This window comes from Massilia niabensis (assembly GCF_042655085.1).
GTDB lineage: Bacteria > Pseudomonadota > Gammaproteobacteria > Burkholderiales > Burkholderiaceae_D > Telluria > Telluria niabensis.
Map to the genome: position 1 here is coordinate 341,379 of NZ_JBHSMU010000016.1, position 49,289 is coordinate 390,667.

Below are 49,289 nucleotides of genomic sequence, written 5' to 3' on the forward strand. Positions count from 1 at the left end.
GATGTGCTGCGGGTCCTGGTCGGACGGCAGGCCGGGCCTTGCCACCGTGTTGAAGCTGACGAGCTTGGCCAGCGTGTCGACCACTTTCGTGCGGTAGGTGGTGACGGCGTACTTGGCCGCTTTCACAGCCGCCGGGCTGGGGACGGCGGCGGCCGGCGCATCAGCGGCGGCATACGCTGCGAATACCAGCAGCAGGCTGGCGAGGATGGTTCTTTTCATGTTCCGCGGGGTCTCCATTGCATAGGCGCAACGAGTCTAGCACAGGGTTTTCGCTGGAAGGGGCGCGCCAGGCGTGGCGCCAAGGCGGGGCACAATCCGTTATCGTTGCGTGATCGACGACAGCGCGAAGACAGCGCATACAAGGACCATCATGAGCAGCAAGAGCGTGCGCCGGATACACCCGGCCTTGCGGGACGATATCGGCGACCTGATCACCCAGCGCCCGGTACCGAGCAAGCACCTGGACCAGATCGACCCCTTCCTGTTCCTGAACCACCACGGCCCGCAAACCTACCCGCCGCACAACCGCGGCCTGCCGTTCGGACCGCACCCGCACCGCGGCTTCGAGACCGTCACCTTCATCCTCGAGGGCATGCTGACGCACAAGGACAGCGCCGGCCACGAGAGCATCATCCGCGCCGGCGGCGTGCAGTGGATGACTGCCGGCAGCGGCCTGGTCCACGCCGAGATCTCGCCGCCCGAATTCCTCGAGCGCGGCGGGCCGCTCGAGATCCTGCAGCTGTGGGTCAACCTGCCGCCGCACCTGAAGATGACGCAGCCGGCCTACACCGGCCTGCAACGCGACCAGATCCCGGCACTGGAGCTCGACGGCGGCCGGGTGACCATGCACCTGGTGGCCGGCGAATTCGAAGGCACGGCGGGCCCGGTGAAGTCGCTGACGGACGTGTTCATGAGCACGCTCGAGTTCCGTGCCGGCGGTCGCCTGCGCATGCCCATCCTGGCGCGGCGCAACGTGTTCCTGTACGTCGTGCGCGGGGCGGTGCTGGCCGGTGTCGGGCAAGACCGCGTGGCCGCCTTCCACCTTGCCGAGATGGCGATGGAGGGCGACGAGCTGGAAGTGATGGCGCCGGAAGGGGCCGTGGTCTTGCTCGGGCATGCCGAACCGATCGGCGCGCCGGTGGTGTCGCACGGCCCCTTCGTGATGAACTCCCGGGCCGAGATCGAACAGGCGATCCGCGACTACCAGGCAGGCCGCTTCGGCGCGCCCATGTAGGCCGCGCCCCGATCCGCCTGCCTGGTTTACAGTAGCCCGACAGATCACTTTCCATGAGACCCGCATGCACGCCGTCCCCCTCGTCGCCACCACCCGTGGCTATCCCTCTTCCGGCTACGTGACCGAGAACGTCCACGCCGGTTCGATCGCCGTCGTCGACAGCGCGGGGCAGCTGCTGGCCTGGGCCGGCGACCCGCAGTACCCGACCTTCACCCGCTCGGCGCTGAAACCCTTCCAGGCCCTGCCTTTCCTGTTGTCGGGCGGGCCGGCGAAGTTCGGGCTGGCGCAGGACGAGCTGGCCCTGCTGTGCGCCAGCCATTCGGGCGAGGAAAAGCACCTGGCGGGCGTGCGTTCGATCCTCGGCAAGATCGGGCTGGACGCGGGCCACCTCGAATGCGGCTGCGGCGCCCCGCTGTACTACGAGACGAACAACCTGCCGCTGCCGCAGGACCGCCAGTGGACGCCGCTGCACCACAACTGCTCGGGCAAGCACAGCGGCTTCCTGGCCTGGTGCCGCATGCACGATGCGGCGACCACCGGCTATGTCGATCCCGGCCACCCGCTGCAGCGCGCGATCCGCGCCACCCTGGCCGACGCCGTCGGCCTGCCCGAGGCGAGCCTGCCGACGGGCATCGACGGCTGCTCGGCGCCGAACTATGCGCTGCCCCTTGCCAGCCTGGCGCAACTGTTCGCGCGCCTCGGGAAAGGAGCAGCGGACGAACGCTTCGGAAGCGCCTTCGGTCCCCTGTTCGACGCCATGACCGGGCGCCCCGACATGGTGTCCGGCACCGAGCGCAGCGACCTGGTCCTGATGACGGCCGGCGGTGGCGACTGGGTCGCCAAGATCGGCGCCGACGCGGTGCAGGCGATCGGCATCCGCTCGGCCGGCATCGGCATCGCCATCAAGATCGCCGACGGCAACAACCGCGGCCTGCACACGATCACCTACAACGTGCTCGACCAGCTTGGCCTGCTCGACGACGCGAAACGCACGGCACTCGAGCGCTTCCGCCGCCCGGAGATCCGCAATGCGCGCGGCACCGTCGCGGGCGACATGCGGCCGATGTTTAGCTTGCAGCGGGCGTGACGAAGCCGTAGTGACCTTGTAGGGTGGGCGCCCTGTGCCCACCCTACGAAACCAGCCTTCTGAGCATCGCCGCCAGCGGCTCGAGCACCTCGCCATCCTGCCAGTACGAATTGTGCGACAGCGGATTCCAGCTCTTGAACATCCACCCCACCGCGCCCTGCCCGGCATTGATCGTGCGGTCTTCGACCAGCGCGCGGTAGCCGGCGGAGAGTGGCTGCAGCGGCCAGCCCAGCACGTCGTCCGGGTCGTACAGGTTCAGCCAGCGAAACAGCGGCGTCGGCGGCGCGATCGGCTTGATGTGCATTTCCTTGTGCGCGGCGACGAAGATCGGGATGTTGCAGCCGGTCGTGACGAGGGCGGCGCAGGTGCCGCCGGCCAGGAAATGCTTTTCGCGCTCGTTCAGGAGGCGCCCCAGCGCCGGGCGCGACCAGGCGTCGATGTCGCGCCAGATACCGGCTTCGACCCGGCCGCCGCCCAGTGCCTTTTGCGCATCGTAGATATAGCTCGACAGGACCTGGCAGCCGAGCGAATGCGCCAGGAACACGACCGGCATGCCGGGGTTGGAGGCGGGGCTGGAGGCAGGGTTGGATGCGAAAGCCGCGAGCAGGCTGCGCGCGATCTCGCCCTGCGCCAGTTCGTACACGGAACCGGGGTCTTCCTTGCGGTTCTCGAGCCCGGCCGCGTCGGCGAAGCCGAACAGCATGAACTTGCGCAACCCGGCGTAATGCACCTCGCTGCCGGCATTCACGCGCTCCCAGACGATCTGCTCGTTCTTTTGCAGGATGCTCTGGTAATACACGGAGTGGAAGGCGACCCGTTCGCGCAGCCCGGGGCCGAGCCGCGTGCGCATTTGCCCGAATACGCCTGCCGCATAGTCGCGCGGCGTCTCGCCCATTCCATGAATCGTGATCAATGCGACCTGGGACATGGCAGCCTCCTGAAGTGGAAACGCGTGCAAGAAACGCGTAAGAACCGGCCTCATCGATGAAGCGGATTCCTACCTCAAGCCTAGCACGACACGGTTGGGAAAGGCGCTCCGCCTTGGCGCCCCGCCTTGGCGCGCCGCCTTGGCGAACTGCAACTGTCACGCCGCGATATCGAAATGTAACGCTTTACGATATTTGTTATAGGAACTATAATTTTCCTGAATTTAACTTTCTTGCCGGTTCATTATGTTTACACGCTCGCTCGCACCAGTGCGCCCTCACATGGAACCGGCACCATGACGCCCCTGCTGTTTCCCGACTACGTGCAGGCCATCCGCGAACTCGACCTGGCGTCGATCAGCGGCCCGGCCGCCATTCCCGAGCGCTTCCTGCTGGCGCGCGAGGGCCGCATCAGCATGCATTACATCCCCTTCGAACACGTCAATCCGGAGGCGCGCATCGTTATCGTCGGGATCGCACCCGGCTTCGTGCAGTGGAAGATTGCGATGGCCGAGAGCCAGCGCCAGCTCGCCAACGGGGCGCCGCAAGCCGACGTGCTGCGCGCCGCGCGCCTCACCGGGGCCTTCAGCGGCGCCATTCGCCCGAACTTCGTCGCCCTGCTCGACGCCATCGGCATGCAGCGCTGGCTCGGCATCGCCAGCTGCGCCACGCTGTTCGGCGAGGACGCGCACCTGGTGCAGATCAGCGCGATCCTGCGCCACCCGGTGTTCGTCGACGGCAGGAACTACAGCGGCACTCCCGGCATGGCCAGGCTGCCTTTCCTGCGCGAGGCGGTGCTGCGCTATTTCGCACACGAGGCGGCGCAATTGCCGGACGCGCTGTATATCCCGATGGGCGGCAGCGTCGCCGAGGGCCTCGACTGGCTGGCGCGCGAAGGCGTGATCCGGCGCGACCGCATCCTGCACGGCCTGCCGCACCCGTCCGGCGCAAATGCCGAGCGCGTTGCCTATTTCCTGGGCCGCAAGGAACGCGCGGCACTGTCCTCGCGCACCAACGCCCGCCAGATCGACGCGGCGCGCGCCACGCTGCTTGCGCAAATGGACGCGCTCAGCGAAAGCTGAGACTCATCCCGCTGGGCTGCTGGCCACCGCTTGCAGTATCCGCACCAGCGCCGCCATGTCGACCGGCTTGACCAGGTGGTGCGCGAAGCCGGCAGCGAGTGCCCGTTCGCGGTCGCGCGCCAGGCCGTAGCCGGTCGCCGCGATCAGTACCGCGCCGCGCGTCTCGGGCTGCCTGCGCAGGAGCGCCGCCAGCTGGTAGCCGTCCATGTCCGGCAAACCGATATCGACCACCATCGCGTCCGGCCGCTCGGCGGTGGCGCGCCGCAGCGCCGCGCTCGCGTCGTACTCGACCAGCACCGTGTGGCCCTGCGCCCGCAGGAGCATGGCCAGGCTGTCGGCGGCATCCTCGTTGTCGTCGACGATGATGACGCGCAGCGGGCGATACGCCGCTGCCTCGACGCCATGCGGCAGCGCCGGATGGCCGCAGGCCCCGCCCGCTTCCCCGCCGCACGGCAGCGCGATCGTGAACAGGCTGCCCAGCCCGACGCCGTCGCTGTGCGCGGCAACCGTGCCGCCGTGCAGCTCGACCAGCTTCCTGACCAGCGCCAGCCCCAGCCCCAGCCCCCCCTGCGAGCGCGCCAGCGTGCGCGCGCCTTGCGTGAAGAGCTCGAACACGCTCGGTAGCAGCTCCGGCGGCATGCCCGAGCCGTTGTCGCGCACCTGCAGGCGCGCGCATTTCTCCTGTACGCCGTCGCGCACCCCTTCGACCATCTCGAGCCGCACCTTGATCGTCCCGGCCGGCGGCGTGTATTTCGCCGCATTGTTGAGGATGTTGGCGACCGCCTGGATCAGGCGCGTCGCGTCGCCCTGCACCATCAGCGCTTGAGGCGGCAGCTCCAGCTCGACACGGTGCGACTTTTCCTCGATCAGGGGACGGTTCTGGTCGAGGGCGCTGCGCACGACCTCGTTCATGTCGACCTCGCTCACCTGCAGCGTGACCAGTCCGCGCGTCACGCGCGACACGTCGAGCAGGTCGTCGATCAGGCGGCTCATGTGCCTGACCTGGCGGCTGATGATGGCGCTGGCCTGGCGGACGCGCGGCTCCTCGCGGAACTGGATGCTCAGCAGGGCGGCCGAACTGCTGATCGGCGCCAGCGGGTTGCGCAGCTCGTGCGCCAGCATTGCCAGGAATTCGTCCTTCATGCGCGACAGGCGCTCGGCCTCGACGCGCGCCGCGCGCTCGCTCTGCAGCAGGGCGTCGCGCTCGCGCGCCGAGTTCTGGGCGATCTCGTACAGGTGGGCGTTATCGATCGCCACCGCCGCCTGGGCCGCCACGCCGGCCACGATGCGCTCGGTGCGCTCGGTGAACACGCCCGCTTCCGGATGGCCGAAGAACAGGCCGCCCAGCGCCGCGCCCGAGCGCGAGACCACCGGCACGGCCAGATAGCTGCGCACCGGCAGGTGGCCGCGCGGCATGCCGTAGTGCGGTGCTGAGCGGCCATAGCGCGGGTCGAGCGTGATGTCGTCGCTGCGCACGGCGACCTGATGCTGGAAGGTCGGGTTGAAGACGGCAGTCGGCCCGGGGCTGCCGAAGTGGGCGAAGGCCTCGAGCGGCGCGCCGGACAGGGTGTAGGGCCGGAGGTGTTCGCTGCGCCCGCCATCCTGCCCCTGGCCGTTGTAGAAAAAGGCTCCGAACTGGGCGCCGCTCAGCTGCGTGGCGGCGTCGGTGATGGCCTGCAGCAGGGTCTCGAGGTCGAGCGTCGAGGCCAGCGCCTGGCCGGTGCGGTGCAGCACCTCGAGAATGCGCGATTCGTCGCGCAGGGTTTCCTCGACGCGCGCGCGGCGCACGGCTTCGCGCGTGTGGCGCGCCACGTCCTCGGCCAGCGCCACTTCGCGCGCGGTCCAGTCGCGCGGCTGCGGTTCGTGCAGGTAGAAGACCGCCGCCAGCCGCCCCGCCTCGATGATCGGCACCACGACCATCGAGCGCGCGCCGATGCTGGCATAGCCGTCCGCATACGGCGCGGCCAGCGGGTCGGCGGCGATGTCGTCCAGGCGCAGCACCTGGCCCGCGCGCAGGCGGTCGATGAGCGCCGGGCCGAAACTGTCGAGCGGCCGGGTCTCGCCGGCCAGGCTGGCGACCGTGCCGTCGGTCCAGTCGCGTTCGACAGTGACGCGCTGGCCGGCGGGGTCGATCTCGCCATAACCGACGCGGGCCACCGCCAGGTGCTTGCCCAGCAGGGCGCTGGCCGCCTCCATGATGCCGAAGGCGTCGAGCAGTCCGCGCAAGGTGGCGGCCAGCTTCAGGTGGAAGCGGTGCTGCTGTTCGGCCAGCACGCGCGCAGTGGTGTCGGTGAGGACGCCGCACACGCCGATGACCGCGCCGTCGTCGCGCACCGGGGAGGCCGACAGGGTGACGTAGTGCCGGGTTTCATGCCCCTGCTGCTGGACATTGAAGCGCAGGTCTTCGGCCAGCGTGGCCTCGCCCTGGAATGCCGCGGCGACGAACGGCGCCAGTTCGGACCAGGCATCGATACCGAGCTGCGCCAGCGGCTGGCCGAACGCGGCTGCATGGCAGTCGCCGAGCAAGGCGGTGCAGGCTTCGTTGTAGACCAGGCGCAGCTCGGGGCCCCAGGCCACGAACATCGGCAGGCGCGCGCCGAACATCAGGTCGACGACGACGCGCAGGCCCGCCGGGGCACCCTCGGGCAGCACCGTCGCCGCGCGCGCACCCGAACGGCGGCACTCGCCGCCGGCGGCTAGGGATGAGGCGCGCATCGGTTCATTCATGCGGGATGATCGCGGAAAACGAGGGTGGATATCAGGCTGATAATAGCGCCGATTTGCCGCTCGTGCAGGGCCTTCTGCGACCACGCGATCAAGTCATGCGGGCGGAATAAAACGTCCGCCGCAAGTCCATGCATGTCGCATGAAAGGGGCCTGCTTGCAGGCTTTTAAGGCTCTACAGAGAACCGGAAGCGCGACTCGGTTTCGTAGGTGTCGCCGGGGCGCAGGATCGTGTTCGGAAAGCCCGGCTGGTTCGGCGAATCGGGGAAATGCTGGGGCTCGAGGCAAAAGCCGCTGCGGTAAGCGTAGGTGTGGCCCTTGCCCTGCAGCGAGCCGTCGAGGAAGTTCCCGCTATAGAACTGCACGCCCGGCTCCTGCGTGAACAGCTCGAGCACCCGGCCCGATACCGGCTCGCGCACGCGCGCGGCCCGGGTCATCGCTTTTTCCTGCGGCTTGTTCAGCACAAAGCAATGGTCGTAGCCGCCGCCATATCCGAGTTGTTCGTCCGCTGCATTGATCGCCTGGCCGATCGGGCGCGGGCTGCGGAAATCGAAGGGCGTGCCGGCTACGTTCGCCAGGTTGCCGGTCGGGATCAGGTCGGCGTCGATGGCGACAAAGGCGTCGGCGTCGAGCATCAGCTCGTGGCCGAGGATGTCACCACCGCCCGCCAGGTTGAAATAGCTGTGCTGGGTCAGGTTGACGGGCGTGGCGCGGTCGGTCACGGCGGAGAAGCGCACCACGATCTCGTTGTCCTCGCCCAGGCTGTAGCGCACGGTGGCGTCGAGCGTGCCGGGATAGCCCTGCTCGCCGTCCGCGCTGCGGTAGCCGAGCACCAGTTCGGCGCCGTCAATGCGCGCGTCCCACAGCACGCGGTCGAAGCCCTGCGTGCCGCCGTGCAGGTGGTTCTTGCCGTTGTTGACCGGCAGTTCGTAGGCCTGCCCGTCGAGCGTGAAGCGCCCGCGCGCGATGCGGTTGCCGTACCGGCCGATCAGGGCGCCGAAATACGGGCTGTCGGTGCAATACGGCTCGAGCGTGTCGAAGCCGAGCGCCACGTCGGCGAAGTTGCCGTCGCGGTCGGGGACATGGATTTCGGTGATGATGCCGCCGAAGTCCAGGATCCTGACGCTCATGCCGGCCTTGTTGACGAGCGTGAACACGCTGACGCTGCGGCCGTCGGGAAGCGTGCCAAACGGGGCTTGCAAGATACCGGGTTGCACGTTGTCGTTTCCTCCATTGATCGATGCCCCGATCCTAGCATGCGGGCGTGGACGCCGGCGCGCCCCTGCCCCGCAGCCGCACGCCGGCAGGGCCATCCGCCCGGCCCGATCTGCTACAGTGGAGGCGATATTCATCACGCATACGCCGGATCGAAACCTCATGCCAGCCCCCCGCACGCCTCCCGATGAAACCGAACGCCTGCAACTGCTCGAATCGCTGGACCTGGAGGGCAGCGAAGCCGAAGAGGTATTCGACCGCGTCACGCGCCTGGTCAGCCGCTTGCTGAAGGTGCAGACCGCCGTGTTCTCGGTGGTCGGCAGCAAGCGCCAGTACTTCAAGTCGCGTGTCGGCGTGGAGGACCAGGAAGGGCCGCGCGAATACGCCTTTTGCGGCCACGCCATCCTGCAGGACCAGCCGCTGGTGGTGAGCGACGCCACCGGCGATGCGCGCTTTGCCGACAATCCGATGGTGACAGGTGAACCCGGCATCCGTTTCTATGCCGGCGTGCCGATCCGCACCAGCGGCGGCCTGGCGATCGGCACCCTGTGCGCGTTCGGCACCGAGGTGCGCACCCTGACCGCCGACGAGCTGTGCATCCTGATCGACCTGGCCGACATCGTGCAGCAAGAAGTGCAACACCGCGAACGCCTGGCGGTGGCCGGGCGCCAGAAGCTGCGTTCGGCCGCGGTGCTCCACGCCAGCGAGGCGCGCTTCCGCTCCATTTTCGACCTGGCCAGCATCGGCATTGCACTGGTCTCGCCCACCGGAGGCTGGATCAGCGTGAACGGCGCGCTGTGCGCGATCCTCGGCTATTCGCAGGACGAACTGCAGCGCCTGAGCTTCCATGACATCACCCACCCGGACGACCTGCACAGCGACGTCGAGCTGCTGGGACGCCTGCGCCTCGGCGAGCTCGACCAGTATCAAATGGAAAAGCGCTACATCCGCAAGGATGGGCGGCCGGTCTGGGTCAACCTGAACGTCAGCAAGAAGCTCAACGAGGCCGGCGAGCTCGAATACTACATCTCGGTCGTGAAGGACATCCAGGCCCAGAAGGAGATCCAGGCCGACCTCACCTCGGTGTACGCCGAGCTCGAGGAACGCGTGGCCGAGCGCACCGGCGAGCTGCGCGAACGCGAGGCCGAGCTGCGCAGCGTGATCGAGAACGCCAACGACGCCTACATCGGCCTCGACCACGAAGGCCTGGTCACGGTCTGGAACCGCGCCGCCGAGCAGACCTTCGGCTATGAGGCGAGCGAGGCGATCGGCCGTTCGGTCGACGAGTTGATCATTCCGCCCGAGTACGCCGGCCAGCACCGCGCAGGCCTGACGCGCAACGTGGGCGGCGGGCAGTCGACGGTGCTCGGCAAGCGCCTCGAACTGCCGGCCGTGCGCAAGGACGGCAGGGCCCTGATGGTGGAAGTGCGCATCAATGCGCTCGAAATGCGCGGGCAGAAGGTGTTCAGCGCCTTCCTGCACGACATCTCCGAGCGCAAGGAGGCCGAAGCCCGGCGCGAATACGAAAGCCGGCACGACATGCTCACCGGTTTGCTGAACCGGCGCGCCCTGCTCGAGACGCTGCCGATCGCCCAGGCGCGCGCCGCGCGCACCCAGCGCAGCATGGCCCTGCTGTTCATCGACCTCGACGGCTTCAAGCTGGTGAACGACACCTTCGGCCATGAGGCCGGGGACCGCCTGCTGTGCGAAGTGGCCGACCGCCTGCGCGCCGTGGTGCGCAAGACCGACAGCGTGTTCCGCCTCGCCGGCGACGAATTCACGGTGCTGGTCGAGGGCCTGGCCGATTGCGAGGGCGATGCCTACACCGTCGCGGCCAAGGCGATCGAGGAGCTGGGGCGGCAGTTCAGGGTCAATGGCGGCGTGGCGCAGGTCGGCGCCAGCGTCGGCATCGCCCTGTTCGCACCAGGCAGCCGGGCCAGCGTCGACGACCTGCTGCGCGAAGCCGACGGCCACATGTACGATGCCAAGCGCGCCGGCAAGGGACAGGTGTTTCCGCGCCGCGGTTAACGATGAACGTTTAGCGCTTCACGCGCGCGAAGGCGTCGCCCTTCTTCCACGTCGGCATGCCTGGGGCGTTCGCCACCGCATAGCCCAGGTTCAGCGTGAACTGGGCCTGCTGCACCATGCCCGACAGGTCCCATTCGGGGCGGTATTCGTCGGTGACCTGGTGGTAGTCCTTCTTGTAGCCGACCATCTTCGCGCTGCCCTGCGGGTGGGCGTGCTCGAACTCGAAGTGGCCGTCGCCCGAAAACACGGCCGAGCCGACGTTAAAGGCGGGCACGCCGGCCTTGGCGAAGTTGAAGTGGTCGGCGCGGAAGTAGGCGCCCGACAGGTCGGGAATGGTCGGGGCGAGTTTCAGGCCCATCTTCTTCGCCACCACAGCGGCGGTGTCGTACAGGCTACTGCGCTCGGCGCCGGGCACGCCGATGTCGCGCGTGCGTCCGACAAAATTCAGGCTGTCGAGGTTCAGGTCGGCGGCCGTCTGCGCCAGCGGCACCACCGGGTTGGCCACATACGCGGCGCTGCCCAGCAAGCCCTGCTCTTCGGCAGCCGGCCACAGGAAGACCTGGGTGCGGCGCGCCGGCTTTTTCACCGCTTCGGCGGCCATCGCCAGGAGCGCGGCGGTGCCGGTGGCGTTGTCGACGGCGCCGTTGTAGATGTGGTCGCGCCCGTCCGCGCCGACCAGGTTCGGGTTCGCGCCGAAGTGGTCCCAGTGCGCCGAATACACGACCGCCTGCGCTTTCAGTTTGGGGTCGGTACCGGGCACGATGCCGACCACGTTGACGTCGTCGACCTGGCGCACGGCCGACTTCATGACGATCTGCGCGCTCGTCTTCAGGTCGACCGGGCGGAACTCGCGTTTTTCAGCCTCCGCGCGCAGCCGGTCGAGGTCGAAGCCGCTTGCCGCAAACAGTTCGCGCGCCGTGTCCTCGTGCAGCCAGCCTTCGACCGGATTGCCGGCGCCTGCCAGGCGGAAGCGCTCGTGCGAAAAGCCGTTGGCCGGCACATCCCAGGCATACGATGCCGACGGTGTCGTGTGGATCAGCAGCGCCCCGGCCGCGCCACGGCGCACGGCTTCCTCGAATTTGTACAGCCAGCGGCCGTACCAGGTATAGGCCTTGCCCGAGAAGCGGTTTGGCTCACTGGCGGTCGGCTGCGGGTCGTTGACCATCATGACGAGGATCTTGCCCTTCACGTCCTGGCCCTTGTAGTCGTCCCAGTTTTCTTCCGGCGCCGAGACGCCGTAACCGACGAACACCAGCGGCGCATCCACCGTCAGGTCCGTCTTGCCGCCCGCCGTGCCGAACACGATGCCCTTGCCGAGGGCGGGAGCGATGCGCTTGCCTCCGGCGTTGAAGCTGGCCAGGCTGCCGGGCAGCTGCTTCGTGCCCTGGATGCGCACCGGCTGGCGGTAGCCGCCGCCCGGGATGGGTTTCAGGCCGATCGCCGCGGCCTGGGTTTCCAGGTAGCGCACAGTCAGGGCGCCGCCGCGCTGCCCGGTACCGCGGCCCTCGAGCAGGTCGTCGGCGAGGAAGGACAAGTGGGCGCGCAGCGCCGATTCCGATACTGCAGGCGCCTCCTGGGCAAGGGCGGCGCAGGACAGGGTCATAGCGGAAGTGGCAGCAAAGGCGGCGGCCGCGAAAGTGGGGCGAAGGCGCATCGGGGCTCCAAGGGGGTTAACAATTGCGCACCATATTACCCGATGGTCGTAGGGTGGACGGCTTCGCCGTCCACGCGTTCAAATCACGGTTGAAATACCTGCGCGTTTGATCGCGCCCAGGTTGAACGCGTGGACGGGAGACCCGTCCACCCTACGGTAACCGATAACACTGGCTAACCTCACACCGCCGTTTCCTGGCGGTGCAAGGCCGCATACTTCACCCCATAAAACAGGATGAACAGATAGCATGCCGCCGGCACCAGGAACGAGGGCTGCAGGCCGGCGCCGTCGGCCACCGCACCCTGCACGAAAGGCACGATCGCGCCGCCGACGATGGCCATGCACAGGATGCCCGAACCCTGGCCGGTGAAGCGGCCCAACCCGTGCAGCGCCATGCTGAAAATCGTCGGGAACATGATCGAATTGCACAGGCCGACCGCGATGATCGCCCACATCGCCACGGCCCCGTCGCTGAAGGTCGCCACCAGCACCAGCGCGATGGCGCCGAGCGAGTTGAAGGCGAGCGTCTTGCCTGGGCTGACGTAGCGCATCACCGCGAAGCCAATGAAGCGCCCGACCAGCGCGCCGCCCCAGTACAGGCTGACATACTGCGACGCGGCCGCATGAGTAAGGCCCGCGATGTGCGGCTCGCCCAGGAAGCTGACCAGGAAGCTGCCGATGCTGACCTCGCCGCCCACGTACAGGAAGATGGCCACCGCCCCCAGCACCAGGTGGCGATAACTCCAGGCCGAGCCCTGCGCGCCGGAGCTTGCCGCCACACCGTCGTCATGCACCACTTTCGGCAGGCGCGCCAGCGCGAACAGCACGGCCAGGACCGCCAGCGCCGCTGCCAGCGCCAGGTAAGGACCCTGCACGGTGGCCGCTTCGCTGGCTCGGTGCGCGGCCTGCTCGGCGGCCGACATGGCCGCGATCTGGTCGGCGCCGACCGCCGCCGCGGACAGGATCAGCACGCCGCCGAGCGCCGGGCCGATCGTGGTGCCGAGCGCATTGAAGGCCTGGGTCAGCGTCAGCCGGCTCGAGGCAGTACTGGCCGGCCCGAGCACGGTGACATATGGGTTGGCCGCCACCTGCAGGATCGTGATGCCGCTGGCGAGCACGAAAAAGGCGAACAGGAACAGCGCATAGCCGCCTTGCGAGGCCGGATAGAACAGCGCGCAGCCGGCGGCCGCGATCACGAGGCCGGTGACCACGCCCTTCTGGTAACCGATACGGCGAATCAGCGCGCCGGCCGGCATGGACACCAGAAAATAGGCGCCGAAGAAGCAGAACTGCACCAGCATCGCCTGCACGTAGGTCAGTGTGTAGATCGATTTCAGGTGCGGGATCAGGATATCGTTCAGCGAGGTCAGCAAACCCCACATGAAGAACAGGATGGTGACGATGACGAGCGGGCCGGCGTTCGATTTCGCCGCTTCGGGAGAGGCGGCCGTGGTACGGCTTGCGGTGTGTTCCATGACAATTCCTTGGTATTGATCGGCTAGCGCGGGTGGGGTACAACATAAAACAGACAGCAACACGCCATGCGTCAATACTGTTGTTTTGTTTCAGCGCCGGGGCATGATACCCTTTCGCGCTTGTCCAAAATAGTAGCAACACTACATAAAGAGAACATTATGCACTCAGCCATGGGGACGACCGAGATCTTCCTGATTGCGATGCTGGTCATTTTCACCCTGCCCTACCTCATCTGGCGCATCGGGAAAACCGACTATTGGGCGCCGCTGGTGGTGGTGCAGATCATCACCGGCGTGCTGCTGGGGCCGGGCATCCTCGGCCGCGCCTATCCCGACTATTACGCCTTCGTGTTCAACCCGCAGGTGATGGGGGCGCTGAACGGCATCGCGTGGTGGGCGGTGATGATCTTCGTGATGATCGCCGGGATCGAGCTCGATTTGAAGAAGGCCTGGGAGCACCGCCGCGAAAGCACCATCACGGCGACGCTTGCGCTGGGCGTACCGCTGCTGTTCGGCTGCGTGGCCGCCTTCGGCATACTCGGCTACGCCGGCTGGAAGGGCGCGAACGCGCATAGCTGGCAGTTCGTGCTGGGGGTGGGCATGGCCTGCGCCGTGACCGCGCTGCCGATCCTGATCCTGTTGATGGAAAAGCTGGAGATCCTGCGCGAGCCGATCGGCCAGCGCGTGCTGCGCTATGCGAGCCTGGACGATATTGCGGTCTGGGGCGTGCTGGCCCTGATCCTGCTCGACTGGGAACGCGTCGGGCGCCAGCTCGGCTTCATCCTGCTGTTCGGCGTGGTGACGTTCGGCTACCGCCGGCTGATGGTGTGGCTCGAGGAACGCGACCGCTGGTTCGCGGCCCTGGTCTGGCTGGCCGCCTGCGGCTTGGCGGCCGACTGGGCCGGGCTGCATTTCATGGTCGGTGCCTTCCTCGCCGGCGCCGTGATGGACGCGCACTGGTTCGACCAGAAAAAACTCGACCTGCTGCGCCAGCACGTGCTGCTGACGATGATGCCGGTCTACTTCCTGAGCACGGGACTGCGTACCAACTGGGCGGTCGGCGGCACGGCGGTGTTCGTGGCGGCGGCGGTGCTGCTGGTGGCCTCGGTATCCGGCAAGCTGGTGGGCACCCATCTCGCCGGGCGCATCCTCGGCTGGGGCAAGGGCGAAGCGTCGATCATCGGCTGGCTGCTGCAGACCAAGGCCCTGATCATGATCATCTTCGTCAACATCCTGCTCGACAAGGGCATCGTGACCAACGAAACCTTCACCGCCCTGCTCCTGATGGCCATTGCCAGCACCATGCTGACGGTGCCGGTGGTCTATCCGAAACTGCAGCGCGTGGCGGCGCTGGTGTTCAAGTCGAGCTGACCGCAGTCGGGCTGACCGCAGTCGGGTCGGCAGCAGCGCCCATCAGGCCGGCGCGCTCGACGGCGCGCCCGAGCGCGGCAAAGCAGTCGGCATCGATCGCGGTGCCGACGGTTTTTTCCATCATCCCGAGTGCCTGCGGCACGGGGATCGCGCCGCGGTAGGGGCGCTCGGCAGTGATGGCGTCGAAAATGTCGGCAGTCGTGATGATGCGCGTCTCGAGGGCGATCTGGTCCGCCTTCAGGCCGCGCGGGTAGCCGCCGCCGTCGAGCCGTTCATGGTGGGCGCCGGCGATGCGCGCCAGCTCGGCAAAGGCGTCGATGCGCGACAGGATCGATTCGGTGAATTCGGCATGGCGGCGCACCGCCGCCCATTCGTCGCGGTCGAGCGCGCCCGCCTTGTCCAGCACGCTGTTGCTCACGCCAAGCTTGCCGACGTCGTGCAGCATCGCACCGCGGCGCAGCCAGCGGCGGCGCTCGTCACTCATGCCTAATTCTTCGGCGATCATGTCGGTGTACAACGCCACCCGGCTGCTGTGGCCGCTCGTGTACGGGCTTTTCGAGTCCACCACCTGGCCGAATGCGGTCGCGATGTCATCGAGGTAGTCGTCGTCGATCGGCACCGTGTGCTCGCGCGGCTCCATTGCGAACACTGTCTTCTCCATGCCTGGCGCGGACAGGGTGGCCCAGAAGGCTTCGGATTTCGCCACGCGCTCGAAAGCGCCCACCAGGCGCGGATCGAACCAGGTGCCGGAGCGCGCGCGCGCTTCGGCCAGCGCGGCGTCGCGGCCCTGGGCCGTGAAGAAGACGTCGATCACCTGCGCCAGCAGGGCAATGCGGGCATAGACCGGAATTGCTTCGCCTGCCAACCCGGCCGGCTTGCCCTTGCCGTTGAAATGCTCGTCGAGGTTGTAGATGCCGAGCGCGACGCGCTCGGGAAAGCGCAGCAGGCGCGCGATCTCGGCGCCGCGCTGGCAGCGCGTGGCGATCAGTTTCAGGCCAGTCTCGCGGCCGCTGCGCAGGGCCGAGAGCACCGTGCGGAAGCGCTCGGCCAGCCCTGCCTTCATGCCGGCATGCTTGAACACGAAGGACAGCAGTTGCGGCAGGCTGTCGCCGACGGTCTTGATGTCGTGCTTGAACAGGCGGTCGTCGGTCAGGTACAGCTCGCAGATGCGCGCCGCATTGCTGCTGCAGCCGACGTCTTTCAGCAGCAGAACGTAATACAGCTCCCACAGCTGCTCGCTGCTCATGCCGGCGTCGCGGCCGATATGCATGCCGATCCAGCAGGACCGTACGCAATGGCCTGCAGGCTGGCCTTCGGTGAGGTCGAGCGCGTAGCTGAGCGACCCGATCAGTTCGGACAGCTTGAGGCTACTCGCCGGGACGGCTGCGGCATCGGGGAATCGGTCCATGTGTCGAAGTTGCTTTATAGAAAGCGAAGATTCTACGTTGCAATGTGCCCTCCTGCTCGCCCACGCGCACATTCGTGACGTTCGCCAGTGGAATTGTCATCTTTTTGTGCTCAGGCCGCCACTCTCCACGACTGAACGCTTCGGCGGCACCGCCGCGTGCAGCCTTACCGACCAGGTCACGCCCGCCACCAGCAAGCCGATGGCCACGATTTCCAGCAGCCGCGGCGCCGTGCCTCGGTAAATAAAACCGTACAACATCGCCGCCACGGTCTCGAACAGGATCAGCTGGCCCGTCAGCGTGACCGGCAGGCTGCGGCTGGCGATGTTCCACAAGCCGTTGCCGATGACCGAGGCGCCGAGCGCCAGCAGCCCATTGTAGAACCAGAACAACCCCCAGTCGCGTCCTGCTGCAGGAAGCGCGCCGGCGCCCTGCGTGAGCAGCATCGACGCCAGGCCGATCGGCAAGGCGATCAGGCCGCTGGCCAGGCCGTAAAGCGAGGACCATTCGCCGCCGCTGAACTGGGGATTGCCTTTCAGGTAGCGCGCGTTGTCGACCGCATACCAGGTCCAGCACAACAAGGCGCCCACCGCGCAGGCCACCCCGAGCAGGACCGAGGCGCCGCCCGCGCCGCTGGCCTGTGCATGCGCCAGCGCGTCGACATTGATGCAGGCGATCGCGAAGGCCACCACCAGCAGCGGCAGCGCCATGCGGCGCAGCTGCACGGCGCCGTGGTCGCGTTGGCCCAGCAGCGTGACCGCGACGGGAATCAGGCCGATGATGAGCGAGGTCGGCGCCACGCCGGCGAGCTTGACGCCCAGCGCGAGCAGCATGTAGTAGACGAGGTTGCCGCTCAGGGCCTGGCGCAGCAGGGCGATGTAGTCGGGGGGCGCGAGGCGCCGCAGCAGCCGCGCCAGCTTGGGCAGCAGCAGGCCCAGCGAGATGGCACCGTAGGCCATGTAGCGCCCTACCGCCAGCTCGACCGGCGAAAAGCCCGGCAGCAGTTCGGGCACGATGAACACCATGCCCCACAGCGCGCCGGCCAGCACGCCACACAACACTCCAGTCAACACACGCAATCCTCAGGCAAGGTCGGATGCGGCGCCGGCTGGCATGCCGCAAAACGATGATTGTGCCAGAAGGTGGCGGCGCGACCGCGGCGGCGGACGCTAAAGAGCGTCTAACAAAACCGTCAGGGCAAGGCGCGGCGTCGAAGACAGTACGCCAGTACGGCGAGACGCTGCAACGCAGCCATGGCGGTTTTGTTAGGCGCGCAAAAAGACGGAGGCGCCGGGGCTACCAGTCGATGGGACCGGCGCGGCGGCGCCATTTTTCACGGTAGAGTAGCTAGCTCTCCGCTCCCTGCATACCCCACGCCGTCCAGCGGCCGGTGAGGTCAGTACGACAGATGTTTACTTGTCGTTTTTGCGGCTCTGCGAGCCGGCTTTTGCGTGCTGCTCCGGCGTACCGCCGCGGGTGCTCTTGCCACCCTGATTGCCACCTTGATTGCCACCTTCATTGCCGCCCTGGTTGCGACCGCTCTGCTGGTTGCCGCCACCACCGCTCTGGTTGTTGCCGTCGTTCTTGTGGCTCATCGAGCCGGCACGGCGTGCTTCTTCCGACGTGAACTCGTGGGCATTACCCGATGCGTGAGCAGCACGTCCGCCTTCGCTGGCGATTTCGCGCTGACGCTCCGGATCCATCGATGCGAAACCACGGTTGCTGGTGTCACCGCTCTGCTTGCTACCCTGGTTTCCACCGCCACCACCCTGATTGCCCTGGTTTCCGCCCTTGTTTCCGCCTTGATTGTTAGCTGCCATTGTTACCTCCTGTTATCAAGTGAAGTGCTCGCCAGAATCACTACTGCTTTCTGGCTGAGACAGGACCATCCTAGTCAGCACCGGCGCTGCTGACCACCCGGTGCACGCCGTGGGTCCGTAGGAGAAGGCCTTATGCAGACGTCAGTCGAGGCCGCCACTTTCACTGTAATTCTTGCGACAAGGAACGCCCTGTGAGCGGCATGGCATCAGGGCGCGACGTTCGACGGCCACGCACGCGACGCGCCATGCCTGCGCTCCGGGCTCGCGCGCTGGCGGCGCGTGGCGATGTCGCGCAGCAGCCCGGCCAGGTCTTCGCTGTCGATCGGCTTGACGAAGTGGAAGTCGAAACCGGCCTGGTTCGATGCGGCGCGGTCTTCGAGCCGGCCGTAGCCGGTGACCGCAATCAGGACCGCATCGCGCGTGGGCGGATTGGCGCGCAGGCATTGCGCCAGCGCCAGGCCGTTGATCTCGGGCAAGCCGATGTCGAGCAGGTAGACGTCGGCCGGGTCGGTTGCGGCAGCGATCAGCGCCGCCTGCGACCCGTGTTCGGTGCGCACCCGGTAGCCGCAAGCCTCGATCATCATCGACAGCATCTGGGCGGCGTCGACGTTGTCGTCGACCACCATCACCGAAAGGGGTGCGCTTGCGGTGGCCAGCGGCGAACGAGTCGGCGCAGGCGACAGCGCTTCGCTGCTGTCGGCCAGCGGAATCGATACCGTGAACCGGCTGCCCTGACCCGGACCGTCGCTATGGACGCGGATCGTACCACCGTGCAGCTCGACCAGCCGCTTGACGACGGCAAGGCCGATACCGAGCCCGCCCTGGGTGCGGTCGGAGCCGCGCTCGGCCTGGGCGAACAGCTCGAAGGCGCGCGTAATCAATTCCTCGCTCATGCCGATGCCGTTGTCGCTCACGCTCACCTGGGCACAAGATCCCTCGATGCGGGTCTCGACGTCGATGCGCCCGCCGGGCGGCGTGTATTTCACGGCATTGTTGAGGAGGTTGGCGAGCACCTGGATCAGGCGCTTGGCATCGCCGCACACGACCAGCGGCTGCGCTTGCGGGCGCACCTCGAGGTGGTGGCGGCGCGCCTGCAGCAGCGGCGTCACCTGCTCCACGGCCTGCGCCAGGATCGTGCGCATGTCGACGCGCTGCTTGTCGATCACCACCAGCCCGCGTGTGACGCGCGAGACGTCGAGCAGGTCGTCGACCAGGCTGGTCAGGTGTTTTACCTGGCGCAGGATCACGGCGCCGGTGCGTTTCACGCGCTCGACGTCGACGCTGGCGTGGCCCAGCAGTTCGGCCGCGACCATGATGGGCGCGAGCGGGTTGCGCAGTTCGTGCGCCAGCATCGCCAGGAACTCGTCCTTGCGGCGGTCGGCCTCGCGCAGGGCTTCCTCGGCCTTCAGGCGTTCGCTCATGTCGAGCAGGACCACCACCGCAGCTAGCACCTCGCCGTCGCGATCGCGGATGGGCGCGGCCGACAGCAGGACGACGCGGCGCTGGCGCTGCTCGTCGAAGGTTTCGATCTCGATCAGCTGGTGCGCCTGCGGCGTGCCGCGCAGCGCCTGCGCCAACGGCCACTCGTCGGGTGCGACCGGCTGGCCATGGCGATCGGAGCCGTCGGCCCACCATCCCCGCCACTCCGAGAAATCGACGGGCGCTTCTTTCGGCAGCCCCTCGCGCCCCCACAGGGCATCGTGGGCGGCATTCAGTTCGAGCACCTCGCCATTGCTGGCCACCACCGTAATGCCCACCGGCGCCGCCTCGAGCACGGCTTTCAAGCGCGCCCGGCCGGCTTCGGCCTGCAGCGCCGCATCGAGCGCTTCGCGCCGGCTCAAGTGCAGGGCCTCCTCCGCCCGCATCTGCTCGGTGACCTCGATGGTGACGTGATAAATGCAGAGCAGCTTGCCCTGCGCGTCGAAGATCGGGGTATTCACGGCATTCCAGAAGCGTTCGACAAACACTTCCGCCCCGCCTTCCCCAATCGTGCGGATCGGGTAGCGCTGGGTTGGCAGCGACTGGGGCTGGCCGGTTTCGATGACGCGCGCCAGGGCACGGCCGAGCGCGGCGACGCCGGTATCGTTCGGGTCGTTAGGGTCTTCCGGCAATGCCGCGAACAGGCGCTGGCCAACCAGCTGCTCGCGGGTATAGGCCACGTTGCGGAGAAAAGCCTCGTTGACGTCCAGGATCACCGGGTCGTCGCTTGGCGAGAAGATGCAGGCGCCGATTGGGGCACTGGCGAAAATCGTTTGGTAGAGAGCGGGGTCCAGCATTACACGGCCTTCGGGATGGCGAACTAGGGATCTAGGCTAGCCCACACATTCCGTCGCGCCCGTGCGCCACTTAACGAAATGACAAAAATGTCTGGCCCGGCATGGTGCCGGGCCCCGCTATCAGGCTGCTCAGCCTTTCTTGCGGCGGCGCGTCGCCATCAGCCCGGCCATGCACAGCGTCGGCAGCAGCAATGCCAGCGTCGACGGCTCCGGCACCTCGGCACTGATGACGAAGGTGTCGCCCGCGTTCAGGCCGCGGGTATCGAGCAGCCAGTTCGACGCGCCGTCCATGCCGAGCGGGTTACCGAAGTGGAACTCCGCCCATTCCGGGCTGGCAAAAGCGATGCTGGCGACGTTTTCACCATGTTTGAGCTCGCCGAGCGTGCCGAAGGTCGGCGTCACGCTGCCGGGCGCGGCGAACGAAATGCCGTTCAGCCGGAAGTGGAACTGGTTGAGCGCGGTGCCGCTCAGGTTGCGGACGATGGCGTTCAGGGTCAAAGGCCCCAGCAGATCTTCTTCCTCGATCGAAAAACGCAGCTTGGCGGCGTTGAAGTTTGCCAGGTCGAGGTCGAAGGACACCGCGCCTTGAGCGCTGTAGTCGGTGACCGTGTTGGCCGATGAACCGCTCGTGGTGAGGAGGACGGCGGCGTTGGCCGAGTTGGCCGAGGCGGCCAGCGTCAGGGTCGCAGCGAAGGCGACCGCAAATTGTTTGATGTGCATGTGTTTCCCCTGTTTTTTTGAATGGATTACAGCGGGCCCTTGGCCCAGGGACCGGCAATCGCGAAGGTGACGCCCGGCGTCTGGATGTTGACGAACAGGTAACGGCCGGTCGGATCGAAGCAGGCGCCGGCGAACTCGTTGGCGCGGCGGTCGCCCGCCAGGCTGGCCAGCTTGCCCGCGCCCTGCAGCTGGGCCTCGGTCAGCACGATGTTGTTCTTGGCGAAGATATAGGCATCGCCACCGTCGGTGATGCCCATCAGGCGCTGGCCGAAACCGAACTGGTCGGTCGCGGCGGTCGAGGCGTCTTCGCAGACGAGGATCGCGTTGCGCGGGCTGACGGTCAGGTTGTCGCCCATGTTGCCGACCAGCGGGCTCGGGCTCGAATAGATGCAGGTGAGGGTTTGCGTCGCCATGTCGAGTTCCCAGATCGCACCGCGCGACACGGCGCCGCCCGAGGTATCCATCACGTACATCTTGCCCTGCGCATACCAGATGCCTTCGCCGCGATTCATCCGCAGCGCACCCTGGGTCCAGCCCTGCACGAAGGGGCCGGCCGCATTCGTGATCGTGATGCCGGTCGGGCCCGTGGCGTTCCCGCGGTTCTGGTCCGGATCGGCGACGTTCACCCATTCCAGCTCGTACCGCGCGCTGATCGACGCGGTGCCGAGGTTGACGTTGGCCTGCCCCTTGACCTTGGCCATCTGCAGCACGCCACCCATCGCCAGCGAACCCGGCGCCCCGGTTTTGATGTCCGGAACATAGCGGTAAAAGCCCGACTTGCCGGACGAGTCTTCGGTCTGGTAGACGTCGCCGGTCGCCGGATCGACGGCGGCGGCTTCGTGCCCGAAACGGCCCATGCCGATGATCGGCTGGCCGGTGGTGCGGCTTGGGTCGGCCGTGACTTCGAATACATAACCGTGCTTGCGGCCCGAAGCGCTGACGGCGTCGGAACTGACTTCCTCGCAGGTCAGCCAGGTGCCCCATGGCGTAACGCCGCCGGCGCAATTGGTCTGGGTGCCGCCCAGGCTCGGGGTCATGCTGACCCAGTTGCCGTCGCGGAAAATCAGGTTGGTGGTGCCGCCGCCGAAGCGGTTGGTCGAGCCAACGGCATTCGCGCCCGCATCGTAGACGGCCGGCGCGTTGATGAAATTGGCGGCCGAGGTGGCGCCGATCTCATGATTGCGCACCAGCACCAGCTCGCTGCTGCGGCCAACCTTGCGCGACACGATGACACCCATGCCGTCATGGCCGCCCGGGCACGGCTTGCCGTCCGTCATGGTATCGCCGCGCCAGCCGAAGCTTTTATAGGTAAAGCCCGGCGGCAGTTGCAGCAGCGGCAGGCCGGTGGTCATGTCGTTGACCGGGCGGATCGGGCCGTAAGGGCTATCGATCAGCGTGGTCGAGCCGTTGGCAGCCTGGGTCTGCTGCGTTTGCATCGCAATGAAGGCGCCGACGAACGGTAGCGCGGAAGCGCCGGCCACGCCCTTGAGCAGGTTGCGCCGCGACGGCGAGATGTTCTTGTCTGTCATGCTGAGCATTCTCCGAAAGGTCAGTCGAACCGGTTGATCCGGCGACGGGATGGGGCGACCGGCCGCGTTGCCGTGGAGCCGGTCTCGCCACGCCAATGCAGCGCGGATGAGCCCATTACAACAGCCAAAAACTACCGCTCGATGACAACAAAATGACAAGATTAAATATTTGCTCAGCAGTGCTGGGGGGCTGGCGATGCCATGCCGAGGGCTACGCGTCATGCCTGGCGCTGGGCCTGGCTCGCAGGAGGTGGCGGGATTGTGCTTGAACTGCCGAGAATTGTTGCTATAATAGGCGGCTTCGTGAAAGCGAAGCATGCAGGAGAGATGGATGAGTGGTTTAAGTCGCACGCCTGGAAAGCGTGTGTAGGTTCATAGCCTACCGGGGGTTCGAATCCCCCTCTCTCCGCCAAGGATTCAAATCAGACAGTCCAGCCAGTTCCGACAAAGTCCAGAAAAAGCCCCTCTAGCCCCGTCTACAGGGGCTTTTTTGTTTTTCGTTGTCCGCCAACGTCCAGTTGAGCCCGCGCACATCCAACGCTTTCGGGGGTATCAAAAACAAGGAAGATACCCCGAGGCTCAAACCGATACCCCCAGATTTTGTCTAACGTGGTTTCCTACCTCTTAACGGAGACCGGACATGGCAGCCTCAGCTCCGCTGACCGAGATGCAAGTCAGAAACGCGAAACGGAAAGACAAGGCATACAAGCTCTACGATGGTGGCGGCCTCTACCTGCATGTCCTGCCAACCGGCTCCCGCATCTGGCGGCTCAAATTTCGTCAGTTCGACGGCAAGGAAAACCTGCTGACGTTCGGTCCCTACCCTGAGATCACGCTGCAGGACGCTCGAGAAAAGCGACTGGAGGCGCGCAGGCTCATGCTGCAGGGGATCGATCCTGCGAAGTACCGTGACGATGCCAAGCGCCTTACCGCAGAGCGCCTGAGGAACACGTTCGAGAAGATCGCGCGCGAGTGGTACGCCAACAAGGTACCGACCTGGAGCGATCGCACGGCCAAGAACATGATTGTACGGCTGGAAGCAGACATCTTTCCGTCTATCGGCTCGCGCCCTATCACGGAGCTCAAGCATCGTGAGATCATCGACACCCTGCGCAAGATTGAAGAACGGGGCGCAACCGAGATCGCCAAGCGCCTGAAGGCCGTGTGCTCACAGATCTTCAGCTATGCCATCCAATGCGGTCTTGCCGAACGCAACCTGGTTGCAGACATGAGAGACGTACTCAAGTCGCGCCGCGCGTCCCATTTCGCCGCTATCGATGCGGACGAACTGCCGACCTTTCTTGCCTCGCTGGAGCGCAACGAGGCGCGCATGTTTGAACCGACACGCATCGCCATGCGGTTGATGCTGCTGGTCTTCGTCCGGACCAGCGAGTTGATTGAGACGCCTTGGAGCGAGATCGACCTCGACAAGGGGGAATGGATCATTCCATGGCAGCGGATGAAACGCGGGAAGCTGACGGTCAACCCGGACACGACGAACCATCACGTGTGCCTGTCGCGGCAAGCCTTCACTCTACTGCGCGAGCTCCATGCGATTACGGGTGGCTCGAAGTACCTGTTCCCGAACCAGCGTGATCCCAAGAAGCCGATCAGCAATAACACTCTCCTGGTGGTACTCGAACGCATGGGATACAAGGGACGCATGACGGGGCACGGCTTCCGGGCGCTTGCGATGAGTACCATCAAGGAGCGCCTGGGCTACCGGCACGAGGTGGTCGATCGCCAACTGGCCCATGCCCCGAGGGACAAAGTCGCAAGTGCCTACGACCGCGCCCAGTTCCTCGCCGAGCGCAGGAAGATGATGCAGGACTGGGCTGACTATATCGACGCCCAGTCAAGGCATGCCGTAGTAACTGGTGGACGGTCGACATCGGCCTAGCTTCTATGTCCTCGGTATGGGCTGGGTGCCTGACGACGTTCAGGCGTCTCCGGCTTCAACGGCCCTTTATTTCGACGGTTCACCAACGTTCAGTTGCGATCATGTGCAGTCGCCGTTTGGAGGCTTACCATGGAGCGAGATCGATCTCGACAAGGGCGAGAGGATCATTCCATAGCAGCGCATGAAGCGCGGCAAGCTGACAGTCAATCTGGACAAGACGAACCATCATGTGTGCCTGTCGCGGCAGGCCCTTGCCTTGCTGCGCGAGCTGCATGCGATTACCGGTCGATCAACCTACCTGTTCCCGAACCAGCGCGACCCAAAGAGGCCGATCAGCAATAACACCATCCTGGTGGTGCTCGACCGCATGGGATATAAAGGACGAATGACGGGACATGGCTTTCGGGCGCTCGCGATGAGTACGATCAAGGAGCAGCTGGGCTATCGGCATGAAGTCGTGGACCGCCAGCTTGCCCATGCGCCAAGGGACAAGGTCGCATGGGCCTACGACCGGGCCCAGTTCCTCGCCGAGCGCAAGAAGATGATGCAGGACTGGGCCGACTACATTGACGCTCTGCCGCCACCCGTCGCTCAGCCAGCGGTTCGGCCTGCACGTTTGACCTGAACGCCCTTCATGACTGTTGCCGGCCGATCGACGGGCCGGCGTAACACCTAGCCACCAGCCACACCATATTCGTCCCTTCCTGGCGTAAGACCTTCGGGTTACTGAACGCTATCAGCGCCAGCTCTGCATGGGTGCGCAGCTGGAACGCAAGCCCGGCTTATGGCTCCGATATAAACGATGCCTCACCTTGATCCAGTCGATGAGAAATCGAAAACCCGGTGGGTATGCTGTCGTGACGTAATCGACTCGAAGAGTCGGGCAGGATAGGTGAAGTAGGCCCACCCGCGTAGCGTGTTGTCCTCCTTCCCTCCCCTTATTCGCACTGCGTGCTCAACGGGAATCCTGCTCTGCGAGGCCAGCCGGCTGCCGCCGGCCAAAAGCGAGGTGAACGATGAAAAGCCCGACGCGAAAGGACAGCCCTGCCATTAAGGTGTACTGCCAGCCAGACGAGCGTGCGCAACTGCAGGCCAAGGCTGCGGCCGCGCGTCATAGCGTGTCGAGCTACCTGCTGAATATCGCGCTGGGCTACGGGGTCCGCTCTGCGCAGGACCACCGACATGTTGAAGAATTCATTCGCGTCCACGGAGACCTCGGCCGTTTGGCCGGACTGTTCAAGCTATGGCTAACCAATGACGAGCGCACCGCGGAGGTCGGCGAATCGACAATCCGTGCTGTGCTGGAAAAGATCGAGGCGACACGGGAAGAGCTGCGCGACGTGATCCGCGCGTTGGTGACACCCGGTACCGGCCCCGACGAATTTTAGCGGCAAAATTCTCGGGCCTGATCATGATCGCCAAGCACATCCCCATGCATGCGGTGAACAAGAGCGGCTTTGCCAGCCTGGTGCGCTACCTGACGGATACACAGAGCAAACAGGAGCGGACGGGCGACATCCGGATGACCAACTGCATCGGCGACGACGTCGAAATGGCCACACTGGAAGTCCTGAATACGCAAGCGATGAACACGCGATCGCGGGCTGACAAGACCTACCACCTGATCCTCAGCTTCCGCGATGGCGAGGAGCCAGATGCTTCCCACCTGGCGTCGATCGAAGAGCGCATCTGCGATGCGCTTGGCTTCAGCGAACATCAGCGGGTCAGCGTGGTACACCACGACACCGACAACCGGCACCTGCACATTGCCATCAACAAGATCCACCCGACGCGCTTCACGATCCACGAGCCGTTCCACGCTTACCAGACACTCGCCCGCGCGTGCGACGATCGAGGACGAATTTGGCCTGCGCAAGGATAACCACATGCCGCGCAAGGTCGGCGCAGAGAACCGTGCGGCGGACATGGAGCACCATGCCGGCATTGAAAGCCTGCTCGGATGGATCCAGCGTGGATGCAAGGCGCAGATGCAGCGGGCGCAGTCGTGGGCGCAGCTGCATGCCGTCCTTTCCGTAAACGGTTTAGTTCTGCAGCCACGTGCCAATGGCCTTGTGATCACTGCGGAAGACGGAACCACCATCAAGGCCAGCTCGGTGGGCCGTGAATTTTCCAAGCCGAAGCTGGAACAGCGCTTTGGTCCCTTCCAGAGCGCGCCGGGGCAAAAGGATTCGTTGAAGACTAGGCGCCGGTATGAAAAGCGACCACTCGCCCTGCGCCCAGGTACAGAGAAGCTTTACGCTCAGTATCAGGCGGCGCAGGCGCAGGTAAAAACCGTTTGCGCGCGCGAGCGGGAACGGGTCCGTGATCGCAAGAAGCGGCGTATCGAGGCGGCCATGCGGAGCGTGCGCCTGAAGCGCGCCGCGCTGAAGCTCGTGAAAATACCGCGCCAGCCAAAGAAGCTGATGTACGGCGCGCTTACCAGTGCGCTACGAGACGAGATCTCGGAAATCAAGCGCGGGTCTAGGCAGGAGTACAAGAGCATCATCCAGAAGTTCCGCCAGCGCCAGTGGCTGGATTGGCTACGCCACCAGGCGGGCATCGGGAACTCGGATGCACTTGCCCTGCTTCGCTGGCGCAAGCCGGCATGCAACATGGATCGCGCTGGCATCAACGGGAGCACGCATCTCCAGCCGCGCTGTTCCGGTCGCCGTCACGACAGCGTGACCAAACAGGGAACGGTCATCTACCGGGTCGGCGCAGGTGCCGTCAGGGACGAGGGAAGCGCGCTTAGGGTCTCGCGCGGCGCGCATCAAGATGTGATAGAGGCAGCTTTACAAATGGCGCTCGAGCGGTTTGGAAGAAGGATCGTTGTCAAAGGGTCGGATGGCTTCAAGGAGCAGGTCGTACTTGCAGCAACGGCCGCAAAGCTGCCCATCGTGTTTGAGGATCCAGCGCTCGAACAGCGGCGTGTATGGCACGCGAACCCTCCCATTCCACGAGCACATCCGGTTTCGGACGTTGGTACACACGTACCTCCGACACGCAACAGGGCGACACCTGAACAGGTAAACGACCGGAACATCCGTGCACCTATTACAGGCGATTCTCAGAAGGGGAATCCCACGCATGCACGCGCCCGCCGATAACGCACAAGGTATGCCGAACCGGCAGAAAAAGTTTTTGAGGAGCTTGCCGTCGGATACAAATTAGCGGATGAACAACCTAAATTAGCGCCGCGCACGACCGATCTGTATCCTCACACCGCCTCGCATCGTGCGCGTGGCGCAGAATCGGCAACGCCGCCGCGTGACCGGATCGAGCGGCGCAAGCCGCTCAGTGTACGTCAGGTGACGACCCGAAGCAGACATCGATTAAAGAAGCAAGATGAAAATAATTGCAAAGGTTACAACATAATATGGAGGGGCTAGCCGTCATGGTGCCATTAGCGTTGGGTATCAAGCGGATACCAATCGCTAAAGGATGTGTCGCTAAAACTGCGCCTGTTTATGATGCTTTAAAGCAACGAAACTTAACTGAAGAAGTGACAATGTAATCTTTCTTAACACCTGTAGCCACATTACCGCACCGCAACATGTAAAATTTGTTGTTGCAAAGAAACTTCTTTGTTTCGTTGCCTAGCGGCTTGTTTAAGCTTCGAGCTGTCCTTTCCCTCTGCGAATTCGAATTTCCTAACAAAATGAAATCTTTGAAACCCTCCGTTGCCGCCGCTGCAGTCGCTCTATTCCTCGCTGCTTGCGGTGGTGGCAGCAGCGATGCTCCAGCGACGACTCCAGTTGCTACTACTCCGACCCCGCCGGTTGCGGCTCCGGCGCCTATCCCTACGCCCACCCCGGTTGTGACTCCTGCGGACATTCAGACCAGCGTTCCTACCCTCACCTACGCTGTGACTAGCGAAGAACACAAGTTCGTGACGCTGTACAACCAGTTCCGCGCTCGTGTTGGCCTCGGTCTGTTGACACAAAACCCTCTGTTGGACAAATCCGCAGGTAATCACCTGGCCTACGTCCTCAAGAACGACGTGAACACTGGGGGCACCGTCAACATGAACGCTGTCGATCCAGCAACGGGCCGTGCATGGTTCCACATTGAGCAGGGCGACAAGCCTCTGTTCACTGGCGTGCAAGAGATGGACCGCGCAAAATCGGTTGGATACGCTGGTACTGGCGTCGGTGAGCAAGGCTCTTTCGGTGGCGGCAAAGGCGCTCAGGCCGCTTTCGATAGCGTAACTTCGACCATCTATCACCGCGCCGGCCTAATGTTTCAAGCGAAGAGTGAAATCGGCATCGCCGTGGGGCAGGACCAATCGCAGACTTTCGTTTATGTGACTGGTCACCAGAAGCCTCAGGCGAACGCTAGCGACTTCTTCGGCGTATATCCAGTGGCCGATCAGACGGGCGTTGGACTGCACACTGGTGTCGAGTCGCCGAACCCGTTCCCTGACCTATCGACCGCCAATGCTGATTTCCCGACCAAGACCGGGTATCCGGTAACTGCAATGTCCAAGGAAGGCACGGCGCTTGAAGTCCTGTCGTTCACCTTGACGGAAGCAGGAAGCGCAACGCCACTCGATGCGCGGCTAATGACAAGGGACAATGACCCGAACCGTTATCTGCCTTCGAACTTCGCTTTTCTGGCCGCTAAGGCGCCGTTGAAAACGAGCACCACTTACACGGTCAAGTTTTCCGGCCGCGTGAGCAACGTGCTTGTGAACAAAGAATGGAATTTCACCACCCGTTCTTAACTAGTGATCAAAGGACAAATGCCGAGGCCTGGCGTCATTTTCGTACTGCGTGCTGACGTCTGCTTCTTGGCCGGTTGCAGACCTTGGGCTGCGTCCGCCTACGACCCAAAGCGGATGCTGCCGATCATGGCGTTCACAAGGAGCGGTCTCGGTCGCGTGCTATCCGTCGACCGTAACATGGGACGGCTCACCATTTTCTACGCAGCATGTGAACTGATGCCCTGCGCTATCCGTCAGGCAATCGAAAGACAAGTCCCAAACGTTTCGGGGATTTCCGGCAAGGGGAATCGACAGGCCTACGAATGCAAAAGCAGTTTTCCAGTGAGAAGGGAACGATCTCCCCGTCCACTTTTCGTATTCTTTGATGAGTAGTTTGCTGGCGAATGCAAAGGCAGCATCAGGGTCGTCGGTAAAGCGTCGGTAAAAATCAATTTGCTCGAGTGTCGGCTCCTCATCGCCCTGTGTGTCAATGATTACGGTGAACGGCCTGTCCCAAACGACAGTTTCGATTTCCCAATACGGTCCTGACTTCGTCTCCATGAGCAACGCCGTGCCGAACAATGGATGCTCGATACGTTTTGGGTTAGCGCCGAAGGCAAATCGTCTCAAAAAGTTTAGGTTCATATTTCCTCGCGCGGAATGACTGCTACTGGCCGGTTGCGGTCCTTCGGCTGGGACTTCTGGTCGGCCCTAAGCGGGCGTCTACGATAATAAATGGTAACAGGCTCCTTTGGACGATTTGCTTGTAACGGTGACTTTCCTGGATATAGAGGACGACATTATTTGCTGATTACTGGGGTAAACTGCGGTCGCAGAATTTGAACTAGAACACCATCCAAACCATGAACGATATCGACTTCGCTAAGCGTGTCTCGGCGCCAATCGGCCAGCTTTACGGCGAAGCTAAGCGCAGCCTGCACGAGTTTCCCAAGCATGCACTGACCCAGGCACGTGCTCTTGCCAGCTTGTGCTGCGAGATGCTCGGCGCCTCGATGCACAACGTCCAGCGCCCAGGCCTGGATGGCCAGATCACTGAATTGGGACGCACCCACCGCATTAACCCAGATACGTACGATCTGCTGCAACGCTTACGTCGCTGGGGCAACGCTGGCGCCCATCCTGAGCGCGCGATGCTCGATGAACAGCAATTCCCGACGATAGCCCGACAAGCGCTTACCGACGTGCTGGCACTGCTCGAAATCGTGTTTCGTCAGCAGCATCAGGGCGCTGCGGTGCCGGCCTATGAAGTCGTCGATGAGAGGCCCGATACGATGCGTGAGCTGTGCTACCGTGCATTGGTCAGCGGCAGCGCGCCAGACCAGTACCTGGTCGCGATCCATCTGGTCGACGAGGTCGCGGCCAGGATCAAAGAAGTCCGCGCCATCGAGTCGGGCCTCGAACTTTTTACAGTTCAGCGTGAAGTCGACGCGATGCGCTCGCGCGCCATTCTCCTCCTCGAGCACGCCAGTGATGCTGGATATGCACCTGCCCACTACGAGTACGCGCATGCGCTGCTCGAAGGCGCGCGAGGAGAAGGACACGACACCGAAGCTGCTCACCGGATGTGGATGGCCTGCCGGGAGGAATATCCAGAAGCGATGGCGTGGTACGGCAACGCCGTTCTGTATGGCTTGCATGGACACGAAGTCGACTACGGACAGGCCCGCGAATACCTCGAAAAGGCAGCAGCGCATGACAATCCAGGTGCGCTTACGCTGCTCTCGCGGATGTACCGCGATGGACTTGGCGTGCCGACTGACCCAGTTGCGGCGTTCACGATGACGCTGAAAGCTGCTGAGGCCGGCTTTCCCGCTGCCCAGTATGAAGTATCAGCTGCACTGTTCCAGGGCTCCGGCGTGGCCGCCGATGAAGCGCAGGGGCTGCGCTGGTTGGACCAGGCTGTCGGCAGTGGGTACGCCGTTGCGTTTGCCGTCAAAGCTGAGCTAATCCGAAAAGGCAAAGCTCCCGGCAGTGTCGCCGACGTTGAGCAACTGCTCATTGCAGCCATGCCGTCGTGGAACCGAGCGCGCTTAGACTTGGCTGATCTGTACATTGATAAAGAGGACTCAACCCATTTGGTTCGTGCCGCCTACCTAGTGCAGGAATGTTATGCGCAGGCGCTGCGTGACGACGACAAGCCGCTGGCCGACCTGTGCCGCGCGGGTGCGCCGGAATTGATCAAGCGACTCGAGGGTTCCATCCCAAGCGCGTCAGACGAACAGTTCAAAGAGGTACTAATGGCGCGCTTCATGTACGACGAGCGTGGATATCCATATCCGGATCGGCTGGCACGAGCGAAGCTGTTCCTCGAAACAGCCTCGGCGCTAGCAAACGTCAAAGGACTGGACCTTCGGCAAGAAGATCGGCTGACAAAGGTTCTCATGTCCGGCATGCGCGCTATGCAACCGGCGAAGCGGGGTTTGCGGCCGGCGCTTCCTCTTCCAGTCATACAGCGTCAGCTCGCGGTCAAAGTTGGGCGAAACGACCCGTGCCCATGTGGCAGCGGTCATAAGTTCAAACAGTGCTGCGCTTGAGGCGCAGCGGCGTCATGCTGCCGAGCCGGTGTCGCGTGCGTTAGGAGTGCACCAACCGTTGCTTACGGCCGTGGAAGCAGTGCAATTGCACTGTCTGCTTCTGGCCGCTTGCGGACCGTCACGTACAGGTAATGACGGTGCGACATCGCGCAGAGTTGACGGCAAAGTCCAGTCACTATCTCGCAATAACGGAATCCGTCATCCAGTAGCAGATTAAAGCTGGATCGGCCGCTCGTGCGTTCACGCACCAATGAACTGCGCAACATATCGCTATTGCTATAACTGTTGAGAGGACCTCCCTTCGGCCAAATACGCGAGGTCGTCTGCCGCACTGAGGACAGGTCGTTACAAAGGTCGTAACGTACCCGCAATTAACGCATGATTGGAGAGCCATTCGTAGTCTTCACTGGACCAAAGTGGGCACACCTACGTGCCAATAGCAGCCCATTATACGAAAGAGATGTTGTCAGAAACTCACCAATTGTTGCTGAGCGACCGCCTATAGTGGCGCTCCCCTGACCAGTTACTGGACCCCGTAGCTGTCTGCTAGCGACCCGAAGCAGACGTTTTCAAACACTGCTAGTCCACCTGTTGTCTTGCTAGTATTCGAGTATCTCTTTGGCACGTAGGTTGCCCAGGGCAGCCGCAGCACGAAGCCAAATCAGTTCCTGTTCTGTACCTTGCACGCCGTCTTGTTCCGAAAATTCAACCATCGCTTCGGTGTTTCCTAATGCCGCCGCTAGTGCTAGCTTTTCAACCCAATCAGGCGAGCCCTTATCCACGCGATTCGTTTCACAGATTTGCCAAAGCGCAAAGCCGCTACCTAACGATGCAGCTCTTTGCCAAAAAGAGAGAGCATCATGTTCGGTTGTCTCAAACCAATAAGCGTACGTACTGCATACATTTCCAGCGTCGCACAGGTCATCCGCGTCGGTGAGCATTGGATGTAGGGCTTTGGCGCGCGCAGCCCACAATCTCGCCAATGCAATGTCCCGTTCGTCGTGACCACCGGTATCGTGCAAATACACCATACAAAGCATGGCCAAATAGCAGCTCTTATCGGCCAGATCGGACAGAAGTCGTACTCCCAATTTCGCCAATTCGGCATCTTCGTCACACGCAAGCAAGTAAGCCGCTTCCGCCGCCGCTCGATAGCTCATTTCGCCCCCTCATTGGGTATAAATAACGTCCGCTTTTGGCCGGTTGCGGACCTATTGTAACGTCCGCTAACGACCTATTGCGTTGAAAAAGTCTTAGGCAAGAGCAGTCCTGATGAAGTGACTGTACAGGAAAGATGAGTCACGTAGCGGATGCTGGGTTCGCTCAACTAATTACTAGTTCCATGTCTTGTTTTGTCAGAAGCAGTTTTTTGGCCATTCGTCGAAGATTTTGGGCCGTTGCTGCCAGTAGAAACTCATCATGGGCACCGCTGGGGCCACGCAAGCGCAATTGGCCGAGTTTAAGGATGCGTTTAAGGTGGGCAAATAGCATTTCCACCTTCTTTCGTTCTCGGCGTGATTGGCGATAAGCCTCAGTTTTTCCGATAGCACGGGCGATGTCGCGGGCAGGTTCTTGCGGACTGCGGTCGATCTTTCGGGCGACCATGTTGGGACAGCATTTCGCTTTCAGTTCGCAAACCTGGCAATCCTTGACGCTGGCCCGATAGCGGAACGGCGTTTTTGCCTGGCCCCGCTGAGGCGGTCGGAGGTGTTTGCCGGCAGGGCAAACATAACGGTTGTTTTCGGCGTCGAAGAAGAATTCGCTACGACCGAAAGTGCCATCGTGGTGCTCGGACTTATCCCATACCGGAACGTGCGGGACGATCCCTTTTTCGTCGACAAGCCAACCCAGCATCGCAGCAACACCATAGTTCGTATCGCCCACCAGGCGCCGCGGTTTGATCGCAAATTTTTCCTCGACGCGATCGATCATGATTTTGGTGGCTTCGACTTCCGCCATTTTATTGACAGCCGATGCCTCGACGTCGACAATTAGTCCCGCTTTCAGATCGATCAGATAATTCGTCGAGTAAGCAAAAATAGCCGGTCCAGCAGCGGCAGTCCAGGTCGATGCCGGGTCAGTGAGGGAGATTCTTTTCGGGGCAGGCGCCACTGGATTGGCCTGTTCCAACGCGGCCAAATATTCGCGCACCGGCCGGCTTGCCTGCTCCGGGTCACCCCAGTCGATACCGGCATTACCCGGGCAAGAGCGTTGTCGCTGGGCATCGGCTTTGATCATGCTGGCGTCGGTCGCAAAACCCTCGCCTTGCACCAAACCCTCGGCCATGCAGCGTCGAAGCACTGAATCGAACAGCTTTCGAAAGGCGTCGTGATCGCGAAAACGATCATGTCGATTCTTGGAGAAGCTCGAGTGATCGGGTACCTTGTCTTTCAGGCCGAGGCGGCAGAACCAGCGGTACGCCAGGTTCATGCTGACTTCTTCGCACAGCCGCCGTTCCGACCGGATCCCGTAGCAGTAGCCGATGATCAGCATACGCGCCATCAGTTCAGGATCGATCGACGGCCGGCCAGTATGGCTGTATGAATCAGCGAGATTCGCACGAAATCCGCTAAGGTCGAGGTAGCGGTCTACCGCCCTCAACAAGTGGTCTTCGGGAACATATTCGTCTAGACTGACCGATACGAATAGCTCCCGTTTTGTTGCTTGGCGTCCCATCATCGCGACCTCCGTATCCGTGACCAGTTAGACAGCGACAGGTCAACGAAATCGCGAGCTCAAGCGGACTTTTTCAACGCAATAGACCCGAAGTGGATCATTACAGGCGTTTCTCAGCCAGGCGCGATCGCCCGAATGCCAATGGCTGCGATACTGCGGTCAGCACTTTACAGTGCACCCGTGGATGGGGGAGATACAATATCTTCTTCAGCTAACGCTTTAAACCGGCCTCCACACGCTCGCGCGGCAACCACCCCAAGCGGTTACCGTCGACGTTATGGATATACAGATGCTCGGCTGTTTCCGTAGCGCCGGTAGTGGTCGGTGACTGTCCTGACGGGTCCTGCAGATCAGCCACAACCGTGCCATCTTCGGTGAGCGCAAGAACATGTCCAAATGGTTTAGGCATTGACCACATGAAGCGCGGGATGCGAAGAATCACCTTCCGCAGGAACGGACGGTCAGCCAACTGGTCCAGTACATTGCGCTGTCCGGCCAGACCCAGCCAGATTCGGCCATGCAAGCCACGCGTGAGATTGTCCGGATAGGCCGGCAGATTATCTAGTACTACACGTGCCGACTCCGACGGTTTGGACAGGTCGAGCCGATCGGCAGAAATTGCAATCTCCCATATCCGATACCGGCCACTTTCGCTGACCAGCAACCGCCTCTCGTCAGCGCTAAGCACGACGCCATTCGGAAGGCTCAGCCCGTGCGCAATGATACGGACGTGCTTTGTCTGGGGGTCGTATTCCACTACACGACCGCTGGCCGACTGCTCAAAAACTTCAAGCATTGCCGCCTCGCTTGTTGAGGCCCAGCGCGCGGCGGGAAAACGTGTAGAGGAATCCGTGATATAGATTCTGCCATTCGTGGCCACGGTCACCGAATTTGGAAAGGAGATCTGCGTATCGGAGGCGGCGCGAAGCAATACGGTTTGCTCCCCATTTCCCGCAACGGACAATAATCCTCGGAAGGCATCTGCGACGATCAGGTTCCCTTGCGCGTCGGTGGCCAGTCCTAACGGCCTGCCTCCCGTGTTGACGAATACTTCCGGAGCTCCGCCATGGCGTGCGATGCGCAGAATGTTGCCGCCCACGACGCCCAAGTAGAGCTTGCCATCGGATGCCAGCGTCACGCTCTCCGGTCCCACCCCGCCCTTCAAGTCGATGTTCTCAATGTTGGCCAATGTGCTGTTCTCGGCATACGCGCCTATCACGCTGTTCGATGTTGGTGCTTGCCAGGAGACTGGCTGGATTGGCACCGGCCAAAAGGCAAGATACGCCGCGAGAGCAAGTACAAGAACCATTGGTGTCGAAAAAACCTTTTTCATGAATTGTAAGGTTGAGTGATGTTTGCCCGGTAGTGTTACCGGTTCGGCGAACCTAGGGCGACTGTCTGCCCTTATCATCGGGACAGGCGGCTTTCAACCCATTGCGGACCTGTCTTGGTGCACCGTTTCGTCTCCGCGAAGTCACTGCCGCGTGCGTTTAGCTTTTTTGGGTGAAAGAAGTCCCATGCAGCTTCAGCCACCTCGAGGTCAGCGTTCTGCAACCCAGTCAACCAGTTGATGAAACGTGGATAACGCTTAAGGCGGCTGGGCTCCGCATGCCCGGCACCCTCGATCCTGTAGAGCCCGACCTGGAGCTCCTCGGGCGCCTCTCCCCACATGAAGCGAGTGACAGCGGTTCGGGCCTGCGGGTCATGTTTCGCAATCCTCAGGACATTGGGCTTATCCGGCAATTGCGCCAATTCTCGCCACGCCTGAACAGTATTTTCTATGCTTCGCACCGGTTCGGCAAACCTGAGCGCATACCAGGGCTTGCCGCCGTGGTAGCGGATTAATGGATCTGCCGTACAACCGAAGATGAGCGCCGGCAATGGCGACATAGGCATCTTGCCGCGGCCAGGAGGCGGCATACCCGCCAGCACGACGGAGAATGCGGCCAGCCTGTGAGGAATTTCGATCGCCATGCGGTAAGCCATCCAGCCACCGCGCGACACGCCCATGACGTATACGCGGTTGGGGTCGACTCCGTGCGTGGCAATCGCATGCTCGATCAGGGCCTCAACGAATGCAACGTCGTTTTTCCGGGCCACTCGCACGCTTGAGGCGAAGCAGTCGCTCCAGCCACCTTTACCCGCGTCCGGCGCGATAACGACGGAGTGCTCCCGCTCTGCAATTTCCAGCCACAGGGAAAGCGGCGATGGTGGGAACGCAAGTCCCAGCACTTGTTCTGCCGATGCACCGGCGCCGTGCAGTACGATGACTAGCGCCTTTTTGCCCGGCACTCCATTGGGCGATACCGCGATCAGGTAACGGCGCCTGCCCTCTGGGCGCTCGATCACTGCTTTCACTGGCACGAGAGCAGGCCCCTTGCTCTCGTTAGTCCCGAATAAGATGGCGCGGACACTTGCCTGCACGTCGGCATAGCTGAGCATTTTTTTTCTCATGTTGTTATTTTCGTTCAGGCTGCGCTTTGTGGCTGGGCGAATAGCGCCACTTGAGGTCGGCTTATGGCTGAAAGCAGACCTATTGTAGCGTCCGCTAACGACCCAGAGCGGCCCTTCTTTTTCTACTAGTTGAGATCTACCTTACGCCATCTTTTCGTATATTTCATGCCCAAGAAATTAGCCCACGTCCACAGGAAAACCAACGGGAGGGCCACTATCGCAAACCCATACGTGTTCAGAAGGAACGGGAGAAGGATCATAAGTGCAGAGAGAAAACTAGCACTCAGAAACGCCTTCGCATGGGTAAGGGCCCAGCTCCAGAAGCTCGCTACGCAGCCGAAGATCGCACCCAATAACAGCGCACAAACCGCGATAAAACTAACAGGAGCTTGCGCAAGAAAGCCTGTATAGACATAAATCAGCAGCACATGGCTGATCAAAAAAGTTGCGAGAAAAACTACAAAGGAGCGCATGTGTGAGTTAACTATCAGCAGGTATTCCAATCGGGTTGCGCCATTTCGGCAGCGAAGCAACTGAACGTCCGCTATTGGCCGATTGTGGTGAAAAACTCGGCTAGGTTGAACGCTGGATAGAAACCTGGGCAGGCTCGACTGATCAGAACAGGCGCTATCGAACGATCTTGAAGGTGTTGGACCTCCAGGGCGTGCTAAAACTGTTGCCCTCTTACTTTTTCACCAAAATAGGCCGAAAGCAGACGTCAGTCAGGGACGTGCGCGCTACGAACGTCCTTATTTCATTAGGAAGTCGTCGGGCTTCTTACCGTTGGCTACCGCTTCTGCCATCCACCTTGGCTGACGGCCGCGGCCTGTCCAGGTTTGCGAAGTGTCCTTGGGGTTTTGATACTTCGCGTCTACCTTCTTGCCGGTTGCCTTCTTTGCCTTCGCCCCTCCATTGCCGAGCAGCTCTTCCACGGAGACGCCGGCGTCTTTGGCAATAGCAAGAATCTGCTCGCGTGCTTTCTGCACGTCCTGTTGCTGACGATCCTTGATTGCTCTTTCCACGTCGTGCTGCAGGCCTTTTAGCTCGCCTAAGGTGTAACCAGCCAAGTCAATTTTCGCCATCTGTAAGCCTTTCGTCGTGTGTGGTTGTGTCTAGTCGATTCTACTATGCGCCGCGGCACCAAGTTTTATTTACGAAAGTGCCCATGAATGGGCGCCGCACTGAGACTAGCCCATAGGAGAAAATCCATCCTCACCCAATGAGGAGGACGTATGGATGCGAGCGCCGGGAGCACAAGACGTCGAGACCCATGGAACAAAGGACGACTAATCGGTCAAAAGTTACCGTTGAAGCTCAAGGAGATCTGGGCGATCAGGATAAGGTTACAGTTAGCCGAGCGTTTGAGAGATCTGGCGCTTTTCAACTTGGCGATCGACAGTAAGCTTCGCGGCTGCGACCTGGTAAGTCTCCGCGTGAAGGATGTCGCACAAGGCCAAAGCATCTTCCATCGTGCCATCGTCATGCAACAAAAGACGCAAAGGCCTGTTCAGTTCGAGATTACCGAGCAGACTCGTCAGTCAGTGCTCAGTTGGATCAATCATCGAAAGCTGACGTCTAGCCAGCATCTGTTTCCCAGTCGAGTGATCGATGCAGGTCATCTGTCGACTCGTCAGTACGCACGCATCTTGTCAAGTTGGGTCAAATCTATCGGTCTGGACGCGACGGCGTACGGCACGCACACTATGCGGCGTACGAAGGCGACGTTGATCTATCGGCGGACAAAAAACCTCCGCGCCGTTCAGTTACTTCTCGGGCATACTAAGCTAGAGAGCACGGTTCGCTACCTGGGCATCGAAGTCGATGACGCCTTGGAGATTGCTGAGCAAACTGAGGTTTAATGTATGAGGCCCACGTAGATGGGCCTTGGGTCCGCTATCGGCCAGTTGCGGAAGTTCGTCAAGGCTGAGTGTATGGTCCAAGTTGCTTGAGGCGAGTACAGGTGTGTGGGACGTTCTACATCATATTCAGGCCACGTCCGCCGCGCTTTGCCGCATATAAAACCGTATCGGCGCGCTGCAATAGGCTCTTCGACGTATCCTCGTGGCTGAGTTCGGCAATGCCGGCAGAAAAACTGTATTTTACTCCGGCAAGCTCAACCGTAACATCCGCGTGCGCAATCGCTTGTCTTACCCTGGACAGTGCACATGATGCGTCCGCAAGACTGGTATCGGGGAAAATGATCAAAAACTCATCGCCTCCTATGCGGCTGATAGTGTCGGCGGGTCGCATATGGCACCGCATTTTATCTGCAAGATGTTTAAGAACGTGATCGCCCATCTGGTGACCATGAGTATCATTTACTTCCTTGAAATCGTCTAGGTCAATCAAACCTACACACAGCGAACGATGCCCCAGGCGAGCGGCTTGAATTTCCTTAGGCAGCCAATCGAGTGCATAACGACGGTTAAAAAGACCGGTCAGGGAGTCCGTATTGGCGTGCACAAGTGCAGTGTCGCGCGCTTGCCTCAATGTTCGCTCAGTCGTCTTTAACTCGGTAATATCGGTGGCAACAACCATTACATGCCCATCAGCGTGCGTCGACTCGACGACCCAAAGCCATCGGCCGTCAAACAGGTCTGACTCGAACGTTCGCACTGAGGCGGCGCGGCGTTTTCGTTGAACGCGACTAAGCCAAGCGCCAATGTCATCGTCCGCAATGATCAGTCCTTTCCTTTTAGCATGGCAATTTCGCATAAGTCCTTCCCACGTTAGGGAGTCAACGACTGGGACTGCAAGCATGCTACGGAAAGCTGAATTTGCGTAAAGCATTACGTCTTGGGAATCAAATAGCGCTACTCCCTGTACGCTCTCATCAAAACATGCCAATAAGGTGTGCTCTGTGGTATCACTCATATCACTTATATTGCTAGGAGTTTAATCGGCTGCGGTCTTTATCTTGCATTGCTAACAGCCGAGCCCAAAGGACGATCAGGAACCTACTTCGAGTCGGTGCCGATGTAGAGGCTGGAAAAGAGGTTCATGGTTACTGAATCGTGATGCGATAATTCTTCCAAGAAATTATTATCGTTGAAATGTGTGCACGCTGCCATACGCAAGTGTTGTTGTCGGGAGCAGTTTTGGCAGAAACGGCGAACCATATCGTTCATTATGAGGCTCTCGGTCAGCTCCAGTTCGAGCGGTGGCGGCGCGATGTCGGCGTGTTTTAACGCATGGGCGGTGAGTGCAGTGAAATTCGAGTGTTGTAACTGCAGGGCAGACAGGTTGACCACTATGTTCAGCCGCGGCGCTTCCTTCCGGTCTTATTCTGTGGCCTTAAAAATCTAAAACGCACTCGATGTGCTGTTTAGACCGACCCGGGCCGATGCCGTGATGGTTTGTCATTGGCAGCAGATTGCGTCAGTCGCAAAAAATTCGCGAGGAATGTCTCTGCTGGCAGAGCTCGACTTATGAGGTAACCCTGGATGCTGTCACACTCCGTGCTTTCTAAAGCCTCGCGCTGTTCAGTCGTCTCGATGCCTTCGCAGATCACATGCAGATCCAGCGACTTGGCCAAAGCGATAATACCTTTCACTAGCTTTAGCGCCCCATTGTCGACGGCCAGGCCAGTGACGAATGATCGGTCAATTTTGATTGCCGTCACGGGTAGCAGACGGATGTAGGCCAGGTTTGAGTAACCAGTACCAAAGTCATCAAGCGCGATACGAAAGCCCTTCTGTTTTAGAGTACCCAGGATTTGCGACATTACGTCGAAGTCCTGCGCGAGCATGCTTTCGGTCACCTCCAGCTTGATTGAGCTTGGACTCACACCGTGCCGCTTGATCGCTTGCGTCATCATCTCGGGCAGGTCGTGGCTGGCCAGCTGGCGGACCGACACATTAACCGAGATCTTGAGCGAGAATCCTTCGTCTTGCCATTGACGAAGTTGACGACATGCCTCGTTGAACACCCAGGCTCCCATCTCGATGATGAGTGGTGATTCCTCGGCGATGTCGAGAAAGGCTGCTGGGCTGAGCAATCCAAATTCAGGGTGCTGCCATCTCACCAAGGCTTCGGCGCCAACGACGCTGTTGTCCCGCAAACTCACTTGCGGCTGGTAGTGCAACAGGAACTGGCCGTTCTCAAGCGCGTAAAGCATGTCCTGCCTCAGACGGTGACGCCTGCGATTCCAGTCGCTCACACGACCGTCGTAGACGCTCGTCGAGTGCCGACCGTTGGCTTTGGAACGGTACATGGCGGTGTCGGCCTGGCTGAGCAGTTCGTCTGCCGTGACCGCGCCACCATGGGCTAACGCAATGCCGATACTTGCCCCGATAGTGATATCCCGGCCATTGACTTGGATCGGCGCGGCAATGGCCTCGAGTATCTGCGCGGCGAGGGCGCGTGCATGCATCTCATCGCTACCCGAGACAATCATGACGAACTCATCCCCGCTGATTCGTGCTGGGACACTCGTGTCGGACGCAAACCTTATCAGTCGGTTGCCGATCGTCTCCAGGACATCATCGCCTGCCGCATGACCGAAGGCGTCGTTGACTTCCTTGAAGTGATCCAGGTCAATAAAGACGACCGCTACGGCTTCTCCTGCCTCAGCACCCATGCGAAGCCTGCGTATAAGCGATGCGATACATGCGCTGCGGTTTGGCAAACCCGTAAGCGAGTCGTGCGTGGCAGCATAGACGAGCGCGATTTCATGTTCCTTGCGAGACGTAATGTCCATGAAGAAAACCGTCAGCCCATCCGCTGCAGGATACGCTCTGGCTTCCAGCCATTTCCCCAATGGGGCAAAGAAGGTTTCGCACCGGCCGAACTGTTGGGTACGCATCGCATCATGATAAGTTTGGTAGAAAACCGAGTCGACTGCTTCCGGAAATTCATCCCATATGTTCTTACCGACGATATCCTCTGGTCGCCTGTCCAGCCACTCGCCAGCCTGGACGTTCATGTACGTGCAAGTCCAGTTACGATCGAGTGAGTAGCAGCCTTCGGTAATACTGTTCAGCACAGACGCTACCTGCGCGCTGGCAAGGAGCGCGGCTTGCTCTGCCTCCTGGCGTGCTGTGACGTCGTGCTGAATGCCGACAAAATGGGTGATGGTGCCGCACTCGCCGGTAACCGGAAACATGTAGAGGTGCGTCCAAAGCAGCCTGCCGTCTTTACGGTAGTTGCGAAACAACGCCTCGCAAGACGTACCGGTGCGAATCGCTTCCGATACGATGACGCGTCCCGGCTGCTCCCGGTCGTCGCTTTGAAGGAGCCGGCAATTTTGGCCAAGGACCTCGTCGGCGGCATAGCCGGTCACCTGCTCGAACGCTGGGTTGACGAAAATGATCGGATTGTCGGGTACCTTTGCATCCGTAATCAATACTGGTGAGCTACTCAGCTGTAGCAATGCACGAAAAAATCTTTCGCTATTTTCGCCTTTGCCGCAGAAATTCATGAACTCTCCTACCTCGTTTCCTTCATCTTACTGCGCTCCCCTTTTCGCTGGCGCCCATGTCGACAGTACAAATAAAATGGCCGAAAGGGGGATTTTTACGATGTGACCCCCTTGATTTAAAACTCTTCCCAATCCGCAGTGGCAACCGCTGCTGCTTTGCGGGGCTTGACGGTCGGGCGGGCAAGGGCCGCACGCGGAGCTTTCACAGCTGGTTTGACTAACTGTGTCACCGGACGCTGTACAGCAGGCGCGGTCACCGTAGATTCGGACATGTCGAGTTTGAACACACTCACCACTTCAGCCAAGTGCGCTGCTTGCTCCTGCATCGCTCCAGATGCCGCGGCCGCTTCTTCAACCAGGGCTGCATTCTGCTGCGTGACCTGATCCATCTGTGCGACGGCCTGATTGATCTGGTCAATGCCCATGGTCTGCTCCTGGCTGGCCGAGGAAATCTCAGCCATGATGTTTGTCACATGTTGAACGCTTTCCACAATCTCGTTCATCGTGGCGCCCGCGTCAGCGACCAGCTTGCTGCCGGTCTCGACTTTCTCGACCGAGTTACCGATAAGCAGCTTGATCTCCTTGGCGGCGCTGGCTGAACGCTGCGCCAGCGTGCGCACTTCCGACGCAACGACTGCAAAGCCCCTGCCCTGTTCGCCCGCCCGCGCTGCTTCAACGGCGGCGTTCAGCGCCAGGATATTGGTCTGGAAGGCGATGCCGTCGATGACCGTGATGATGTCTACGATCTTCTTCGCCGAATCGTTGATCTGCTCCATCGTTCCGACTACTTCATGGATCACGGTCCCACCCTTTACGGCCACTGCCGATGCTTTCGCCGCGAGAGTGTTGGCCTCGCGAGCGTTCTCAGCGTTTTCCTTGACCGTCGAGGTCAGCTCTTCCATTGACGAGGCAGTTTCCTCGAGCGAGCTGGCCTGTTGCTCGGTGCGCGAGGACAGATCCAGGCTGCCGGCTGCGACTTGGGCAGACGCCGTTGCAATCGCATCGGTGCCCGTACGAACCTGGCCGACGATTGTCACCAGGCTATCGCGCATCTGCTTCATGGCGAACAGCATGCTCGACTGGTCAGTTGGCCTGGTCGTGATCATGACGTTCAGATCGCCGCCGGCAATCCTGGCCGCGATATTTGACGCTTCGCTTGGCTCGCCGCCGAGCTGGCGGGTCAGGTTACGCGTAATGAGGAAACCCAATGCCGCGCCAATAAGTGCGCTACCGAGAGTGAGCACGATCATCAACGACTTACTCGATTCAAACAGCCGGTTCGCTTCGGCCGAGGCTTCTTTCGCGCGTGCTTCCTTTTGCTTGGACAAGACGGTGAGCATATCGTCCAAAGTGTTGGCATGATTACGCGCTGCAGTCAGGGCAGTACCCAGTTCTTCACCGCGTTGCGGGAGCGGCTCGTTGCTCGCAAGCGCGAGTGTCCGTGTAAGCTCTTGCTGATAAAGGGAAGAAACCGTTTCGAACTCGGCGAAAATACGCTTCGCCTCGTCGCTGACGAAGAGAGGTTTTGCGATGTCGAGATGCTCCTTGATAGCAGACGTGTACTTCTGCATGTTGGCACGGTGCGTGTCACGCTCCTGTTGGGTTGTCGATAATAGGAAAGTCGCCCGTGCCCGCCCGGCATAGATGAGGTTAATGTTGGCTTCCTTAATATGCGACAGGCCGAGCAGCTCCTTCTGATACAGGTCATCCGCCAGATCATCCATGCGGCTCATGTTGAAGATGCCGATGACGGCCACTACAGCACCGATGAGCGCCAGGGCAAGGAAACCAGAAATCAGTTTCGTGCCAACTTTCATATTCGAAAACATTTTATGTGGTCCAAAAATAGAGGAAAAATTATGCGATTTGCTTCTCAGGGTGCCCAAGCAGTTCGACAGACGACATCAGGCGCACGATATCAATCAGGATGAGCATGCGCTCATCCACAGTGCCCAGACCGGTCAGATAATCTGCGCTCAATGCGCTGCCCATGTCAGGCGCCGGCCGGATCTGCTCCGCAGCCAGGTTGGTTACGTCAGACACGCTATCGACCACCATCCCGACGGTTTGCTTGCCGAGATTCAAAACGATGACAACGGTCGTGCTGTCGTAAGTCGAATTGGACAAGGCGAACTTGATACGCATGTCCACGATCGGGACAATCACGCCGCGCAGATTGACGACGCCCTTGATGAAGTCCGGCGCGTTGGCAATGCGCGTTACCGGTTCATATCCACGGATTTCCTGAACAGCCAGGATATCGATGGCATATTCTTCCTGGCCAAGCTTGAAAGCCAACACTTCCCTGCTTGAGTCTTCGGTATTCGAATTCATTTTGAGGTGAGCCGTTGGGTTCGATACCAACGTTTAGAGTGTGCAATCTAGTCATGGTATCGCAGTGTAAGACTTATCCTACAAAACCTTATCCATAAGGCAATGAAATTAACGCTCTTGTTGTCGTCAGGCAACGCTAGTGCTTTTGGTAGAAAGCAGTCGAAGGCCAGTCCAGTGCCCGACGCGGAAGGGTCAGATCCCAACTGGAAAAAAAGCGTTATCGGACCGGAGGAAACATGGATACGCCCGCCCTGTTCTGCGCGGTTTGCGACCATCGGACGCAGTAACCGACACTGATCATGCAACGACGCTGCAATCGAACCGGACGGCAGGAAAAATTAACTGTTGAGATGATAGAGGTCTCAGGTCGGCTGAGATTTATCCGCTGCGTGGCCGGATGGCGCCAGCGGTTCTTTTTTGTTGGGAGTCAAGCAGTCACCTGCTCTACCAAGTCCAGTAACACCTCAACCTTGGCCGGTTTCGTCAGGTGATTATCGAAGCCGGAAGATGCTACTTGCTCTCGCGCCTTCGAATCATTCCAGCCAGTCAAGGCCGCGATATAAAACCCTGCCAGTCATGGGATCTGGCGCAGTGCCATCGCTACTTCGTAGCCGCTCGTATGAGTTGCACGGTTCAGGCAAAAGCTTTGCGAGGTTCGAGTGTGAGACAGCGGTTCGTACCCACGCACTTGGCACATGGTCCAAGACTTAATTTCTGTGAAACGTGCCACTGTGCAGACAGCCCTTTGGAGAACGAGACTCTTCCCCGGCCGTTGTCCTTCGCCGCATATAGTGCCACGTCAGCAGCATCGGCAACCGATTCCATTTCCTCACCGTCGACAGGGAACGCGGCCACACCTATACTGGCGCCAACCGCATGGTTTGGAAGCTTGGGATGTAGTGCCGGCGCGAGGCACGCGATCAGTCGATCGCCTACTTGGCTCGCCTCTCTTGCGCACATATCGCCTTCGATCAAAAGGGCAAACTCATCGCCACCGAGTCGGGCAAGGAACTCGCCGCCGCGCAAGTTACTTTGAAGGCGAGAGGCTACCTCGGCGAGCACCAGGTCACCCACCGTGTGACCCAACGAATCGTTGACCGCTTTGAAGCCGTCAAGGTCGATGGCGAACAAGGTGAAGGGCTTATGCTCTCGCTGGCTTTTCGCGACCAGCCTTCTCGCCCACTGCCCAAAGAAGCGTTTGTTTGGAAGGCCGGTTAGTGAGTCGTGGGAAGCCTCGATTGCCAAGCGATTGGCCAGCTCGTTGTTCTCACGCGCTGACTGAGACATCGAGCGCCAGGTATGGACTGCAAGGCAAACCACGGCCGACAATATCAGCACCAGGATGACTGCTGCGCGTAAGAGCCGATCGTCAAAAGCCCGCATGGCTCGATCCCGCTCGATACGGAGCCGGTCAAGTTCAACCTGGACTGTTCTTCGTGCCTCCCGCATCGTTGCCCGGCCGATACCCTGCAACACGACATACGTGGCGCCGGCATCGTCCTTTCTCTTCTTGAGCAAAATGGTGTGTTCGAGCTCATCGAGCTTCTTTTCGGTCAGTAGCGCCAGCTTGCGAACGCTGTTCAGATAGTCCGCAGACTGGTAGTCATACCGCTCTGCGGTCCTCAGGCTATCGCGCACATTCTGGCGGCCCATGATGTACGGCTCCAGGTAATTTTCGTCGCCCGTGATCAGAAAGCCTCGCTGACCGGTTTCGGCGTCAAGCAGGTTGACCAGGACATTGCGGATATGAATGCGGGCAGCATCGCTTGAACGCAATGCATTCATCGACTGGCGTAGCTCAATCACCTCGCGGACGAAGAAAATGGTGAGGCCGGCGATCAGCGCCAGGGCAACCAATAGAGGGAATGCGCGCTGTTGGAGCTGCAATGCAGGAACGGTGTAAGAAGTAGGCATGATGCAAAGTCCCGAGGGAATCACGCATCTTAAATCACTGTAAGACGAATCCTACAATTTGTTACCGATTCTGTAGAGAAACTCAGCAGTTGTATCCGTGCGGCAACGACAATTGCTATTATCAAGCTAAGCGCTTTGCTCGAGACCCGTTGTGGCTGGCATGCTGCCTTCGTTACCGGTACTACGACAAGCCCGGCAGGAAACTATCTCGCCCCTTAAGTTAATTTTGCACCTGGCAGACAAGTCGAGCGTGCGAGGACCCTCAATAGAGAGTTCTGCTACCGATCAGCCGCGGGGGGAAAACGCGCGGCCTTCGTGATAGTCGCCTCTGTCACTGCACGTGCGACGTCCTCCTGGAACTGAGCGGCACCACTGGCACTATGTGCGCCTTCCGCGCCACGACATGTAGCGACGTTTGCGGCAAGGACAGCAATAACTGAATCTGAAACATGTAGCGACAGCGACCCGCCTTGAGGCAGCGAGATTGGGGTCAGAATGCAGTTAAAACCGATTGACTGAAGCTGTTCAACAGCATTGGTCAAGACGGCAACAGCGATGTCATTGTTCGCAATGGTCATGCGGTAATCGTACAGTGTTACATGTTGTTAAGAGAGAACTACGCAAGCCCATGGTGCGCTGATCTGCTTCGCTTCCGCTTAACCGTTCGCGTCTTCACTATTTCAGGCAGGAACGGCTTCGAAAAGCCCGGGCTCACCCTTTGCAGCTCGTTTTGTATCATCGTCGCTGCTGGGCTATCCTTGGCAATGCCTGACGACGACAGGACGAACCTGAGAGCACACGCACCATAATGTCATGGCTAATGCCATGGCGACTCATGAAGACCCAAGCGGCGATTACGCCCTGTTCCATGTCGAGTTCGATGCCGCGGTCGACAAGACGCTCGAGCATAAGATCGTTTCTTTCCACGAGCGCCATGATAGACCTGATATGTATTTACGCTGCATACTATTCTACATGAGCGCTGATCAGCAATTCTCGCCAATACTCACCTGCAGTGTGTTCCGCGCGTGACAGGCCATTCGAATGCCATTCCCGCTTCCAACACCACTTGCTCACGCCCCCCGCCCTTTGCAGCGTACAAAGCTCGATCTGCGGCTTCGATGAGGGATGTTGCATCGTCGAGCCGGCCAGCGCTGAAACTGGCAATGCCGATCCTAAACGTCACATACGGCCGGACTGCAGTTGGCGTGTGCTCGAGCGCCAACGATGCAATGTATTTCGCGTATAGGGTTGGCAACCGTACGTGCCTTAGCAAGAGAAGTGCCGGACAGCACGGCGGAAAAATCCTTGCCGCCATATCTAGCCCCGACGTCGCCTGCACGCTTGAGCATGGCCGTAAGGGCCTTGGCCACGATGATGAGGCAGCTATCACCCTCCTGATGCCCGAAGTGGTCGTTGTAGGCCTTGAAAGAGCCGATTTGCATGAGAAGCAGCGACAGTTTGGCGCCGGTTCGCCGCGCTCGCTGTAACTCCCTTTCCAGGGTTCGGTCAAAATAACCACGGTTGTACAGGCCCGTAAGCGAATCAATATGCGATTGTGTGCGCAGCGACTCGGCATGCTCGAGCAGCTGGCGTTCGCAGGTCATCATGTCGCTCACATCTCGGATCTCGATCATGCAGTAGCTGGCCTTGCCCTCTTTGAAGGGCGTGACGGTCACCACTCGATCAATCCGATCAATAGCATTGGACGCGAATCGTCCTGGGAGTTTAACGGAGCGCTCACGACAACTGACTACTAACCGCGACTAGAACACGTAAGTGATATTCTATTCTCTTATGTCTGACATCACGACATGCAATTTGATTTATATGCCGCTTTGGAGCAATATGCTCATGTCTCCTCTACTTTCTCCTCCAAGAAAATAGATTATTGCCCGCCCTCCAGCGGGCTTTTTTTTGCGCTCTACTGCTCAATGGCGTTTTCGCCGTTTTATCGACAGCATCTACACTCGGCTGGTGCTAACATACTTCGAGCGCCTAACAAAACCTCTTCCTTGCCAAAATGGCAACAGCTCCAGTAGGCTGATCGCGTAATGAACGTCTGCTACCGTCCAAATAGAAACGAGGTTCTTCCTGATAGGGGTTCGCTACGAGTTGTGAGTGGACGCTACCATAGGTCTACATTCAAAGAGGAACAGAGCCTGTCCACGTAAGTGGACGTTGCGTTCTCTCAAAGAGGCTGCAACCTCGGAGAAAGCGTGTATTCGGTGGTGGAACTCGTCGGCCAGTTCGGCTGGTACCTCTTGAAGACAGTGCAGTGTTGGCTGCTTAGCGTGGCGTCTCGTCATTGCAAAGATCAATTCGACGATTGAGGCTGGATCCTTCGGGTGGGCAGAAAAGATGAAGCCGCGCGCTTGATGGGGGTATGGTCGGGGGTACGCTGAGCTTCAAAACCGACCAGCTCCATCAACCAGGCGAGTTCTCTTTGACGATGTGAATCCCCCTCTCTGCCAAGGCGGCAGGTCCGAAAGCGCCGAGCCGCTCCGCCACTTCGCTTGCCGCATGACCCTGCGCGCCCCTGCCTGACCGCTGCGATCTTGAATTCTTCTGTGTACCGTTTTCCACTCTTGCCTTCTTGTGCCTAATATTATGGCTCTGTCCCGTCCTGAAATCGGTTGTCTAACTTTGCCTTATTCAGGGAGAGCGAGATGGCAACTGAAGGAAAGCGTACCCAGCGCGACTACACGCTGGCTTTTAAACTGGGGGGGGTTGCCTCGGTCGAAAAAGGGGAAATGACCTACGGGCAGGCCCAGAAGAAGTTCGGCAT

Annotated in this window: 42 protein-coding genes and 1 tRNA gene (1 of these 43 only partly in view); 15 read left to right on the top strand and 28 right to left on the bottom strand. The window is 61.1% G+C overall.

Translation table 11 applies throughout. The features are described from left to right. Window positions 1-219, bottom strand: the start of a protein-coding gene (locus ACFPN5_RS22425; protein ID WP_379786052.1) for a dipeptidase. The gene continues 1,299 nt to the left of window position 1, outside the view; the window shows 219 of its 1,518 coding nt (coding positions 1-219); its start codon is at window positions 217-219; its stop codon lies off the left edge, out of view. A 151-nt stretch (window positions 220-370) separates the two neighbouring features. Here ACFPN5_RS22425 and ACFPN5_RS22430 point away from each other — a divergent pair, with 151 nt between their 5' ends. Both ACFPN5_RS22430 and ACFPN5_RS22435 read left to right on the top strand, forming a co-directional pair. Continuing rightward, complete coding sequence (locus ACFPN5_RS22430; RefSeq protein WP_379786053.1) at window positions 371-1,234, top strand: pirin family protein; 864 nt, start codon at window positions 371-373, stop codon at window positions 1,232-1,234. A gap of 64 nt (window positions 1,235-1,298) precedes the next feature. Next, complete coding sequence (locus ACFPN5_RS22435) at window positions 1,299-2,321, top strand: asparaginase (protein ID WP_379786054.1); 1,023 nt, start codon at window positions 1,299-1,301, stop codon at window positions 2,319-2,321. A 43-nt stretch (window positions 2,322-2,364) separates the two neighbouring features. On the opposite strand, the gene ACFPN5_RS22440 is transcribed toward ACFPN5_RS22435, so the two are convergent. Then, a complete protein-coding gene (locus ACFPN5_RS22440) occupies window positions 2,365-3,249 on the bottom strand; it encodes a hypothetical protein (protein WP_379786055.1) in 885 nt (294 codons plus the stop codon). Between the two features lie 294 nt (window positions 3,250-3,543). Here ACFPN5_RS22440 and ACFPN5_RS22445 point away from each other — a divergent pair, with 294 nt between their 5' ends. Beyond that, window positions 3,544-4,329, top strand: a complete 786-nt coding sequence (locus tag ACFPN5_RS22445; RefSeq protein ID WP_379786056.1) for a hypothetical protein — start codon at window positions 3,544-3,546, stop codon at window positions 4,327-4,329. A gap of 3 nt (window positions 4,330-4,332) precedes the next feature. Here the strand turns inward: ACFPN5_RS22445 and ACFPN5_RS22450 are convergent, their stop codons facing one another. Together ACFPN5_RS22450 and ACFPN5_RS22455 are read right to left on the bottom strand one after the other, a co-directional pair. Continuing rightward, entirely contained in the window at window positions 4,333-7,044 is a 2,712-nt protein-coding gene (locus ACFPN5_RS22450; RefSeq protein WP_379786057.1) for a hybrid sensor histidine kinase/response regulator, read from the bottom strand. A gap of 176 nt (window positions 7,045-7,220) precedes the next feature. Beyond that, window positions 7,221-8,270: an aldose epimerase family protein gene (locus ACFPN5_RS22455; RefSeq protein ID WP_379786058.1), complete on the bottom strand. Its 1,050-nt coding sequence runs from the start codon at window positions 8,268-8,270 to the stop codon at window positions 7,221-7,223. Between the two features lie 160 nt (window positions 8,271-8,430). Here ACFPN5_RS22455 and ACFPN5_RS22460 point away from each other — a divergent pair, with 160 nt between their 5' ends. Continuing rightward, the gene (locus ACFPN5_RS22460; RefSeq protein WP_379786059.1) at window positions 8,431-10,296 is read left to right on the top strand and encodes a PAS domain S-box protein; all 1,866 of its coding nucleotides are present in this window, start codon (window positions 8,431-8,433) and stop codon (window positions 10,294-10,296) included. A 10-nt stretch (window positions 10,297-10,306) separates the two neighbouring features. Here ACFPN5_RS22460 and ACFPN5_RS22465 read toward each other — a convergent pair whose 3' ends face one another. Beyond that, window positions 10,307-11,950 (bottom strand): M28 family peptidase, encoded by a 1,644-nt coding sequence (locus tag ACFPN5_RS22465; RefSeq protein WP_379786060.1) that lies wholly within the window; start codon window positions 11,948-11,950, stop codon window positions 10,307-10,309. A gap of 179 nt (window positions 11,951-12,129) precedes the next feature. Next, a complete protein-coding gene (gene fucP, locus ACFPN5_RS22470) occupies window positions 12,130-13,425 on the bottom strand; it encodes an L-fucose:H+ symporter permease (protein WP_379786061.1) in 1,296 nt (431 codons plus the stop codon). Between the two features lie 159 nt (window positions 13,426-13,584). On the opposite strand from fucP, the gene ACFPN5_RS22475 reads away from it, so the two are divergent. Beyond that, window positions 13,585-14,796: a cation:proton antiporter gene (locus tag ACFPN5_RS22475; protein WP_379786062.1), complete on the top strand. Its 1,212-nt coding sequence runs from the start codon at window positions 13,585-13,587 to the stop codon at window positions 14,794-14,796. Here the strand turns inward: ACFPN5_RS22475 and ACFPN5_RS22480 are convergent. The 6 genes from ACFPN5_RS22480 to ACFPN5_RS22505 form a co-directional block, all read right to left on the bottom strand. After that, window positions 14,783-16,204, bottom strand: a complete 1,422-nt coding sequence (locus tag ACFPN5_RS22480; protein ID WP_379786063.1) for an HD-GYP domain-containing protein — start codon at window positions 16,202-16,204, stop codon at window positions 14,783-14,785. The genes ACFPN5_RS22475 and ACFPN5_RS22480 overlap by 14 nt on opposite strands. A 96-nt stretch (window positions 16,205-16,300) precedes the next feature. Continuing rightward, window positions 16,301-17,275, bottom strand: a complete 975-nt coding sequence (locus ACFPN5_RS22485; protein WP_379786064.1) for a DMT family transporter — start codon at window positions 17,273-17,275, stop codon at window positions 16,301-16,303. Between the two features lie 339 nt (window positions 17,276-17,614). Continuing rightward, a complete protein-coding gene (locus tag ACFPN5_RS22490; RefSeq protein WP_379786065.1) occupies window positions 17,615-18,022 on the bottom strand; it encodes a KGG domain-containing protein in 408 nt (135 codons plus the stop codon). Window positions 18,023-18,228: 206 nt separating this feature from the next. Continuing rightward, window positions 18,229-20,298: a PAS domain-containing hybrid sensor histidine kinase/response regulator gene (locus tag ACFPN5_RS22495; protein ID WP_379786066.1), complete on the bottom strand. Its 2,070-nt coding sequence runs from the start codon at window positions 20,296-20,298 to the stop codon at window positions 18,229-18,231. A 129-nt stretch (window positions 20,299-20,427) separates the two neighbouring features. Beyond that, window positions 20,428-21,018: a PEP-CTERM sorting domain-containing protein gene (locus ACFPN5_RS22500; RefSeq protein ID WP_379786067.1), complete on the bottom strand. Its 591-nt coding sequence runs from the start codon at window positions 21,016-21,018 to the stop codon at window positions 20,428-20,430. Window positions 21,019-21,044: 26 nt separating this feature from the next. Beyond that, window positions 21,045-22,547, bottom strand: coding sequence for a PhoX family protein (locus ACFPN5_RS22505; protein WP_379786068.1), 1,503 nt, complete (start codon window positions 22,545-22,547; stop codon window positions 21,045-21,047). A gap of 321 nt (window positions 22,548-22,868) precedes the next feature. Here ACFPN5_RS22505 and ACFPN5_RS22510 point away from each other — a divergent pair. The 7 genes from ACFPN5_RS22510 to ACFPN5_RS22540 all read left to right on the top strand — a co-directional run bounded on the left by ACFPN5_RS22510 (window position 22,869) and on the right by ACFPN5_RS22540 (window position 29,170). Then, window positions 22,869-22,959, top strand: a tRNA-Ser gene (locus tag ACFPN5_RS22510). 228 nt (window positions 22,960-23,187) lie between these two features. Further along, entirely contained in the window at window positions 23,188-24,447 is a 1,260-nt protein-coding gene (locus ACFPN5_RS22515) for a tyrosine-type recombinase/integrase (RefSeq protein WP_379786069.1), read from the top strand. A 181-nt stretch (window positions 24,448-24,628) separates the two neighbouring features. After that, the gene (locus tag ACFPN5_RS22520; protein ID WP_379786070.1) at window positions 24,629-25,072 is read left to right on the top strand and encodes a tyrosine-type recombinase/integrase; all 444 of its coding nucleotides are present in this window, start codon (window positions 24,629-24,631) and stop codon (window positions 25,070-25,072) included. Window positions 25,073-25,463: 391 nt separating this feature from the next. After that, window positions 25,464-25,835, top strand: coding sequence for a conjugal transfer transcriptional regulator TraJ (gene traJ, locus ACFPN5_RS22525; protein WP_379786071.1), 372 nt, complete (start codon window positions 25,464-25,466; stop codon window positions 25,833-25,835). 23 nt (window positions 25,836-25,858) lie between these two features. Then, complete coding sequence (locus ACFPN5_RS22530; protein WP_379786072.1) at window positions 25,859-26,329, top strand: relaxase/mobilization nuclease domain-containing protein; 471 nt, start codon at window positions 25,859-25,861, stop codon at window positions 26,327-26,329. A 4-nt stretch (window positions 26,330-26,333) separates the two neighbouring features. Beyond that, window positions 26,334-27,554, top strand: coding sequence for a TraI/MobA(P) family conjugative relaxase (traI, locus tag ACFPN5_RS22535; protein WP_379786073.1), 1,221 nt, complete (start codon window positions 26,334-26,336; stop codon window positions 27,552-27,554). A gap of 782 nt (window positions 27,555-28,336) precedes the next feature. Then, window positions 28,337-29,170, top strand: a complete 834-nt coding sequence (locus tag ACFPN5_RS22540; protein WP_379786074.1) for a CAP domain-containing protein — start codon at window positions 28,337-28,339, stop codon at window positions 29,168-29,170. A 159-nt stretch (window positions 29,171-29,329) separates the two neighbouring features. Here ACFPN5_RS22540 and ACFPN5_RS22545 read toward each other — a convergent pair whose 3' ends face one another. Further along, window positions 29,330-29,794, bottom strand: a complete 465-nt coding sequence (locus ACFPN5_RS22545) for a hypothetical protein (RefSeq protein WP_379786075.1) — start codon at window positions 29,792-29,794, stop codon at window positions 29,330-29,332. 218 nt (window positions 29,795-30,012) lie between these two features. On the opposite strand from ACFPN5_RS22545, the gene ACFPN5_RS22550 reads away from it, so the two are divergent. Next, complete coding sequence (locus tag ACFPN5_RS22550) at window positions 30,013-31,704, top strand: SEC-C metal-binding domain-containing protein (protein WP_379786076.1); 1,692 nt, start codon at window positions 30,013-30,015, stop codon at window positions 31,702-31,704. Between the two features lie 599 nt (window positions 31,705-32,303). Here ACFPN5_RS22550 and ACFPN5_RS22555 read toward each other — a convergent pair. The 6 genes from ACFPN5_RS22555 to ACFPN5_RS22580 all read right to left on the bottom strand — a co-directional run bounded on the left by ACFPN5_RS22555 (window position 32,304) and on the right by ACFPN5_RS22580 (window position 37,916). Further along, window positions 32,304-32,864, bottom strand: a complete 561-nt coding sequence (locus ACFPN5_RS22555) for a hypothetical protein (protein WP_379786077.1) — start codon at window positions 32,862-32,864, stop codon at window positions 32,304-32,306. Window positions 32,865-33,027: 163 nt separating this feature from the next. Then, window positions 33,028-34,383 (bottom strand): transposase, encoded by a 1,356-nt coding sequence (locus ACFPN5_RS22560; RefSeq protein WP_379786078.1) that lies wholly within the window; start codon window positions 34,381-34,383, stop codon window positions 33,028-33,030. A 208-nt stretch (window positions 34,384-34,591) separates the two neighbouring features. Beyond that, window positions 34,592-35,713, bottom strand: coding sequence for an SMP-30/gluconolactonase/LRE family protein (locus ACFPN5_RS22565; protein ID WP_379786079.1), 1,122 nt, complete (start codon window positions 35,711-35,713; stop codon window positions 34,592-34,594). A 74-nt stretch (window positions 35,714-35,787) separates the two neighbouring features. Beyond that, window positions 35,788-36,834 (bottom strand): CE1 family esterase, encoded by a 1,047-nt coding sequence (locus tag ACFPN5_RS22570; RefSeq protein ID WP_379786080.1) that lies wholly within the window; start codon window positions 36,832-36,834, stop codon window positions 35,788-35,790. A gap of 125 nt (window positions 36,835-36,959) precedes the next feature. Then, window positions 36,960-37,337 (bottom strand): hypothetical protein, encoded by a 378-nt coding sequence (locus ACFPN5_RS22575; protein WP_379786081.1) that lies wholly within the window; start codon window positions 37,335-37,337, stop codon window positions 36,960-36,962. A 246-nt stretch (window positions 37,338-37,583) separates the two neighbouring features. Next, a complete protein-coding gene (locus tag ACFPN5_RS22580; RefSeq protein ID WP_379786082.1) occupies window positions 37,584-37,916 on the bottom strand; it encodes an H-NS histone family protein in 333 nt (110 codons plus the stop codon). 150 nt (window positions 37,917-38,066) lie between these two features. Here ACFPN5_RS22580 and ACFPN5_RS22585 point away from each other — a divergent pair, with 150 nt between their 5' ends. Further along, window positions 38,067-38,693: a tyrosine-type recombinase/integrase gene (locus ACFPN5_RS22585; RefSeq protein WP_379786083.1), complete on the top strand. Its 627-nt coding sequence runs from the start codon at window positions 38,067-38,069 to the stop codon at window positions 38,691-38,693. Window positions 38,694-38,808: 115 nt separating this feature from the next. Here the strand turns inward: ACFPN5_RS22585 and ACFPN5_RS22590 are convergent, their stop codons facing one another. The 7 genes from ACFPN5_RS22590 to ACFPN5_RS22620 form a co-directional block, all read right to left on the bottom strand. Next, the gene (locus tag ACFPN5_RS22590; protein ID WP_379786084.1) at window positions 38,809-39,708 is read right to left on the bottom strand and encodes a GGDEF domain-containing protein; all 900 of its coding nucleotides are present in this window, start codon (window positions 39,706-39,708) and stop codon (window positions 38,809-38,811) included. Window positions 39,709-39,791: 83 nt separating this feature from the next. Beyond that, on the bottom strand, window positions 39,792-40,085 hold the full coding sequence (locus ACFPN5_RS22595; protein WP_379786085.1) for a hypothetical protein: 294 nt from the start codon (window positions 40,083-40,085) through the stop codon (window positions 39,792-39,794). A 74-nt stretch (window positions 40,086-40,159) separates the two neighbouring features. Beyond that, window positions 40,160-42,253, bottom strand: a complete 2,094-nt coding sequence (locus tag ACFPN5_RS22600; RefSeq protein ID WP_379786086.1) for a putative bifunctional diguanylate cyclase/phosphodiesterase — start codon at window positions 42,251-42,253, stop codon at window positions 40,160-40,162. A 116-nt stretch (window positions 42,254-42,369) separates the two neighbouring features. After that, window positions 42,370-44,139 carry a methyl-accepting chemotaxis protein gene (locus ACFPN5_RS22605; protein WP_379786087.1) on the bottom strand — a complete coding sequence of 590 codons (1,770 nt, stop codon included), beginning with the start codon at window positions 44,137-44,139 and terminating at the stop codon, window positions 42,370-42,372. Further along, on the bottom strand, window positions 44,111-44,587 hold the full coding sequence (locus tag ACFPN5_RS22610; protein WP_379786088.1) for a chemotaxis protein CheW: 477 nt from the start codon (window positions 44,585-44,587) through the stop codon (window positions 44,111-44,113). Before ACFPN5_RS22610 ends, ACFPN5_RS22605 begins: the two co-directional genes overlap by 29 nt. A gap of 633 nt (window positions 44,588-45,220) precedes the next feature. After that, on the bottom strand, window positions 45,221-46,501 hold the full coding sequence (locus tag ACFPN5_RS22615) for a diguanylate cyclase (protein ID WP_379786089.1): 1,281 nt from the start codon (window positions 46,499-46,501) through the stop codon (window positions 45,221-45,223). Between the two features lie 278 nt (window positions 46,502-46,779). Beyond that, complete coding sequence (locus ACFPN5_RS22620; protein WP_379786090.1) at window positions 46,780-47,079, bottom strand: hypothetical protein; 300 nt, start codon at window positions 47,077-47,079, stop codon at window positions 46,780-46,782. Window positions 47,080-47,314: 235 nt separating this feature from the next. Here ACFPN5_RS22620 and ACFPN5_RS22625 point away from each other — a divergent pair, with 235 nt between their 5' ends. Next, the gene (locus ACFPN5_RS22625; RefSeq protein WP_379786105.1) at window positions 47,315-47,533 is read left to right on the top strand and encodes a hypothetical protein; all 219 of its coding nucleotides are present in this window, start codon (window positions 47,315-47,317) and stop codon (window positions 47,531-47,533) included. Here ACFPN5_RS22625 and ACFPN5_RS22630 read toward each other — a convergent pair. Together ACFPN5_RS22630 and ACFPN5_RS22635 are read right to left on the bottom strand one after the other, a co-directional pair. Further along, window positions 47,508-47,687, bottom strand: a complete 180-nt coding sequence (locus ACFPN5_RS22630; protein WP_379786091.1) for a nucleotidyl cyclase domain-containing protein — start codon at window positions 47,685-47,687, stop codon at window positions 47,508-47,510. The two genes, ACFPN5_RS22625 and ACFPN5_RS22630, sit on opposite strands and share 26 nt — an antisense overlap. Beyond that, on the bottom strand, window positions 47,677-48,183 hold the full coding sequence (locus ACFPN5_RS22635; RefSeq protein ID WP_379786092.1) for a diguanylate cyclase domain-containing protein: 507 nt from the start codon (window positions 48,181-48,183) through the stop codon (window positions 47,677-47,679). The genes ACFPN5_RS22630 and ACFPN5_RS22635 overlap by 11 nt, the downstream gene beginning before the upstream one ends. Between the last annotated feature and the right edge of the window lie 1,106 nt (window positions 48,184-49,289).

Coding starts and splice junctions, on each gene's coding strand:
- ACFPN5_RS22430 (WP_379786053.1), top strand. CDS start 371: ATGAGCAGCAAGAGCGTGCGCCGGATACACCCGGCCTTGCGGGACGAT.
- ACFPN5_RS22435 (WP_379786054.1), top strand. CDS start 1,299: ATGCACGCCGTCCCCCTCGTCGCCACCACCCGTGGCTATCCCTCTTCC.
- ACFPN5_RS22440 (WP_379786055.1), bottom strand. CDS start 3,249: ATGTCCCAGGTCGCATTGATCACGATTCATGGAATGGGCGAGACGCCG.
- ACFPN5_RS22445 (WP_379786056.1), top strand. CDS start 3,544: ATGACGCCCCTGCTGTTTCCCGACTACGTGCAGGCCATCCGCGAACTC.
- ACFPN5_RS22450 (WP_379786057.1), bottom strand. CDS start 7,044: ATGCGCGCCTCATCCCTAGCCGCCGGCGGCGAGTGCCGCCGTTCGGGT.
- ACFPN5_RS22460 (WP_379786059.1), top strand. CDS start 8,431: ATGCCAGCCCCCCGCACGCCTCCCGATGAAACCGAACGCCTGCAACTG.
- ACFPN5_RS22465 (WP_379786060.1), bottom strand. CDS start 11,950: ATGCGCCTTCGCCCCACTTTCGCGGCCGCCGCCTTTGCTGCCACTTCC.
- fucP (WP_379786061.1), bottom strand. CDS start 13,425: ATGGAACACACCGCAAGCCGTACCACGGCCGCCTCTCCCGAAGCGGCG.
- ACFPN5_RS22475 (WP_379786062.1), top strand. CDS start 13,585: ATGCACTCAGCCATGGGGACGACCGAGATCTTCCTGATTGCGATGCTG.
- ACFPN5_RS22480 (WP_379786063.1), bottom strand. CDS start 16,204: ATGGACCGATTCCCCGATGCCGCAGCCGTCCCGGCGAGTAGCCTCAAG.
- ACFPN5_RS22490 (WP_379786065.1), bottom strand. CDS start 18,022: ATGGCAGCTAACAATCAAGGCGGAAACAAGGGCGGAAACCAGGGCAAT.
- ACFPN5_RS22495 (WP_379786066.1), bottom strand. CDS start 20,298: ATGCTGGACCCCGCTCTCTACCAAACGATTTTCGCCAGTGCCCCAATC.
- ACFPN5_RS22500 (WP_379786067.1), bottom strand. CDS start 21,018: ATGCACATCAAACAATTTGCGGTCGCCTTCGCTGCGACCCTGACGCTG.
- ACFPN5_RS22505 (WP_379786068.1), bottom strand. CDS start 22,547: ATGACAGACAAGAACATCTCGCCGTCGCGGCGCAACCTGCTCAAGGGC.
- ACFPN5_RS22515 (WP_379786069.1), top strand. CDS start 23,188: ATGGCAGCCTCAGCTCCGCTGACCGAGATGCAAGTCAGAAACGCGAAA.
- ACFPN5_RS22520 (WP_379786070.1), top strand. CDS start 24,629: ATGAAGCGCGGCAAGCTGACAGTCAATCTGGACAAGACGAACCATCAT.
- traJ (WP_379786071.1), top strand. CDS start 25,464: ATGAAAAGCCCGACGCGAAAGGACAGCCCTGCCATTAAGGTGTACTGC.
- ACFPN5_RS22530 (WP_379786072.1), top strand. CDS start 25,859: ATGATCGCCAAGCACATCCCCATGCATGCGGTGAACAAGAGCGGCTTT.
- traI (WP_379786073.1), top strand. CDS start 26,334: ATGCCGCGCAAGGTCGGCGCAGAGAACCGTGCGGCGGACATGGAGCAC.
- ACFPN5_RS22545 (WP_379786075.1), bottom strand. CDS start 29,794: ATGAACCTAAACTTTTTGAGACGATTTGCCTTCGGCGCTAACCCAAAA.
- ACFPN5_RS22550 (WP_379786076.1), top strand. CDS start 30,013: ATGAACGATATCGACTTCGCTAAGCGTGTCTCGGCGCCAATCGGCCAG.
- ACFPN5_RS22555 (WP_379786077.1), bottom strand. CDS start 32,864: ATGAGCTATCGAGCGGCGGCGGAAGCGGCTTACTTGCTTGCGTGTGAC.
- ACFPN5_RS22560 (WP_379786078.1), bottom strand. CDS start 34,383: ATGATGGGACGCCAAGCAACAAAACGGGAGCTATTCGTATCGGTCAGT.
- ACFPN5_RS22565 (WP_379786079.1), bottom strand. CDS start 35,713: ATGAAAAAGGTTTTTTCGACACCAATGGTTCTTGTACTTGCTCTCGCG.
- ACFPN5_RS22570 (WP_379786080.1), bottom strand. CDS start 36,834: ATGAGAAAAAAAATGCTCAGCTATGCCGACGTGCAGGCAAGTGTCCGC.
- ACFPN5_RS22580 (WP_379786082.1), bottom strand. CDS start 37,916: ATGGCGAAAATTGACTTGGCTGGTTACACCTTAGGCGAGCTAAAAGGC.
- ACFPN5_RS22585 (WP_379786083.1), top strand. CDS start 38,067: ATGGATGCGAGCGCCGGGAGCACAAGACGTCGAGACCCATGGAACAAA.
- ACFPN5_RS22590 (WP_379786084.1), bottom strand. CDS start 39,708: ATGAGTGATACCACAGAGCACACCTTATTGGCATGTTTTGATGAGAGC.
- ACFPN5_RS22600 (WP_379786086.1), bottom strand. CDS start 42,253: ATGAATTTCTGCGGCAAAGGCGAAAATAGCGAAAGATTTTTTCGTGCA.
- ACFPN5_RS22610 (WP_379786088.1), bottom strand. CDS start 44,587: ATGAATTCGAATACCGAAGACTCAAGCAGGGAAGTGTTGGCTTTCAAG.
- ACFPN5_RS22615 (WP_379786089.1), bottom strand. CDS start 46,501: ATGCCTACTTCTTACACCGTTCCTGCATTGCAGCTCCAACAGCGCGCA.
- ACFPN5_RS22620 (WP_379786090.1), bottom strand. CDS start 47,079: ATGACCATTGCGAACAATGACATCGCTGTTGCCGTCTTGACCAATGCT.
- ACFPN5_RS22625 (WP_379786105.1), top strand. CDS start 47,315: ATGGCTAATGCCATGGCGACTCATGAAGACCCAAGCGGCGATTACGCC.